Genomic DNA, 57,671 nt, shown 5'->3' with positions numbered 1-57,671 from the left:
CAGCCTCCAACAGTAAGAGCGCGGCACTTATCAAGGACGAGGCAGACGGCTGGCGGATATTTTACAACTACAGCAACGAGCCGAACATTGAGCAGACCGAACTTCGCACCCACAAAGGATTCGGCGAGATCCTGTTCAGCAAGGACCTGAGGAGTGGAGACGGCGAATACTTCAACGGTCATGGCAGGTACACGTTTGGAACAATGAAGCTGGAGAAGATCGACAATGGCTAGGGATATCGGCAAGCGTTTGAATCAACTCCATACCAGACGATCAGGGGTCGATAGGCTCGGGCGGCTCGCTCAGGATGCGGCGACCGAGATCCTGCAGAAAAGCTCTCGTGAAGAAAGTTGGCAGAAGCGGGCGAGGGATCAGCCTTATACCCGGTACTGTCTGGGAGCGATGCAGGAAGTCGACCAGGACTACACGCGAATAAGTGTGGAGACGGCCGAGCGCGTTGGTAAACAGTTGCTTGAGGGCCTCCAGGCTTCCAACATACCAGTCGAGTTTCGACTGCAAGGATCCGTGCCGCTCAATGTCCATATTCGAGGCGTCAGCGACGTCGACCTGTTGACGCTCGAAACCAGCTTCTTGCGATACGATTCCACCGGGCGGATGGCCCAGTCGGGTTTGTACTATCCTTCCAACAAATCGTCCTTGGAAGTTCTTTCCGCTCTGAGAAGTGAGTCGGAGAAGATTTTAAAGGCTAAGTACCCAGCAGCCACGGTGGATACCAGCGGGGGAAAGGCGATAGCGATTTCCGGTGGATCGCTGCCGCGGCCCGTCGATGTCGTGCCGTCACACTGGTACGATACCGCGGACTTTCAGGCTTCTGAGCTTCAACGCGATCGAGGCGTCTTCATCCTCGACAAGAAGGTGCCCACTGAACTGTCGAACTTTCCTTTCCGTCACATTCACGAGATCAATCAGCAGGACTTAGCGGCAGGAGCAGGGCTGAAGAAGGCCATCAGGCTTTGCAAGAATGTCAAGAACGACGCGATCGAGGACGGCAAGAAAATCGTCTTTCCCAGCTTCGATATCGCCAGCACAATGTATCATTGCGATCTCAACGGCCTAAGAGTGGGGACGTTTTACGAACTCGCCGTCCTCGCCGAAACGCAGCGTTTCCTTGATGAACTCTACCACAACTCCGAGAAGGCGAAATCGCTATTGGTGCCTGACGGATCCAGACGGATCTTTGACTCGGATGAGAAATACGAGGGGCTGCGGACGTTGTCGGTTGAGATGGACGACCTTGCGAAAGAGGTGGCGAAAGAACAAAGTATTCTGCTGAAGTACGGGGGCACCGATCCCTCTCTTGGAGATAGCCGCAGGGTTCTGAACGGAACTTATGTCGCTAGTTAGCCGGAAGCGGACGATGCCTGGCGGGATGCGCGAGCCTCCTGATAGCCGGCGACGTCATCCCGGACAACATTTGACTCGTTGGAGAACCCTAGTGGCACTTCGGGCTCGACACGGAGCCGGAGATCGCCCTTAACGACAGGGCCTGGACAAAGCTGCGAATCAAAAGCTTCGGATGCTCGGACACCATCGGGCCTATCCGGGCTTCTGGTATGTTGAGAGGAACCGGGCGGTTAATAGGTCGTCAGGCTTAGATTATTTCGCTGGACGTATCAGCGAGACTAAAAAGACTAGCGACACGGAAAAGCAATGGAGCTGGTGAAAGTTCCATAAAAAGGATGCACAACTATAGAGTGTGCGAGGTAAGGGCATTTTTTGCTTAGTGCCAAAATGTAGCTGGATCAATGCCGTTTGATGATCCCAGCTTTGTTGAAGTGTTCTATTTCTGCAAAGTTGGAATGTCACACCCCCCGCGTTTGGTCCGAGATGACGGCCTCACGTTCGCAACGATCTAGATGCGCTTCGAGCGCGGCCCTGCAACCGGGACCTGCGATGGCATTCTTCTTGACGTGGCCAACCTCGCGCTCGCACTTGCCCTGGCCGATGGCACGCCACCACCCGCACCGTCAGCTTCTCCCGCAGATAGAGCCGGAAAGTTCTTGTGGTTCACAATGTGCTCTCGCGTTTGAGCAGCACACGAGTGCGTCAGTGAATGTGAAGTGCCCCCCGATTTTGGGCCAGCAGAAGCTGGAATTTTCCGGGGTTATGGCTCAGCTCGGCGGGGGTGCCGATGAGCCGTTCATAAGCGAAATCGGCACCTTGTTGCCGATGGCGCTATGTGGCCTCTCCTCCATCTTTTGGTGGGCATCGACAAAGGGTCGTCTGGAATGAGCCATACACCCCACACGGGTCGCTCCATTCAGTGTGCGCCAAGCGGATAGCCATTAAGCGTGTTGATCATGCCAAAGCTTACTCATCACAGAAGGTGCGGCGAAATTCGCGCTGACAAACTTCGGCGAGGCACAATCATCGTCGTCATTGGAGGGAAGGAGGCAAACCTTTTTGACAAGGTTAAAGCAGATCAGGAGGATGATCTAATGCCGATCCTCTTTAATCAGGACTGATGCGCCCATCGCCGTAACTTGGCCCGCGATGTTGAGCGGAAGGCACGCGCTCCCTTAGATCGTCCTGCGATAACCTTTGTCAGCTCTGACTTCTTCACGAATTTATACCTTTAGCGCCCTACAGCGTGAACCTGGATCGCTGAGTTGTTGCCATGAACGGGATGGTGCCAGGGAAGGAGAACATCTCGCCAGTGGCAATCAACCAGCAGCTCTACGCGGTACAACGTCATCTCGTATTGCAAAATAATGTTCAATATTGCATATTGATTATGTCGTCGTGTTTGTCGCGCGACCCTAGGTTGCTTTTGAGGGTAAGTTATGAAAGTTGCTGTACTTGGTGCCGGAATCGTTGGTAGTGCGACGGCCTATATGCTCGCCAGAGATGGTCACGAGGTCACCATTATTGATCGCTGCGACAGGCCTGGCATGGAAACGAGCTTTGCCAATGGCGGTCTGATGACGCCTAGCGACTCCAGCCCCTGGAACTCACCTGGAACCATCAAACGGCTTGGTAAGATGCTTTTTGACAGCAACTCTACGTTAAAAATCAACCCAAGTGCCATCCCATCGATTATCGGCTGGGGGCTAAAATTTCTCTCGAACTCAACCCACAAGAGGCATAAAGCCAATATGGTTTCGAACATCAGGATCGCGAGCCTGAGTTTAGAAACGCTGCGCAGCATTCGCCAGAATTCTACCCTGCATTATGACCAGACCACGCGCGGGACGATGAGGGTCTTCCCTCGAGGCGGCCGCATGTCGGAGTTCGTGCAGATGTGCCGCGAGATGCAGGGGTGGGGTGTCAAATTCGACGTTCTTGATCAGGAACAAATTCTGGAGAAAGAGCCGTGTTTGAAGGACGTGATCGATCGCTACATCGGTGCGGTATACTTTCCAGATGACGAAAGCGGCGATGCCCATAAGTTTACGAATGAAATGGCTCGCCTCGCTAAGGAACTGGGGGCTCAGTTTTTGATGAGAGCTAACATATTGGAAATAGTCAAACAGTCCTCTTCGCGGATCTCCCACCTCAAAACGTCCGTTGGAGAAATTCATGCCGATGCGTACGTACTCTCTCTTGGTAGCTACAGCCCCATATTTGCCCGCCCCCTCGGTATTCAGCTGCCGATCGTGCCCGTGAAAGGCTATTCCGTGACCTTGCCTCTAAACGGATGGAAGGGAGGGCCGACACGTCCGGTCATGGACGACGGCTACCATGCAATGATGGTCCCGATGGGAGATCGCTTGCGCATGGGTGGGAAAGCAGAATTCGCTCAATATAATACGAAAATCGATCCCAATGAAGGCCGACGCGTCCTCGACGACATTCTCAGGATTTTGCCGTCCATGGCTGCGCACGTCGACGTCAGCTCGGCTTTGACTTGGTCAGGATTACGCCCGATGACGCCCGATGGACCTCCGATCGTAGGTCCGACGCCATATGAAAACCTTTTCCTCAACACTGGCCATGGCCCGCTTGGATGGACGATGTCGTGCGGTTCAGCGAAAATTACAGCAGAACTTGTAACGCATGGACGGGTTTTGAGCAACAGCGTCGACCCCAGGGACTATATGTTGAGGCAAGTTCGTCGCTCGGACCGTTCCGCTGTCTCTTTGGCCCAGAATGGGCTCGTAAGCTAGCGTTTGGCGGAACGTGACCACGGGTGGTCAGCTACGAATTACAGTAAGCGAGTGCCGCCCGCACGGGCCGGTCACAAGCGTTGGGCAACGTCGCAGCCTTATTTGAGCATACATGCTCAAAATTGCGCGATGGCGTGGCTAAAATTCTGTCCTCTGGGAGAGAACGTACCTCCGCCAAATCGACACACGGCAATCCGACCCGAATTCGCCTGGATTTGCCGTGTTTTGTTACGAAGATGATTGAAATCCTAGGCGGGAGTCTGCGCAATCTAATCCTGATCCTGTGCTTGAGCCTTCCTGCGTATGCTGAGTGTTCGGTCGAAAGTGGGGGCGGTTCAAATCAATAGAGCCAAATACGCTCACCGGGGAAGCGACTTCGGTGGGGCATTGCCAAAGCGATGAATTCGTCGTCGCCCATATAGTGCGATTGAAACGATTTCGCACAATGTATGGCTAGTCCAAGACCTTGCAATCTTCTGCTTTCCACGAAACCGTCACCGGTGTTCCGCCGGCAAAGTGAGCCTGCCCCCGGTTCTGCCGCTTCACGGTAATGGTCTCATCACCACAGCGGACCAGGTACCGCGTCATTTCGCCGAGGAACAATGCGTTTTCGACCACGCCGTCGAGCGCGTTGGGCAAATCCGCTCCCACCGAACGAAAGTCGATCTCGACGTGTTCCGGACGAACAAACATCCAGCCGTGATCGCCGTCAATCTGCCCAGACAACTGCGCCGCCCCTGGTGTGTTGCCTGCCAGGGTAACCCTGCCTGCTCCGTTTTCGATCACGTCGACGCGACATGGAATCATGTTGGATTCGCCGACGAATGATGCGACGAACCGGTTTCTCGGCCTGCCGTAGAGCGTCTTGCTATCGTCCACCTGAACGAGTCGGCCTTCGTTGATAACTGCGATCCGATCCGACATGGTCAGCGCTTCATCCTGGTCATGGGTCACGAAGACAACCGTCATATTCAGTTCCTTCTGAATACGCATGATCTCAATCTTCATGTGCTCCCGGAGATTACGATCAAGCGCGCCGAGAGGCTCGTCCATTAGCAGAATGCTTGGATTGAATACGATGGCTCGTGCCAGTGCGATGCGCTGCTGCTGGCCACCGGAAAGTTGGTTGGGATAGCGGCCGCTATACTGTTCCATCTTGACCAGTCGCAAAGCGCGCGCCACGCTGCTCTCGATTTCCGCTCGTGTGGACCTGCGAACTGTGAGGGGAAACGCGACATTCTCCGCGACCGTCATGTGAGGAAACAGCGCATAGTTTTGAAACACCATCCCGATGCCGCGCTCATAGGCGGGAAGATCCACGATGGAACGGCTTCCCAGAAAAATGTCTCCTGACGTCGGCGTTTCGAACCCTGCTATCATCTTCAATGCCGTTGTCTTCCCGGAACCTGATGGTCCGAGAAAGGTCACAAACTCGCCTGGCTGGACTTGAAGATTGAAGTCCTTCACAACCTGAAGCGGGCCGTAGAACTTTTGGATGTTTTTCATTTCAAGGCTTGTAGACATTTTTCGCCTCCGGTCATTCGGCAATATTGTTAGAGGTGCGCGTGTTATGACGCTCCCGGATGAACTGCACTGCAATGATTGATCCCGTCACAAGAACAACAATCAAGGTCGAGGCCGTGCTCAGCAACGGATCAACCTGGTAGGCAATGTCGCCCCAGAACTTGATGGGCAACGTTGGTGTTTGCCGTCCCAGCAGAAAAATGCCGACAAGGAGTTCGTCGAAGGATGTCAGGAAAGCCAACAGTCCCGCCGTAAGGAGAGCAGGTTTGAGAATGGGTAGCGTGACAAGTCGAAGTGTTTGTAATGGACGAGCTCCGTGCACTGCAGCTGCTGGCTCTAGGGACTGGTCAAAATTTCTCAGCGCCGCAGCCATGACCACGATGACGTAGGGCACGGCGAGCAGGACGTGCCCCATAACCAGCCCGCCGAAGGTGCCGAGTATGTGTAGCTTTGCTTCGAAGACGTATAGCGAGGTTGCGATAATGACCACTGGCACCATCAAGGGGGAAAGCGCAAACAGGAATAGCGCTTTCTTGAATAGAAACTTTGTCCGCACCAGCCAAAACGCGCCCATCGTGCCTATGATCGTCGCAACGCAGGCGGCAGCGATACCCAATTGAACCGAAAAGAAGAACGACTGGTGCCATTCTGTAGCACTCGCCAGCTTTTCCCACCAACGCAGCGAAAATCCTGGGGGCGGAAAGACGACGAATGAAGACGAACTGAAAGACAGCACCACGACGACAATCAACGGCGCCGTCAAGAAAAAGAGTATGAGGATCGTGTATACCCACAACCAACGGGAATTGCGGGTGAGGATGGGTTTTGTGAGAAAATGCACCGATGCCTCGACAGTGTAGAGAAGAGGACCGATCGATCGTTTCACTTTCTTGAGCAGCCGTGCCGCAGCGCGTGGTTCTTCATCGGTGAGGGTGACTGTTGACGATGACCATATCATTTCCAGCGGGATAAACAGGCTCGCAACGAAGAGAATGGCGATTGTCACCATGAGCAGCACGATGGACGAAGCATATCCGAGTTCGAAGTTCAACAGCGTTGTCATCTGCGCGACAATCAGTTGTGAGATCATTGTGTCACTCGGGCCGCCCAACAGGGCAGGGGTGATGTAGAATCCGATGGCGGAAATGAAGATCAGGACACCTGCAGAAAAGATACCCGGTAATGTCAGTGGGAAATAAACGCGCAGGAATGCCTGTACCGGCTTTGCCCCCAGTATCTGGGCGGCTCTGGCAACATCATGGTCAATGCGCACCATTGACGAATACATTGTGAAAATGGCGGTCGGGATGAAGACATGGGCCATACCAACGACCACAGCAAAAGTGGTGTTGAGCAGGGTCAAGGGTTCATTGATTAAACCCGCCCAAATCAGCGCGTTGTTTATGATACCTTCGCGACCAAGTATGATCATCCAGGCGTAGGTTCTAATTAGGAAAGCAGTGAAAAGCGGAATCAGCAGGAAAATACTGACGGTGGACAATGAACGTGACTTAAGCTTGGTCAGTAGATAAGCGACCGGGTATCCGGCAGCGAGGGATACGACTGTCACGATCAACCCGATCCGAAGGGTATAAAACAGTATGTTCAAGTTCGTCTCGCTCGAAAAAACGCGAGCGTAGTGACTGAAGTTGAATTTCGCTCCTTCGAAACTGCCCCAAACGATATAGGACAGCGGAATCGCAAGAAAGCCGATCAGGAGGATGAGGAGCGGACCCGAAACCAGAGCTCCTCTAATCCAGCGATTTTCTAACAGGGAGTTCATGACGGTTAGCCTCTTTGCCAGGCGCTTTATACCCGTGCCGCTCGCGCTTTCCTGTACCACATTCATAACTTTCACTCCGTCGCTGCTCCGAATGCAGCGCTAATAATTCCCGCTCGGGGCATTTTTCACCCGCAATAGGTTTCCCGACTGCGGCCAGCCCCAACGAGCAGAAAACGGCTTGGAAGGACCACTATTACGCGTTGGCCTCATAAGCCTTTTCTTCTGACGGCATCTAATTCAAGAAATCTTCAGAAGTTGGAGGGCTTCCACGCAGTTCGCGATGTCCCAAACACCAGCTTCATTCCTGTTCCCGTTTCTTTGCGGTTTGGCCAAAACGTTCGTCACGTCCTAAGCCGCGTATATTGTTATACAATATCATATATTGGAAAAGCGGGAACGTCAATGCGGTTTTGGTTCCGCCGTCTTTGGTAGATTGTCGGAGGCAATCGCTTAAATCAAAGATCCTCACCCTTGCGCCCAACTATTTCGCGATGGGCTCGGGCCTTCTGGATCGATGCGGCAGGACGATGGTGTGAGGATGAAGGCGTTTTGCGGCTCTACGCCCGGACGCGTTTGCAACCATTTGCGGCTCTTTCGCCATCTTTTTTTAAGAATTCCGGTATCGGCAGCCACACGGACCCAATCCTGCCGCTAGACTAGCAAACTGGGTGTTGAGGATCGTCGTGGGGAGGCTAAGCGTATTGGGACTGGCCGTAGATATAGCCAATCTTGCGGAACACTATTTTGCGTGCGCCTCTTCAACAATGGTCAACAGAGCTTCACCTTTGCGGATGGAAGGGTGAGTAATACGCCAAAGGACGAATCCCGTCGCCGGAGCAAACACCTCGTCCAGGACATCTCCAAATACGTCGCGCACTGAGCCGAGACGCTGCCCTTGCCTCACGATGGATCCCGGCTCGACTTCTGCATGAAAATCCCCATCGCTCGGACATTCAACCCAGATGTAGCTGTCGCATAATGAGCGTCCATTGGTGGCCGATGACGGTTGGGAATCTATAATTCCGAGCAACCGGGCTACGTTCAATACTCCCTCGACATGAAAGGAAATATCGGCCTCGCTCAAAAGACCATTCGACCCGGCCTCGGTCATTATGGCGATCTGCTTGCGCAAAGCGCACGCTGTCGGAGGTCGACCCGGTTTCTTCATATATTCCGGGCCAAGGGCAAGCACGATCTCACTGTTGAAGCACATTGCAACGTTGCATGCCGCGGCGTCGAATTCATCATCACCCGTGCGCTGGAAAATGGTGAACCAGGATACCTTCTCTTTCAGATCCCCTCCATGCATGTCGATGTAGCAGTCTGCGCCCTTGACCCACTCGTTGAGGACGGCGTCGCAGAGGACTTCGGAAAAGGTCCCGTCGGTTCGACCGGGGAACGTATGGTTGATGTTCTTGCCGTCGACGGGGCACACGTACTCGCTATATTTGTGGATGGCTGGCTGATTGATGACGGGTACAATTGACACTGACCCCTTCATCTTTTCGGGCTCGAAAAGCCTCTGAAGCCGTATGGACGCCTCGATGCTAGATACTTCATTGACATGCACTCCGGCAGACACACAAAGCCGGGGGCCAGGTTGCGTTCCTCGGATTTCGCATAGCGGCCAAGTATAATCCCCCAAGACCTCGTTGTCGAAGCGGAATGTTCCTCGGAATACGCCTTCTTCACCGTATCTGCAGCTATTCTCTTGAGCGGTTATCTTCATTTATGATCTCAACGTGATTTTCGGAACCGCCGCCATAGGCCATGTTCGCCCCTCAATTTTATTGCATAATAATATTATATATTGTAGATTGCCGATGTCAAGGGAAGCTGCATGGCTCCCGTTCACAGTGACGACTATGCCGAGGATCAGCGCGGGGCTTCAGCCTTTACACGCGCATTGAATAGCAATATGCACTACCGCATTCCATTTTTAGTTTGAGAGGCACGATGCTTGATCGCGGCGGTAAGGGCAAGAGCGGAGTCAATCCACCTGCTTCGTTCGAAAAGACCAACGTGGACGAGCGTCTTTATCTTGGCACCATCGAAAAGGGGATGCTCGTACTAGACACGTTTTGCTCAAATCCGCGCCCAATGACATTGGCTGAAGTCTCCGAGGCTTCCGGCTTGAACAAAAGTGCGACCCAGCGCGTGCTCTACACTTTGCGGGCGCTCCGGTATCTGACCCATAGTGAAACTACTCGGCAGTATTCACTTTCTGTCAGAGCCATGGACATTGGCAACGCGTATTTGCGAAGCAATCCGATCGTGGAAGCGACATTTCCTTATTTGCTTGAGGCGAACAAGCGTTCACAGGAGACGGCCAATCTGACGGAACTCGATGGTTCTGACATCGTGTTCATCTCACGTGTGCCGAGTAGAAGCGTGATGAGTTCATATGTCACGATTGGGACGCGTCTTCCTGCTTTTGCGACCGCGCCAGGGCGTGCGATCCTCGCAAACTTGGACCCGAGCGTAGCAAGCGAGATCCTCAAAGCACCTTCCTTCGACGCTCTAACTCCCTTTACGATCCAAGACCGCTCGAAGTTGCTCGATGAGCTGGATAATGTGCGCAAGAAGGGGTTTGCCATCGCAAACCAAGAGGCAATGCTCGGCGACATTTCAATCGCTGCACCGATTTTCGGGTATGATAACAGAGTGGTCGCAGCGGTTAACATCGCAGTTTCCACCGCTAACTGGACCATTGAACGAGTCGAAGCTGAACTCAGTCCGATTACCGTCGAGATTGCTAGACAGATGTCCAAGGTAGCGTCGCAGTACCGGCGAGCCTGAAGCCGCCACCCTGAGGAGGGCGTGGCGCGAGCACACTTTCCGGCAAGTTGTCATGCTCGGAATCTTCTGCCGGAGGAGCATATCTCAGGCGTCGTTCCAGAAGGCTTCTACGTCCATACTGTTATCGGTTTTTTGAGGACGTATTGGATAACGTTTGCGACAATAGACGGTTTGACCGATAGAACTAGCGGATTGGCGATCGAATTCGCAAGTGACCGCAGGGCCAATCCTCGACGACGTTCAAACACTGAGAATTTGTGCCTGCCATCTACCCACCTCCGGGAAATTCGCGCCTACCGCCAGCCAGCACCATACGTGTCGGGTTGGCGTAACCGCGCTCCCGCTCCCGCAAAATCCTTTCTTATATCGATTCCAAGCGACCTATGCACCGGATGATCGTTGCCGTCTCTCGTTTCCCGGTCGCTGAAACGCGAGGAATGACCGGGTCACATTCCAGCGACCTGCTTAAACACGCTTGACTTCACGAACAGGTTCGTCACATTATGCGATATATAATATTGCATTCCAATGAATGGTGGATCATGGATCGCTACATAATCGTTGAAAGAAGAGACGAGGTCGCAGTGGTCACACTGAATCGGCCCGAAATTCTGAACGCCTGGCACAAGCCAATGCGGAGCCAGTTTGTTGAAGCACTCGTCGATCTCGAGGAGGACAGCACAGTCCGTGCGATTGTACTGACCGGGGCAGGGGACCGGGCATTCTGTGCCGGCCAGGACCTCAACGAAGCCAAGTCCTTCGACGGAGAGACAGGCTCCGAATGGATCGCTGAGTGGGAGCGGCTGTACGGGGCAATTCGCTCGCTCTCCAAACCTCTCGTTGCGGCTTTGAATGGTGTGGCCGCCGGCTCCGCGTTTCAGGTTGCGCTGCTATGCGACTTTCGCATCAGTCATGCCGGAGTACGCATGGGTCAGCCTGAGATCAATTCCGGGATCGCCAGCGTAACCGGGCCGTGGATCATGCGCGAGATGCTTGGATTGGCTCGAACAACCGATCTGACGCTTAGCGGCCGACTGATGGGTGCCGACGAATGTCACTCCATCGGGATCATCAACAAGATTGTTCCGCAGGCAGACGTCCTGACAGCTTCGCTTTCACTCGCCCTTGAGCTTGGCGCCAAGCCTCCAGTCGCCATGCGCCTCGATAAGCAATGGCTGCGCGAAATGACCGAGCTTGGGTTCCGCCAGTGCCTGGATGCGGCAGTCCGGATCCACCGGGAAGCCTACGCGTCGGGTGAAACAGCTCAAATGATGGAGAAATTTTTGGCGGAACGGGCATCTCGAAAGGCGTGACTTTTTCATGATGGACAATCTCAAGGGCTTCATTGCCGACTTCAATGCAAAAGCCGACCGAAGCCCTGATCAGGTTTTTGCGATTTTCAACGGTCAGCCGATCACTTTTGCTACGCTGAAAATGGAATCAAGCGCGTTCGCCTCGACACTGCGACGCAAAGGCGTGCAACCAGGCGACCGTGTCGCAGTAATGATGCGGAACTCCCGTCTATCGCTTCCTGTCCTTTTCGGCATTGCAAAGGCTGGAGCCGTTTGGGTGCCGATCAATGCGCAGCAAAAGGGCGACGGGCTTTGCTACATGCTCGAGCATAGCGAACCCAAGCTCATCTTATGTGACCCTGATTTCCGATCAACGATCTCAGGGTGCGGTGCTCAACTACGCTCCGAAAACATCATGTTGGTCGGCGGCGATCAAGATCATTCGGTACCGGAGGCAATCCTGCTCGGCGAAAGCAATTTTGTTGATGCTGTTCCAGATGCGCACGATTTGTTTGCGATCATGTATACGTCGGGAACAACTGGTCGGCCGAAGGGTGTGCTAGTTACCCACGGGATGCTGCGGCTCGCGGGGGAAGCGGTACGGACCCTAACCTCAATGGGTCCAGCAGACGTGTTTTTTGTCTGGGAGCCACTCTTCCATATTGGCGGGGCCCAGCTTTTGGTTCTGCCGATCATCGAAGATGTGACGTTGGCCATGGTCGACCGCTTCAGCGCGAGCCGCTTCTGGGATCAAGTTAGGAACTCATGCGCAACTCATATCCATTATCTCGGTGGCATTCTTCAGATTTTGCTGAAGCAGCCGGGGAGCCTGCTTGATCGTGAACATTCGGTTCGGATCGCGTGGGGAGGCGGGTGCCCGAAAGACGTTTGGCCGGAATTCCGTGATCGCTTCGGCGTTGAGATCCGGGAATGCTATGGGATGACCGAAGCAGCGAGCATTACGACCTGCAACACCAAAGGTGTCGTTGGCTCCGTCGGAAAGCCGACGCCTTGGTTTTCTGTTTCGATCGAGGATGAGGTGGGCAACCCCGTTGCGAGCGGAAATCGAGGAGAGATCGTCGTCAGATCCTCGCTCGCTGGTGCTCTTTTCAAGGGTTATCTCCGCAACCAGGAAGCAACGGGAAAAGCGCTCGTAAACGGGGCGCTTCACACTGGAGACGCAGGCACTTTAGACGGAGACGGAAACCTGTGGTTCCATGGCCGGTTGACAGACAGCGTCCGGTGTAAGGGAGAGAATGTCTCTGCTTGGGAAGTGGAGCGTGTCGTTGGTACTCATCCGGCCGTTGAAGACTGCGCGATGATCGGAGTAGCTGCCGATGTGGGTGAGCAGGACATCAAATTGTTCGTGAAAGCGAAGACCGGAAAAGTTATCGAGCCTGAGCATCTATCTCACTGGCTTTCTGACCGCCTCGCCTCCTACCAGAACCCTCGCTACATCACAGTGGTGAAGGAATTTGAGCGCACGCCAAGTCAGAGGATCATGAAGCATTTGCTTCCCAAAGATCTAAACGATTGCTGGGATCGGCTGGCAGCAAAAGAGCAAGCTCGGGCTTAGGCTGGGGTCACAGGTATGCAGGCCCACCGCGCTGAACGCAAATTTAGATTGGCTACCTTGTTGAAGCGTACGGAGTACAGCGCAGCGGCAACGCAGAACGGGACGGGATGGTGAAATGAACCGCACATCAATCAAACTAGATGAACCCTTGATCCTCGTCGGTTGCGGCAATATGGGCTATGCACTGCTACGGGGATGGATCGACACGTCTACTGTCGATCCCGCCGCTGTCCACGTCGTCGAGCCAGTCAGAGTTCTGCGGGAGAGAGCCGTGGCGCTCGGCGTGAATACCCATGAGACCTGTGAGACGCTACCAGCAAAAGCAGGAATCATCGTCTTCGCACTTAAGCCTCAAGCCCTCCAAAATGAGCTGCCTCCCTATCAGCGCTTTTCAGATGGCACCGTTTTCGTGAGCATCGCGGCGGGCGTTCCCGCTGGGAAGTTGAAACTATTGCTTGAATCTCCACGTATCGTGCGTGCGATGCCGAACACCCCGACCGCTATAGGAAAAGGCTCAACGATTATTTTTACCGATAGCGCTGTAGAAGACGGCGAGCTTGAGAACGTCTTATCGTTGTTCAAAGCCGGTGGTGCGGTTCATCAAGTCACACGAGAAGACCTTATAGACGCGGCCACAGCAATAAGCGGCTCAGGGCCGGCGTACATCTTCTACCTCATCGAGTGCCTGGGTGATGCGGCTCGTGAACTAGGTCTGCCGGCGGAAGTAGCGAGCAAATTGGCCAAAGAGACTGTTCACGGTGCGGCGGCGCTAGCTTTTGCATCCAATGACCACCCAGCGGAGCTTCGACGACAAGTCACAAGCCCGAATGGAACCACCGCAGCGGCTATGTCGGTCCTTGCGACAGAAAGCGCACTTTCTGCACTCATACTGCGCACCACTAAGGCAGCTTTTCAACGATCATTGGAACTTGGTGGAGCAGAGGAACTTGGATTAACGTCAAGCGGCCAGGGGACCAAATGACAGAAGACATCTTATACCTGAATGCATCAGACATAGATCAATTGAACATATCGCCATCTGAACTGCGGGCGGTGCTTCGAAAGGCATTTGAAGCCTATAGTTCAAGTGAACTGCGGATCCCTTCCAAGCAGACTGTGAGAGCCGCACCAGATCGATATTTTCAGACGATGGCCGCGGTTTGCAACGAACCTCCCTTGGCGGCTGTAAAGTGGGTGAGTGTCGTAGGAACGAACTCTCAGCGAGGACTGCCAAATGTTAATGGCCTAATCATCCTCGGCGATGGTGAAACCGGACTGCCGCTCGCCGTTGTGGACGGTAACCGCCTCACAGTCATGAGGACCGCAGCCATGTCGGCACTAGCGTCTGAGTACCTCGCATCACCGACTAGCACTTCGCTAGGCTTCGTAGGATGCGGGGCACAGGCATACGGCCATCTGACGGCGCTGCGAGACGTGCTTCCGGGCTTAGCTGACATCGTATGCTTCGACCGCCGTATCGAGTCTGCGGTATCACTCGCTGCGCACGCCGACGCAGACGGCGCCAACGGTCGAACCACCACCAGCCCGGATGATGTCCTTCGATGCGACATCGTTGTCTCCACCGTTCCGAGTGTCGCAGGTATGGAGCCGTTCCTCGATGCTCGGAAGCTGACGGCGGGTAGCCTGGCTATCGCAATCGATATGGGGCGATCGTGGTTGCCTGATAGTTTTGGAGCATTTAGCTCGTTCATCGTCGATGACAAGGTGCAAGCCGAGGATCCTGATAGCCGATCAAAGCTAGCTTATTCTGGTCCATTTAATGCGGACTTGGCTGATCTCGCAAGCGGCGTTTCGAGGGGCCGCACAAGCGGATTGGATCGTATCCTATTCATCTATCCTGGTTTTGCGTTGGCGGATCTTGCTGTGGCGGGTGAACTCTACATTAGGGCTCGGCGGGAAAATGTCGGGACAAAATTGCGCCGCTAATAGGATCCAGTTCCGGGTTGCTCCAATGTGATCGTTTTCCAACTTAGATGAACGCCAAGTCTGAATTTTGGCGTCACACACCCTCAACCTCCTCCCGGCTCCGCCCCGGCTGCGCTGCAAGTACAGCTTCGTATGCAGGCGATCGGCCGATCACGCACACTGCAAACCAGTGTGCCGAGAACATACGGTGACATATCCTTAGATTTGCTGAACAGGGCAGCTTTAGTAGAGTGCGCCCATCGTTAAACGACAGAGATCCGTAATGCCGTAGACTGGTAAGCCAATTTTCTTTCGCAGTGCCGGAGCAACGCAAGGGAAAGCGGTGCAGGTCAGTAGAATGTTTGCAATGTCTGGGTGAGACGCTCGCAAGCGTGTTGCACCCGCAATCACATCTGCCTCAAGGCCCGCCATCTTTTCAGAGATAGTCACCTCCGCTGGATTGCGCGTCTTCACGCTCTGCTCATACGCACCTTCGCAACCGCCGAAAACTACCCTGCTCCGATCAGCCGAATTCTCAATGCCGAGGGCTGCGTCATCGTAGGGGGACGGCAAGGAGACACTCAATAGTCCAATTTTCGCCGCACGGCTCGCCTGACGCAGCAAGAGAGGCAACAAAAGCAGACTCGATAAAATCACCGGAACGTCCACCGCTGCTGCCACCGCAGGCTGATGCCAAGAAAAAAGGCCACAATCTGAAGCAACTGCGACAGCACCCCTTTTTACCAGACGTTCGGCAGCGACGATAAGGGCGGGCTCAATCGAAGAATCGCGGGCCCAGAGCCGATCCATATGGGCCCCTTCGACTTTTTCCGTGATGATCGGAAAATCGAATGTCTCAGGGTTAGCGACATAGCCGCGCGGCAACACGGAGTCGCCCTCGGTCGTCAGAACGCCCAGCGGGCGTCCAATCATTCCATTGCTGATCATTCTATTTCCTCCTCTGGAAACTGTCACAATCCAGTAGTGTCGTCCGCGTGAATTATTATGCAATGTGCAATATTGCAATTTCATTTTGGAAAGCAAGGATTGCGCAAAGGTCTTCGGGCACGAGGTGTGATTGGGGTGCCCAAACTCGGAAATTCCCCATGGGTACAAGATCTTGCACCGTTCAAAGCGTTCAGTTCCGAAAACTGTGGTTGGTTTGATTGCAGGCAGCCCTGCCTCATCGCTGCCGGGCGTCAACTCGGTATCACGTCGGCTTCAACGCGTAATTTGGTTCAAGATGCGTATGGTGCCGGGCGCACTGAAGCAGCGATCAACCCGTTCCTACCACCCTCCACCCCTCGCCGGAAACATTTTCCTTGACGAAAATAAATTAAATTATACAATATGGCGTATTGCTATGCGATATTATGTGCATGATGCAGTCGCTAGGCATGTCTGGAGATGCGCTCGAGTCTTTATGACGTCGGAATCCAGTTCGAGCTTTGCACAAAAAAGGGGAACAGAGGATGAGCAACAGAATAGCAAGCGCTCTCGCGGTCTGTGCGGCGATATTGCTTTCCGGACTACCGACCGCAACTCGCGCGGAGGAGATCCCGGAAAATCTTAAGGGAACTGGGGAGGTGGTCGTTGCCACCGCCGGCGGCGCTTTTGAAGAAGCGCAAAAAAAGGCTTGGTTCGAACCGTTTGAGCGCGATACCGGCATCAAAGTGATTACCATCCCTTCAAGCGCTAAACTGCTTGCCTCGGCAAAACTCGGCCAACCAGAGGCCGATATCAGCAATATCAATGGCGGTGAGGTACCAACATGGGTTGACAACGATGCTCTGGAAAAGATCGACTACACCTTTTTTGCCAAGGAAACTCTCGCAGGGCTTCCGGAATTCATGAAGGGTGAATACGGCCTCGGCTCTTTCTATTACTCAGTTGTGGTCGCATACAACACAGCCAAATTTCCCAATGAGCATCCGAAGAATTGGACGGACTTCTACGACGTGAAGGCATTTCCAGGAAAGCGAAGCCTCCCAAATTGCGACCTGATGCTGTATGGCGCGCTCCTCGAAGGGGCACTGATCGGTGATGGCGTCCCAAAAGACAAGCTTTATCCTCTCGATATGGATCGAGCCTTCGCGAAGCTTAAGGAAATAAAGCCCAATGTTGGTCGCTGGTGGGCAACGGGCGCAGACGCGCCGCAAAGCCTTATCGGCGGTGAAGTTGATATGGCCGCTGCATGGAATGGCCGCATCGTCACTGCCAAAAAACAAGGTGCGCCACTGGAACTGTCATGGGATCAGTCCATGCTGCAGTATGATGATTGGATCATTCTGAAGGGCGCGTCCAATAAGGAAAACGCTTCGAAGCTGCTCGCCTACATTTCGCGGGCAGAGGCACAGGCAGCATTTGCAGAAGCAATCCCGTACGGCCCGGTCAACAAGGATGCATTCAAGCTTTTGCCGAAGGAACTGGCGGAAACTATACCTGGCGCACCTGGAATCATGGAACAGCAGATCGTACAGAATTACGATTGGTGGGTTCAACGGGGTTCGGATGGCCGCACCAACTATGATGTGGCCATAGAGCGCTGCACCACATTTCTGTCACAGTGAGGCTTTGCAGCTGCGGTCCATAGGTCCGCAGCTGCTTTATAAAGGCGATCCTCGCCCTTTACTAAGCAGCACGATGTCCTAGGCAATTTACTGGCACCGACAAACCCGCTTAGAGAAGTACCTTTTTGACCCTAACGCGGCTGGGTCCCCGCTCTTCCGAGTTCGTGCGGTTCGCCATCTGGAGAATGGAGAAACTGATGAGAATTGCCGTAGGTGGTATCCTTCACGAGACGAATACGTTTCGCAGGCAAGATGCACAGCTTTTAGATTTTGAGATCGTACGTGAGAAAAGTCTTATCGAGGCTCACAGCGGAGTTCGCTCCTATATAGGCGGAATGCTAGACGCCGCGGAGAAGGCAGGGGCAATCGTTCAACCGACGATGTTTGCATCCGCTGAAGCCGGCGGCGTCATTGAGAAAGAAGCTTATGCCAACATGCTTGGCGATCTGCTTGCCGGTATCGAACGCGCGCTCCCGGTCGATGCGGTGGCGCTGGCTCTCCATGGTGCGGGCATTGCGAAGGCGATAGGCAATATAGAGATCGACATTTGCCGAAAAGTTCGCGACCTCGTTGGCCCAAATGTCAAGATCGTGCTCACCCTTGATCTTCACGGGAATCTCGATGCGTCTCTTTCCGAAATTGTTGATGCAATTTTTGGAACAAATTTCCATCCCCATACCGACATGTTTGAAAGAGGGCAGGATGCGATAAATATCCTCCCTGAATTGCTTTCTGGGCGCATCACCCCGAAGCTGCACATTGAGAAGCTTCCCATCCTGCTGGTCACCGCGACTACCATGTATGGCCCGATGGCGACGGTTAACGAACTGTGTCGCTCCATCGAACAAGAGCCTGACATAATCGCATGCACTTTCTTTCACGGATTTGTATGGACCGATACCGCTGACACTGGGCCGTCGGTGCTAGTAATCGCGAACGGAGATGCACAAAAGGCTCGTGAGGCTGCCCAGCGCGTCGCTCGGTTCGTCTGGGAAAGACGGGATAAGTTTCGGTCAAACGCTCTTTCGCCGGAGACGGCGATCGAGTCGGCGCTAAGCTCTGGCGCCTGGCCAGTCGCTCTGTTGGATGGGGGAGACGATCCCGGCGGCGGCTGCCCTGGCGATGGGACACATTTGCTACGCGCCATGCTCGACGCGAACCTGACCAATACGTGTTTTGCGGCAATGTTTGACCCTTCAGTCGTAGCGAAGGCTCTCGCAGCGGGCGTCGGTGCCACTATGGAGGTTGAACTTGGTGGCAAAACGGATGTTCGGCACGGAAATCCTATCGCTGCGACGGCGTACGTTAAGGTTCTGACCGATGGGCAGTTCCTTTGCCAGTCTCCGATGGGCGAGGGAAGCCAAGTCATTATTGGCCGCACTGCAAGGTTGCAAATTGGTGGGATCGACGTCATTGTTGTCTCCGAACGTCATCAGCCAATCGACACCGAAATCTTTCTGATTCATGGTATCGACGTGACACGCTACCGCATAATTGCGCTGAAGTGCACGAACCACTGGCGCGCTGGCTTTGCGAAAGTCGTAAAGCGTGACTTCCTCGCCGACAGCCCCGGGATCATGAGCAGGAATCTCTCCGACCATTCTTATACCCATGTCAGCCGGCCGATCTGGCCGTTAGATCAATCGGCGGCGTATTAACAAGAATGGATATCGGCATTCTAACTGTTTGACGTGTAATATTCATTGGAGGACTTCACACACGAAACACCGAGCTCCGCGCAAGGTATTCGAAACCCAATAGCGTTCTTTGAAAAGCTCGCACGGGGTTCGACTACAGTATCTACGCTCTCAATGTGTTCGGAAAATTTTCAACATAGCTGGGTTGCGTTCGCTGGAAATTGCCGGGACTTGGTCGCCGTTGTCGTAGCACAGTGACCTTTTCTGCCGTCGACACGCGCGCCTGATTGATGATGAAGAGACCGCCGAAGTTCCATAAGGTTTGTTACGCCACATTGTTTTGTAGCCGGGTACATTCTATTTCCAAGTGCGACATGCCAGTAATTTCAATGGCTTCACTTTGGAGATTTTGGCATGTCTCGATGCTATACGCAGATCACCCTCGCCGATCGCCGACGCCTGCATCACATGGTGGCGGCAAAAGTTCCGGTAAACGAGATGGCACGTCAGCTTGGCCGTCATCGTTCGACGATCTATCGCGAGATCCGACGCAACACGTTTCGCGATCGCGAACTACCGGACTATGACGGTTATTACAGCACCGTTGCGAACGATACTGCCAAGGACCGACGTCGCCGGCTGAGAAAGCTGCGGCGCCACTCGACGTTGCGCACAGAGATCATCAACCAGTTGGAGGCTCGCTGGTCGCCGGAACAGATTGCCGGACGCCTGCTGTCGGACGGCCTCAGTCGTATTCGCGTTTGCAAGGAGACAATCTATCGCTTCATCTACAGCAAGGAAGATTATGGGCTTGGTCTCTATCAGTATCTACCAGAGGCACGCCGAAAACGTCGCCCAATGCGCTCCAGGAAGCCGCGCGACGGTGCGTTTCCAGCCACGCACCGCATATCCCAACGGCCTGATTTTGTTGGAGATAGATCACGGTTTGGCCATTGGGAGGGCGACCTCCTCATCTTCGATCGCCCACTCGGGCATGCCAATGTCACCACTCTCGTGGAGCGCAAGAGCCGCTATACCGTTCTCATCAAGAATCCGAGCCGGCACTCGCGCCCAATCATGGACAAGATCATCAGAGCGTTTTCTCCTTTACCGGCGTTCGCGCGTCAAAGCTTCACATTCGATCGCGGTACCGAGTTTGCCGGGTTTAGGGCTTTGGAAGAAGGGATCGGTGCGTGCAGTTGGTTTTGCGACCCAAGTGCGCCTTGGCAAAAAGGGACCGTCGAGAACACCAACAAGCGCATTCGACGCTTCCTGCCAGGCACCACAGATCTGGCAGTTGTGTCGCAACGCGACCTTCTCCACCTCACGCGTCATGTCAACGATCAACCGCGCAAATGCCTCGGATACAGGACGCCGACCGAGGTGTTTATGGCGCATTTGCACGAAGATAGGTGATCCCCTACTCTGCAAAACAGGCGTGATGCACTTGGGTTAGCTTTTCCACCGCAAAGTTGAAGTGTCCTGTTTCTGCAAAGTTGGAATGTCACACTCCCCAGGTTTGGTTACGCTGATGACGACCTCACGTTCACGACGATCCAAATGCGCTTCACACGCGCCTTGCAACCGGAGATCTGCGATGGCATTCTTCTTGACGTGCCCGACCTCGCGCTCGCCTATGTCATGCCGCCCGCGTGATGCGGTGCTGCGCAACCGAAGTGGTGGCTCAGCACCGCATCACGCAGTCAGCGCGCAAATGCAGCAACCAAAAACCGTCGGAGCGAGCTCGAATTGGTTAATCCTCAAGCTTGTGAAGCGAGTTCCGATTGCACGACCTCGAAACGAATCGTCGCGCCCACCCGTAAGCTGATCTCGTTTACAGAGTTTGCTACCAATTCTACGAGGCTCTCGAGCGAATGGATTCGTTGATTGTCTCCAGCGAGGGTGAATTTTCCCAGGAACAACAAGGCGCACACTTTGTCGGGCCGAGCGCAGAAGACCAATTTACTGCCCTCGGCTTCTAGCACCAGGAATGCGTCATCGGATGCCATTCCGGGGAACATTTCGTAAGCTCGAGACAGTCTGGATCGGATTACAGCATATTGCTCTGATGTTTCAATGGCACCGACCAGGGACAGGTATGGCAATCTGGTCGAGCTCCGCAACCACACTTCAGTTCCGTCGGCTTTTAGAAACATAAATATCTCCGCCGTACCTTAGAAAGTAACAGGTCTTGAAGCACTCCGTGCTTCAGATCGAGAAGAACATGGTTGAGTACATGACTTTACCTCAAAGCATATTCGGCCACATGTCCTCATGTTGTTTCGTGCCTGTCCGGGTCCTTCCAGGTTCTCCATTCGTAGTTACGAAGGACGATATAGCCGGGGCCAGTTCCTATTACATAGTTTGGGTTTAGCGGTGTTTTGCCGAGCGGGGTGCAGATTACGTATTGCGGTACGGCAAAGCCGGTCGTGTGCCCACGCAGGCTTTCAATAATATGCATGCCAACATTGATTGAAGTTCGGAAGTGCTCAGCGCCTCGCACTAGGTCGGCGTGGTATAAATAGTATGGCCGCACGCGTGCAATAAGGAGTTTGTGGACCAACTCTTTCATAACCTCGACAGAGTCGTTAATTCCTTTCAAGAGCACCGACTGATTACCCACTGGCACTCCCGCTTCGAGCAGCCGTTCGATCGCCAATTTCGCTTCAGACGTGATTTCATTGGGGTGGTTAAAGTGTGTATTGATCCAGATGGGATGATACTTTTTGATCATCTGGCAGAACTGGGGCGTGATCCGCTGCGGCATCGTCACAGGTATTCGTGTGCCGATGCGAATAATCTGAACGTGAGGAATTTGCCTGAGGCGTGACAGTACATACTCTAGCTTTCTATCAGAGACGGTCAGCGGATCGCCTCCGCTTAGCAGTACGTCCCGAATCTCTGGACGCTCGGCAATGTACGCTATACCTCTGTCAATTAGCGCTTGGTCACTGACCATTGACTCTCGGCCCGCGCGAATCTTTCGTGAACAGTGCCTGCAAAAGGTGGGACATAAGTTCGTAAGATAAAAGAGAACGCGGTCGGGGTACCTGTGAACGATGCAAGCGACGTCAGTCTTTCCCTCCTTCCAAAGAGGATTTTCGGAATCAACGCCGGACTTGTGGAACGAAGGAAGTTGGTCAATATGGAAGATGTCGTCGAGTTCCTTGATGCTCGGAATTGCCTGTAGCCGGATGGGATCGTTCGGATTGTCCTTTTCTATCAGCGATAGGTAATAGGGTGTTGCCCGGAAAGAATATCGCTCACCCACCTTATGGAAAGCTTCTACTTCATCGGGAGTGATGTTTAGCTGCTCCTTGAGCGCCTCCAATGTGGTGGCGCTGTTTGCAAGCTGCCAACGCCAATCATCCCAAGCCGTCGGGTCCGTCGTCAACATATGATATCTCCGGTTTGAGTTTCTGTTGGCGGTATTGAGCATCCAGGACGAAGGGTCCCTTCCGCAGTGAGGTCTGGAGAAAACCTAACATTTTCCTTCGTTCCTCAGTTCAAAGTTACCGCCACCTGGACCTACTCAGCTGCATCTCGTGCGGCATCTAGTCGAACGACCACAATCGTTTTTTTCAGTCACGTCGCTCGACGGAGAAGAGATTGTTACACGACCGTCAAGTTCCAAGCAGCCTCCCGCTACCCTGTTCACCCGGGGATGGCGCGACTGCCCAATCAACTAGGTTCAACGCGCGGTGAAGTATCGCTTCGGCTTCTGCGTGGTTGGTCGAAGCGGCAATAACATGTCCAATTATGTCTAGATAATCACCTTTCCTGACAAGAGAGACTCCCGGGTCAACATAGAATCTAACCTCAGCAATACCTGGTACAATCTCCGCCAGATCGGTACCTCTGATGTGAGCCAGTGTGCCGTCCCGATCAGGTACGAAAAAATGGGCTGCCGCGACGCGGGATCGGCTTTTATGCAGGTCGCACTTTTCCCCGATAACAAGGCTGATGTGTTGTTCGATGACATCTAGACCGTAAGCCAACTGGACCAGCCGAGAAGTGGTCCAACCCGGAAGCCGTGGGTTGACTTCCATCACGACCGGGCCTCGTTTTGTCCAGCGGAGTTCAACATTTGCTGGGCCCCAGCCGAGGCCGAGTGCTTGCAAGCACCTCAACGAGACGTCCGTGATACCCTCGTGCTCCTCATCAGTTAGCTGGGCTGGAAACATGCTTTTACGAGGAACGAAATGAGGCGGGGGCCCAAATTCGCCTGAACCGATCGCAATGACTGCGTTCCCCATTGTAACAACGTCATAAAAAGGCCCTTCTACGAACTCCTCGACAAGTATTGTCGGCGAAGACCGCCAAGGGAAAGCCCCTCCCAGCAGATAGGTTGTGTGTTCGGCTAACTCAGCGGCATCGCGACATAATCGGACACCGCTGCTTCCGTTTCCAACTGCGGGCTTAACAATAACCGGGAACCCGATGTTAGCGGCAGCCCTATCCACAGTCATTGCACTAGCTGCCCATCGAAAGGTCGGCACTGGCAGGCCATTTTGCGTCAGGAGCTGACGTTGATTAAATTTGTCGCAGCAACGTTCGATCAAAACGGGGTCCGGGCCTGGTCGGTCGAAGCACCGGCATAGCTTTCCGACCGTCACGTTAACCGACTCGCCGCGGGTCGCAAAACCGACAAACCCGGCAATATCATAGGTCGTAGCCAGATTGAGGCACTCACGCCTCACCGCATCGAAATCGTCAGTATCGACCATTATCGCCTTACCGCCTTCCGCCATAAGGTAGTCATACTGCGTTGGATCAGCCGCCAGGGTAATCGGTTGAAGTCCACGACGTCGGGCGGCCTGGACGTACAGCAGACCATTGCTTCTCGACCCTTCAATGAGTACGAGTGCTTTTGTTCGCATTGGGCGTTGACCCTCCATCCGTCCGAGGCTGTATCCGAGGGCAAATTCGCACTGAATTGTCTCTAGAGGTTCCCATTTTTCCAAGGTTCGCGTATTGCATCGCAATTTACTGGCCACAAGAGTGTCCTCTGCGTGAGTAAATAGATGACGTAGTCTAGAACACCTCAGCTGTCGGTAGCGTTCTCTCGATATCGGAAAGAAGTAGCGGCAGTTTAGACGCCAAATGCTGATTGTTCAGATCTATAAGCCTGAGAAAATCTTGGTCGTACATAGTCACATAGTTGAGTTTCGGGACCGCGCATTTCGACAGCACCGGAATTGACGAAAGGTCCACTATGGTGCGTGGCTCCAGTCGCAGGAGGGCGCCTTTTACAGCCGCTTTGTAATCTTCATTTAAATCGGCGGTTGCGATAACAGCGCATGATTGCAGCTCTCGCACGCCCCCAATCTCTTCTGGACGCATGATGGCGATTCCCCTGTCAGAGGAGGTCCGGAGGCGTCTGCGAAGTTTTTTAGGATTCCGCGTTACGACTACAGTGGAACAGAACCGATCTGCCACTCTAGTGCTGATCAAGTCGCGCCCCAGCATACCTGCCCCAATCATGTAAAGACGGCCGGGTTCCTCTATCCCCTTAAATTGCTCGGCTATTAAGTCGTAAACAATTCGATCATAGTTGAACGGTGCGATGAAGTGCAGTCGCACTCGCGATGCGCGACCCACACCTAGTGCCAGCCGTGCGATCCGAGAAATTGGAAGCGCCGGATCAAGGAGCGCGACAGCATTCGAAACTTGCTCGCTAACATAGGGCTCCCCCAGGATCTGGGATTTAGCACCGGAAGAGATCTCCGCGAGACGCTTAGCAACAGCCCTCGCACCTTTGACAAGCGCGCGCGGAAAACCAGAGAACAAAAGATCTATATTTCCGAGCGCAGACTCTTCGCCATAGACTTCAACGCGCAGGCAGGTTGTAATTAAAAGGATCCCGCTTTTCGCTAAATCGATCGCCATTGGTTTGATCTTCGCTGAATGCTGCGCCATTTGAGATGGCGACGTCATTTCGTGATCAACGTAGTGCCCAACGATATCGGTCATCGTTTCAATCCTGATCTCGGCTGAGGGTCTAGGGTTGTCAGAGGCGCTTGACTCGAAACTCCAATGGACCGCGCCTCTGATGTAGATGTTTTCTCAAGCTGTCACTTCGCGCAGCGGTGGCTCGTGTTGGTCTCCTTTCAGGCATCAGTTGGCAAAGAACTGCTAGGTCCCGTTCGCCTCAATAGCGTCTACAAGTCGCGAGAGCGCGTGGACGTAGGCGGCGCATCGCAGGGTTATGTTCTTGTCCTTCGCACACGCCCATATTGCGGCTCCTTCCTCTTCCATTTTCGTCTTCAGCCGGGCATGTATGTCCTCGATGGGCCAGTAATAGCCTTGGCGGTTCTGTACCCATTCGAAATACGAGACAGCGACCCCACCCGCATTCGCGAGGATATCCGGAAGAACGACGACGCCCCTGTTCTTGAGGATCTCATCGGCCTCCAGCGTGATCGGGCTGTTGGCGAGTTCGAGAATGATCGGAGCCTTTACATTGGCAGCGTTGCCCGCGTGGACCATGTCCTCCAGGGCCGCCAAAACGAGCAGGTCGCAATCGACCGAAACCAGTTCGTCGGCAGCAATTATCGAGACACCGTCTGAACCCGCGAAGCTGGTAACGCTTCCGTGGCGCTCTTTAGCACAATTCAGCTTTTTGATATCGAGGCCAGCCGGGCAATAGATCGCACCCTTTGAGTCAGAAACAGCCACGACTTTGTATCCGGCGGCTTCGAGCAAATGCGCTATGTGATATCCGGCGTTGCCGAAGCCTTGGACTGCCACTCGCGCTCCCGGCACTAGTCCGAGCTTCTTCGCCAGGAATTGGAGGAGATAATAGCCGCCACGGGCTGTCGCATCATCACGCCCAAGTGAGCCGCCAAGGCTGATCGGCTTACCGGTGATGACCGCAGGGGTCACCTCGCCCACGATGGAATCGTATTCGTTCGCCATCCACGCCATGGTCATCGCGTTGGTGTTGACGTCAGGCGCCGGGATGTCCCGGTTTGGTCCGATGACCTTGGCGAAGATCTGGACATAGCCACGTGCAAGGCGCTCCAGTTCAGTCTCGGATAGACAGTGAGGATCAATCTGGACGCCGCCCTTGCCGCCACCAAACGGCAGGTTCACCACTGCGCACTTGATAGTCATCAGGAAGGCGAGCGTCTCTACTTCATCTGCCGTTACACTTTGGTGATATCGGATGCCACCCTTGGTTGGGCCGCGGGTATCGTCATAGCGGGAACGCCAAGCCCGTAAGTGCTTGTGGGAGCCGTCGTCCATGCGAATCGTCAGACGAGCGTGCGTGGTCTCTAGTGGGAACTCCCATCTTTCGAAAATTGTCGGGTCGATGTTGAGGTGCTTGGCCGCATCAACAAGACGTGTCAGAGCATTTTTCAACTTACGGGTCATTTAGCGTATCCCCCAATTCTGATGATCACCGGTACCCGTGGTACGTGATGGTCCACGAGGGCCGCTAGCTTGTTTTGGGACGTAGGTGGACTTGCCAATTCCGCCCTTTCCATAGAATGCGATCTGACGCAGAGCTGCCATGCTTGGCGTTCCTTCATGTGTTCGAAGCAATGCGGTTATCCCGCAATGGATGCGGAGACCGTTCCGCTGCCTCGCAATAGCTCTCAAGATTCGTGCCAAGCAGGCCGATTGAGCTGACGGACAATAATTCGCTGCGATTCCAGTTATGTGGGCGGAAAAAGGCGCGCGATCGAGGAGGTAGCCTTTGTCGCTGATCTGACAAAGGTGACGACAATGTCGCAAATCGTTGTCATGCGTCTGACGGACCACAAGCTGGCTTCGGCTTGTTCGTTTGGTCAACCGATCAGAACGGCGTTGATGTAAACGATTGAGACGGAGAAAAGCCAAGAGCTCGATGCGCTGCAGCAGCGTTTATGGACGGCTCTCGATTGATATTTCCAGCAAGGGTTTCTCCACGCTTCTGGCAATGATCCTGCTCACGCCGCAACATCAGCTAAACCGCTTGTCCAACCTCACTAGGCGCCCGCAGCGTTATTTTCTCGATCGCTGTGCTTCTGATCGCGCATACGGTGTCGCTAGTCAGATTCAATGGTAAACCGAAGCTCGATACACGCCCACCGCACCAGAACGTCAGTCCCCGTGCCATCTCCAGGCGTATTATTCGGCGTTGAAATCTTCCGGCTCGTGGCGCAGCTATCACGGACTTATCCGACCTGAAGCCTATCGAACCGCCCCTCCGTTCGCGGTGGTGATCGGGCGGATTGCGACACGACATGTCGGCAACCCTACAAAACCCCTCCGCATAGCGACAACGAAACATGTGAAATCTCGAAGGCTTACCGGCGCAACCTGATTGGCACGAGTAGTGCTCAGAGTAAGCCGGGTCCCTAAAGCCCAAATCCAATTGGGAGCTTAACGCCTATGCACATCGTGGTCTGTATCAAACAAGTGCCGGGCTTCGGACGCCTGGTATCGTCTTCGTCGGGAAGCAGACAACTGACGGCGACACGGCCCCGGTCGGACCCGGAATCGCAAAGAGGCCGAACCTCCAGCAATCGACTTACATGGCGAGGAGCTCTGGAATGGCCTCGTGCTGCATCTGCATTAGACCTCGGCATCTTCCCGTCACGACGGTGACTATCGTCACGCTCTCAGAAGAAAGAATTCGCAATGTCACGCATCCGCAGAAGCCATTTCAGAAGACGAGATCACCAGCGTTTGTTGTCCAACCGATGGAACGAGCGCCGCTCTTCGAAATCGGAGCAACTCGAGCTGATACTTGGCCGGAAGGGCTCATTCCTCGAGCACGAAGCGGCCCATAGAATACTGTGGAGCATAAAACATGGCGTCTAGTTTAAATCTCGGCTCTCCAGCCCCGCCTATCAAAGTGCAGAACTGGCTGCGCGGCGATCCGCTTTCCAACTTCCAGCTCGGCAAAATATACGTCGTTGAGTTCTTTTCGACTACCTGCGGTTATTGCGCGCCGGAGCTATCCGACCTGGCGAAGTTGCACAAGAAATTCATCGACACGAGAGTTGAGTTCATTGGGATCGCAGCAAGTGAGGAAGCTGCAACGGCTGACGACGCCCGAGCCCAGGTGGACGCGTCCATAACCAAATCGCTCCCGAATACGAACATCCGGATGGGATTCGACCACTCAGGCGAAATGGATGAGGATTGGCTCAAAGCCAGCTTGTCGTTCCACGTTCCAAAGACGTTCGTTGTCGACCGAGACGGTAGCATCGCCTTTATCGGTGATCTGGTTATGCTCCAGGACGTTTTACCAAAAGTGATTGACGGCAACTGGCGCGCCAGCGCGGAAGCAAAGAATGCCGAAGAGGAGCGGATTGCTGAAGGCGAGACTTATGCTGCGCAGATTGTTTCATGATCGAGTCTCGGCGGCGATTGAGATTAAGAATTGGAAGGCGGCGCTCTCGGCGATTGAGGAGGGCATCAACCTGAACCCGGACAGCATCTTCTTGCGGCGCAACTTTATTGGCACGAGTAGTGCTCAGAGTAAGCCGGGTCCCTAAAACCCATATTCGACTGGGAGCTTAAACGACTATGCACATTGTAGTCTGTATCAAACAGGTGCCGGACTCTGCGCAGATACGCGTCCACCCGGTGACGAATACGATCATGCGCCAAGGCGTACCGACCATCATTAACCCTTACGACCTGTTTGCTCTCGAAGAGGCACTACAAGTTCGTAACCGCTATGGGGGCGAGGTGACTGTTCTCACGATGGGGCCGCCCATGGCTGAGCAAGCGCTACGCAAAGCCCTCACCCACGGCGCAGATCGCGCAGTGCTTCTCACCGACCGCCACTTTGCTGGATCTGACACGCTGGCGACCTCGTATGCTCTTTCTCAAGCAGTAGCGAAGATTGGCGAGAGCTATGGGGCGCCAGATATCGTCTTTACCGGAAAGCAGACAATTGACGGCGACACGGCCCAGGTCGGGCCCGGAATTGCAAAGAGGCTGAACCTCCAGCAACTGACTTACGTAACGAAGATTGTCTCCATTGATCCCACTTCGCGCGAGCTCATGGTTGAACGACACGCGGAGAGCGGCACGCAGATGCTGAAGAGCACGTTGCCGTGTCTCATCACCGTGCTGGAAGGTGTCAATGCAATCCGCCGGGGCTCTCTCGATGACGCCTTCCGTGCCGCGCGAAGCCCGGTTCTTAAATGGGGGGCCGCTGACGCCGGCATTGGGGAGTTGACCAAATGCGGCCTAAGGGGATCGCCGACGGTCGTGAAGCGAGTATTCGCCCCCGGTCCCCGCGCCGAAAAAGCTATGCAAATGGACATTAACGACAAAACGTTGGCCGAGGTCGCGGCGGACACGGTCGCTGCAATTTTTGCCCGCGAGCCTGTTTTGGAACGCAAGCTCACGTCCCATGGCAATCGGTGAGCAGCGAGGAGTAGATTTTGGTCGCTAGAAAAAATGAAACGCCGGCAAACGCGGTCGGCCGCGCCAGCTCAGGGAAAAAGCTGCTTAAGTGTTTCGAAGATCACCGGCACGTCTGGGTCTTCATGGAACTTGAGCGCGGCAAGGTTCATCCCGTATCGATTGAACTCCTCGGCGAAGGCCGCAGACTAGCCGACAAACTGGGCGTCCAACTGGCCGGGGTAATCCTCGGTTCGTCTGAAGGCGTGGGGACCAAGCCTGCGATCGAAGAGGCCTTCGCTTACGGAGCCGATATCGCCTATCTGGTAGAGTCGCCGCTCCTCGCCAACTATCGAAACGAACCCTTCACGAAGGCTTTGACGGATCTGGTCACTACTCACAAACCAGAAATTCTCCTTCTCGGCGCGACCACGCTCGGCCGCGACCTCGCCGGTGCTGTAGCGACGACCTTACAAACAGGGCTTACGGCTGATTGCACCGAGCTGGATGTTGATGGAGATGGTTCACTCGCAGCGACGCGGCCAACTTTCGGCGGGTCCTTATTGTGCACGATCTACACGCTGAACAGCCGGCCGCAAATGGCAACGGTGCGGTCCAGGGTCATGGCGACGCCGCAACGTGAGGATAAGCCAATTGGGCGCGTTATCCAGCACGAACTCACAATGGTCGAGGAAGCGATCGTCACCAAAGTCCTCGCATTCCTCTGCAACGACGGTTCTGAGCAATCCAATCTGGCCAACTCCGACATCGTGGTTGGGGGCGGACTCGGCCTCGGCGCTGCGGGAAACCTGCAGCACTTGAGAAACCTTGCAACGACGATCGGCGGGGGAGTCGGGTGCTCGCGGCCACTGGTCCAAAAAGGCTGGATGCCTGCTGATCGACAAATTGGTCAGTCCGGCCATACCATTAGACCTAAGCTCTACATCGCGGCGGGAATATCTGGCGCGGTCCAGCATCGCGTTGGCGTCGAAGGAGCCGATCTGATTGTCGCTATCAACCTCGACCAGAACGCTCCGATCTTTGACTTCGCCCACATCGGCGTTGTCGCTTGCGCGCTGGAGTTCTTGCCGGCGTTGACAGAAGCTTTCGCCAGGCGAATGCCACCGCACAACTCTATCAAGGGTATGGATCGAGGAAGGCTAGATGACCAAGAGTAAGTTCGACGCGATCGTCATTGGTGCCGGTATGTCCGGCAACGCCGCAGCGTATTCGATGGCTCGTCGCGGTCTAAAAGTGCTGCAACTGGAGCGCGGAGAACATTCGGGCTCTAAGAATGTTCAGGGGGCTATATTATATGCGAACATGTTGGAGGCGATTATCCCAAACTTCCGAGATGACGCTCCCCTGGAACGGCATCTGGTCGAGCAACGATTCTGGCTAATGGATGACTCGTCGCACACGGGCGTGCACTATCGCTCTGATGACTTTAATGAACTGAAGCCAAACCGGTATACGATCATCCGTGCCCAGTTTGACAAATGGTTCTCATCCAAGGTGCGCGAGGCGGGCGGCACAGTCCTTTGTGAAACGACAGCGACGAAACTTGCTCGAGACCGGAGCGGTAGTGTAATAGGCGTTTACACGGACCGAGAGGGCGGTGTGATCCTCGCGGACGTAGTCGTCCTCGCTGAGGGCGTGAACGGACTGCTTGGAACACGAGCCGGCTTGCGCGATATGCCGAAGCCAGAAAATGTGGCACTCGCTGTCAAGGAAATGCATTTTATGCCGGAAGAGGTCATCGCAGAGCGCTTCGGCCTCACCGGTGGCGAAGGCTGTGTGATCGAAGCCGGCGGCACGATTTCACGCGGAATGGCCGGACTGGGCTTCCTTTATACCAACAAGGAGTCGATCTCGGTGGGGATCGGCTGCCTCGTCTCCGGTTTAGCGGAAAGCATGGAAAATCCGTACCGCCTTCTTGACGCCTTCAAGCAACATCCCTCGATCCGACCATTACTGGCCGGATCAGAGATCAAAGAATACGCCGCGCATCTTATTCCTGAGGGGGGCTTCAAGGCAATCCCGCAGCTCTTTGGCAACGGGTGGATCGTCGTGGGCGACGCGGCGCAACTAAACAATGCCGTGCATAGGGAGGGATCAAACCTTGCGATGACATCCGGCCTCATGGCGGGTGAAGCGATCTTCCAGATAAAGAGCCGTGGCGGTTTGATGACGAAACGCAATCTCTCTCTCTATAAGGGCATACTGGACAAGTCGTTCGTCATGAAAGACCTGATCAAACACAAAGATCTTCCGAGCCTCCTCCACACCGACAGTCACAATTTTTTCATGACGTATCCAACGCTTATATCTCAGGCGGCGCAAAATTTTGTGCGCGTCGACGGTGCACCTAAAATCAACAGGGAGAAGGCCACAGCTGCCTCCTTTATCAACGCACGATCCCGTTGGGGGTTGATTAGCGACGCGGTCCGCTCCGCCGTATCTTGGCGTTAAAAGGAAAATTCGATGAAGGCGACCACCATTGAGCGCATTGAGGATAAGCTGTACCAAAACCGATATCTCGTCGATACTGGACGTCCGCACATTACGGTGCGACCGCATCTGTCGCCGAGCCCAAACCTCCTCGCCTTGACGCAAATCTGTCCGGCCAAATGCTACGAGGTGAACGAAATTGGTCAAGTGGCGATTGTTTCGGATGGCTGCTTGGAATGCGGCACATGCAGAGTGTTATGCGAAGCGAGTGGCGACATAAAGTGGAATTATCCCCGGGGAGGGTTCGGGGTCCTCTTCAAATTCGGATGAGGAGTCCCTACCTCCGCCGGGATAGCAGCGATCGATGCAGCTGCTGCATTAGCGGCGGCGATTGAATGTGCATCCACTCAACCTTTCGAAAGGCTAATTTTTGCGCCGTCGATAACACGTATTTTTAACTTAGGAATATGCGTTAGCATATTTCGCGTACCAGGGTAAAAAGCAGTGCACCCTCCCCTGTTTGTAGGCATGATTAAACCAGAGGCGCGGCTCCATATTCTCTACGACATCTCCAAAGAGCTTATCTCTTCTTTTCCTCTAGACAACTTGCTGAAGGCTGCCATGAACGCCCTCGTCGAGCATCTGCGATTGCGCGATGGCGGAATCGTGATTCACGGCTCGGGAGGAGAGCCTTGGATAAACGTACGGGCTCCCATTGGGGACGACGTTCGCTCACGTTCTCTGACGATTGAACAGGCGGACGCAATAGATCGTGTCATCGCTAGCGGTGAGAAGCACTTTGGGAAAAATTCTGTCGTTCTCCCCGTTAAAGTAAACCGGAAAGCAATCGGCGCATTGTGGATTGATTTCGCGCAGAAAAGCGGAGATCAGGACGAAACCCTTCTGGCAATGATTGCCGTCCTGATCGGCTTAACCTGCCAGCGCGATCGCGAATTGTGCAGCGATGGCGGCGCAGTCGCCGAGGAACAACAAGCAGGACAGATTCCGAAAATCAAACCGAAGCCTCATCCCACCCAACTCGATAAAATCGACTGGATCGTTGGGGAGAGCCCCGCGATCAAGAGGGTATTAGCTACCACCAATATCGTGGCCGCGACGAACTCCGCGGTGCTCTTGAGAGGAGAGAGCGGCACTGGCAAGGAATGCTTTGCTAGAGCAATACACGCATTATCGATACGGAAAAGCAAGGCGTTTATTAAGTTGAATTGCGCTGCGCTGTCGGAAACCGTTCTGGAATCCGAATTGTTTGGCCATGAGAAGGGCGCTTTCACTGGCGCTCTCCTTCAACGAGCTGGACGTTTCGAACTGGCCAATGGCGGAACGCTGTTGCTTGATGAAATTGGCGATGTATCACCACAATTCCAGGCGAAGTTATTGCGCGTGTTACAGGAAGGCGAATTCGAACGTCTCGGCGGAACGAAGACATTGAAAGTAGACGTTCGAGTTATATGCGCCACCAACAAAAACCTTGAAGTGGCCGTCCTTCGAGGGGAGTTCAGAGCCGACCTCTATTACCGGATCAATGTGGTGCCGATCATTTTGCCGCCACTTCGGCAGCGCGACGGAGACATTTCGCTTCTAGCGCAAGTGTTCCTCGAGCAATTCAACAAGGCAAATGATCGAAATTGCGACTTCGCCCCGTCGGCCATAGACATTTTGTCGAAATGCGCCTTCCCCGGCAATGTTCGCGAGCTGGACAACTGCGTTCAAAGGACCGCCACTCTCGCCAGTTCAAATACCATCACTTCATCGGATTTTGCCTGTCAGCAAGACCAGTGTTCTTCGGCGCTCCTCTGGAAAGACGCCCGCGACGGCACTGGCAACGGCCCGGTGCATAGTCTCAACCCGCGAGATACAATGTTAGGCGGACTGGGGGCCAACGTAGGCACTCCCAGCGGTGCCGCAGCCACAATCGAGGCAGCGGGTCTCACTGAGCGTGATCGGCTGATCAATGCAATGGTGAAGGCTGGCTGGGTACAGGCCAAAGCGGCTCGTATCCTGGGTAAGACGCCGCGGCAGGTCGGCTATGCGCTACGCCGGCATCGTATCGATGTGAAGAAAGACTAAGCGGAGAACGATATGAAGAATGTCGTAAGCTTTGGTTGAGTCGGCCTAACGACTTCGGGCGCGATCCTGTCTTGATTTCTACAAAACATCTCCGGCAGCAAGCGGGAAAAAGGGCGGTAAAGGCGACATAAGCGCTGAAACAATAATATCTCATCGACCGGAATCTCTCTTGCTTTTGGAGCTGTAACCTTTCCTCAACAGTGGAACAGTGCGATGTGGGAACCGGAAATAAAGGTCGGGACGACCAGCAGTACCCCCTCCCACCGGGCGCCGATGGCTCCCGCTATGCCCGGTGGCCGCGCATCTTCGTCCTATGGCCTTTCGGTGACGGATGACAAAGATGCGCGGATCTGGGAGAGAATCAAAGATCATCCCTGCTTTTCAGAGCAAGCGCATCACTATTTTGCTCGCATGCATGTCGCGGTCGCACCTGCGTGCAACATCCAGTGCAACTACTGCAATCGCAAATATGATTGCACCAACGAAAGCCGTCCCGGGGTCGCATCAGTAAAGCTAACTCCCGACCAGGCACTACGCAAGGTGCTTGCCGTCGCCAGCAAAGTGCCGGAGCTTTCCGTAATCGGCGTTGCCGGACCGGGCGACGCTTGTTACGACTGGAGGAAGACCGTCGCGACGTTTGAAGGAGTTGCGAGAGAAATACCTGACATCAAACTATGTATCTCCACCAATGGATTGGCGCTTCCGGATCATGTCGATGAGCTAGCTGACATGAATATCGATCACGTGACGATCACCATCAACATGGTGGATCCGGTAGTCGGGGCGAAGATCTATCCGTGGATACTCCACGGGCATCGTCGATACACTGGCATAGAAGCTGCCAGGATCCTTCACGAGCGCCAAATGCTGGGTTTGGAATTGCTGACCAAGCGCGGCATCCTCACCAAAATCAATTCGGTTATGATTCCAGGCGTCAATGACACGCACCTCGTCGAAGTTAACCGATGGATCAGAGACCGCGGCGCATTCATGCACAATGTGGTGCCCCTGATTTCCAAGCCTTCGCATGGTACTTATTACGGTCTTACGGGTCAGCGTTGCCCGGAGCCGTTCGAACTGAAGGCACTTCAAGATTGTCTCGATGGCAACGTCAAGCTTATGCGTCACTGCCAACAATGCCGGGCCGACGCCATCGGTTTGTTGGGCGATGATCGCGAGCGAGAGTTTGCCCTCGACCAGATCTCCACCAAAGTTGAATTCGACACCAGCAAGCGCGAGGCCTATCGCAAGCTGGTCCAGCACGAGCGAGGGGATCAACTGGCAGCAAAATTGGACGCGAACAAAGCAGTCAAGTCACTGAGTTCTTCGGGAACCCTTGCTGTTGCCGTAGCGACTAAAGGTGGCGGCCGGATCAACGAACATTTCGGTCAGGCAAGAGAATTCCAAGTGTATGCAGTCTCACGAAAGGGGATCAACTTGGTGGGACACCGCAAGGTCGAGCAGTATTGCCTCGGTGGTTTAGGCGAGAAGGCCACTCTCGATCACACTATCGTTGCACTCGACGGCATCGACATTCTGCTTTCTTCCAAAATCGGCGATTGCCCAAAGAAGCGGCTGGCAGAAACTGGCGTGCGAGCCAGTGACGCATTTTCCTATGATTACATCGAGACTGCGATTGGCGCGCTATACGCCGCCGAGTTTGGCGGCAAACCGGCGATGCCGACGGCTTTAGGCCCCTCTAATTGAATCAGGAGCTAAAACATGGCCTTCAAGATCATTATATCCCAATGCACCCAGTGCGGCGCTTGCGAATTTGAATGTCCCTCAGATGCGATCAGTTTCAAAGGTGAGGGATATGTTGTGGATTCAAAAAAATGTACCGAGTGCAGGGGTGAGTTCGACACGCAACAATGCGCTTCGGTGTGTCCGATGCCGAAGACCTGCGTCCCTGCCTGATCGTCACCAGACTAAAGCGCAAAGAATGGGACGAGTGGCCAGTGGTCTCCTAGGCGAATATGAGGTTAAAAATTCACGTACCACCAATATCCCATCCAGTGAGCGATGCGCGCAACCTGAGTAGCCGACGTAGGCCCCGGAACGGATGCCGTCCAAGACAGAGCCATAACGGAGGTGTCGGCCTGGTCATATGTCGTACCAAAATAATAGGCTTTGATAACGCTCGACTTTCGATCTTCAAAGCCGCCGTAGCGAGAAGGGACATGCATGAGAGTGACAATCAGCAGAACTGACGTCGGCTTATCGGTCTATATTCACAAGAAAGACCTTGAGGAACCGATCATCTCGGTTGAGCACAAAAACCTATGGGGCGGCTTCATTTTGCTGAAAAATGGATGGCGGATAGCCCTCCCCGAGCTATCGCAGAACAGGCGCCTGCCCGTTACTGTCGACGCGAGGAGGCTATCCAGTTAGCGTGTGCGCGGGTCGATAGATGAGCGTCGATGCCAAGCGCAAGCGGGCATACACCCCGAATAGGGGGCATCGAGTTCCCGATCCATTGAAGGCGGCCATCGGCAAGAGGCCGCCCGTAAATCAGGAGGAATCCGACATGACCCAACTCAACGACACAACGCTTGAGAAGCTTGTGGACCGCATCCTTGGCGACCTTGGCGGTGCATTCAGCGTGCCGCTGGTGCGGATCGGCGATGACCTCGGCCTCTACAAGACGCTGAAGGAGATCGGACCCGCGACGGCCGAGGAGGTTGCCGTGGCCGCTAGATGCGCGCCTCGCTATGTGCGCGAGTGGCTGGCAGCGCAGGCGGCTTCGGGCTATGTGCATTACGAGAATGGCCAGTTCTCGCTCACGCCGGAGCAGGCCTATGTGTTTGCTGAACCCGACAGCCCGTTCAACCTGATTGGCGCGTTCGATACCGCTGCCGCGATGGTCGGAAATCAGCCGAAGGTGCAGTCTGCCTTCAAGACCGGTGAAGGCGTTGCCTGGGGCGACCAGGCTGGCTGCATGTTCTGCGCTGTCGCGCGGCTGTTCCGCCCTGGTTACGTCAATGCGCTGGTCCAGGAGTGGCTGCCGGCGCTCGATGGCGTGATCGCCAAGTTAAAATCGGGTGCAACGGTGGCCGACGTCGGTTGCGGGCACGGGGTATCGACGGTGCTGATGGCGCAGGCCTTTCCCAATTCTCGGTTTGTGGGCTACGACTTCCATATGGGCTCGATCGCGGCTGCGAAAGCGCACGCTGAGGCGCACGGGTTGACGAACGTGCAGTTCGAGGTGGGCCGAGCGGAAGATTTCGACGGCCGGGATTTCGACTTGATCACCTGCTTCGACTGCCTGCACGACATGGGCGACCCGAAAGCCGCGGCGTCTCATATCAGAAAGGCGCTGAAGGACGGCGGCACGTGGATGGTCGTCGAGCCGATCGCGGGAGATACGTTGGAGGAGAACATCAATCCGGTCGGGCGTCTCTACTACTCGGCGTCGACGATGATCTGCGTTCCCACCTCGCTTGCGCAGGAGACTGGGCTGGCGCTAGGCGCGCAGGCAGGCGAACGGCGGCTGACCGAGGTGATCCGGTCCGGCGGTTTCACCCATATCAGGCGCGCGGCCCAGAGCTCGCTCAACATGGTGCTCGAAGCAACCTGATGGCAAGGAGTGGCGCGTCCGTGTCCGGCCAGCTGGGGCGGTTCAGAAGCCGGAAAACTCCAGCCTCCGGTGGTCCAGAATCCTGGGGCGGTTCAAAAGCCGCCGAGGCTCTAACCGCCGCTGGTTGAAAGTTCAGTGGCAGGTCAATCGCTCCGCGCGACGTGACGTCGAAAGCGGGTAGCCATTGAGATTCGGACTATCCTGGGGCTCGAGGGCAGATCCGGTCGTCGCGCTCTAACTCCCTGCCGGACGAGAGAGAGCTGCGATACCCGCCTCATCGGCCACATGTAGAAGCGCTTACCGGAGTTGTTCCGGGGCAGTCTTACCGCTCAATGCGTCGACGCAAGCTTTGACGGCAGCCACATATTCCTCGCCGTCATAGCGTCGTTGATCAAGCGACGCGCCGCGTTGCCCAGCGTTCACACGATCTTGCGAGATGCCGGGCCTTGCAACGCAAACCCGCATTCTTTGCCCAGCGTGCCTTGGGCCCAGCGTGCTTCGTCGTTGACTGTATCGCCTCTATCCTGCGCCATTTTAGCCGAGTGGCTTTCTGACGGGACCGTAACGGTATTCGAGAGGCAATTGAAAGTGAGGCGAGACACCGTCCGAAGATGGCTCGCTCAGTTGTTGGTAATGATTTACGAACGCCCGCTTATGATGGTTTTCATGTCTGGCTGCCAATGTCTCGATTTAATGCCGAAACATTGTGCAAGGGGGCTTTGGCCTCAGGCGTGATCGTTATTCCTCCCGCGCAACGGTTGTTGATCCTATGATCATAAACGCCGGTGATCGCTTATGTCTGGGAAGCGTCGTGGTCCGATTTATCGTCAGCTATAGCAACGATATCGAAAACCCCTGAACAATCTCAATGAAAGCCGTTCTGAAGTGTCGATAACCTACTGAGATTCTGTTCAGGGTCATCGCTTATCGGCTAGACTGGTAACACGACGACTGAAAAGATCATGGATTTCGACATTGCCAATCTGCTCGATTCAGACGAGGCAATGGAAGCCGGCGATTCAAAATTTATCGCCTCAGCCCTCGGCGTTCTTGCCGCGCGAGGCGCACCTGACAGCCGTTGTCGTATCCTTAGAAAGAACCCGTATGACGCGGAATTAGTTGTCGCCAAGGATTATGTCGAAATCGATGTCATCGATTAGATGAGCCACGCCAATTGTATCGTAACGCTGGCCGGGTAAGTTTCGAGAAGGCCATTTCGATCGACTTCCTATCGCGCTGCCATTTTCGAAACATGTGCTCGCGGACAGTCGGCAACGTCCCTGCTCTCCTGTCCCTTCCCGCACAGCCTGCCAGTCAATTGATAGCGTGGATGGATGCCATGCATAGAAATGATTTTACCAACCGTATGAAAATCCAATAAAAAAGTCGCGAGCCGATATGGAATGGACGAACAGGAGTATTTGTACCGGCACAATGTGATCGCCCCAGCGAATGAAACGGAGAAAAACATGTCTGATGCAAAATTGCAGAGCGTGCTTTCGGCTCTTGCGGAAGTGCCCAGACAGCTGAACGCTCTGCCTTCCAGTAAGGCGCCGGATGCTGGTTGCATCAAGCTAAACACGAATGAAAATCCATTTGCGTTGCCGGCAGTTGTCATGCAGAGCGCTATTGCTGCCCTCGAACGGCAGTATCTGTATCCGGAAAATGACAACATCAGTCTGAGGGAAGCAGCCGCCCTTACCTATGACCTCTCCAGAGATCAGGTGATCGCCGGGAACGGATCATCTGAACTTCTCGGGCTTATCTACAGGGCATTCCTTGCTCCGGGTGACACTGTCGCGATGGTGTCGCCGGGGTTTTCATTCAACCGCAAACTGGCCTTTTTGCAAGGAGCTGATTTTCTGGAAATTGGGTGGGGGGAAATTCACTCATTGCTGTCAAAGCAATTACTCCTCGGACCAGCAAAAGATGCCAAGTTCATTCTGTTGGCTAATCCGAACAACCCAACCGGAACATTTATTCCGATTGCTGACATCGAACTCCTTGTGGCACAATCGGATCGGTTGATTGTTTTGGATGAAGCCTATGTCGACTTTGCACCTGACGATGCTCTACGTCTGGTTAAGCGTCATGCGAACCTCCTGCTCTTAAGAACATTTTCGAAGAGCTATGCTGCTGCGGGCATTCGAGTTGGGCTCGGATTCGGTCATCCTGAGGTCATCGGCAGACTGCGAAACATACAGAACGTCTTCAACATGAACGTGATTGGCCATGCTGTTGGCGTCAGCATCCTTTCGAATCGGTCCGCCTACGACGAGAACCACAAGCAAATTAAGTATGAGAGACAGCGAGTGAGCGCAGCGCTCTCGCAATTTGGTTTCACCGTAACTCCCTCGCATGCAAACTTCCTGCTGGCCCGTGTGCCAGCAGGAAGAGATAGCGTCTGGTGGCAAGCCTCCCTGGAGCGGAAAAAGATACTCATTGCTGTCTTCCCCGATAGAGGACTGGAATATTCCATCCGCGTTAGCATCGGTACAAAAGCGCAGATGGATGCATTTCTTGCGGCGGTCAGCGATATTATGGGAGCTGAGGATCTCGAAGGCCGGCCTTAAAGCAACGCTGCCTCTGCTCTATGCGTTGCATAAACATGATATGGCGGGCAACGGGAGGCCGCTGCTCGATACTATCCGCCCGGTTTGGACCGGCCATCAAAGTCAAATCAGGAACCATCTTCACAAAAGGCGCGCGTCGGCACGACCTGCAAAGCGTCGACGAAGCCACCGGGTCGGCATTCTCTAGGTCTTGGTGATGTAGAGCGGGCCGACGCCTGACGGTGGACTTTCGGCAACAGCAAAATCACAGATGGCTGCGGGCAATTTCGAGATCTCAATGATCTGCCCTCGCAGACGCAAAGCTCAGAGGTAAGTTCGCCCTGAGCATGAGATCATGTCCGCTCAGCAATCCAAGTCTTAAATTTGGATCGGTGCCTGAAGGATGTGCATGAACGTTGGAGATACGGAATGAGAAACGCCTTTCCTGCAAAGCTAAGCTTCGGCATCTTTGATCATTTGGACGAGGATGGTCGCGACCTCGCACAACAATATGCAAATCGCCTTACGCTAGCAGAGACCTGCGATCGGCTCGGTTTTTATGCGTATCATCTCGCAGAGCACCATTGTACTCCGCATGGCAGAGGCCCATCGCCGAATTTGTTCTTATCGAGCGTGGCACAGCGCACTCGTCATCTTCGCGTCGGCCCCATGGTCATGCTGCTAAGCCTGTGTCATCCGCTACGCGCGTTTGAAGAGATCTGTATGCTTGACCAGTTGAGCGGTGGTAGGCTCGAGTTGGGCATAGGCCGCGGATCACTCCCAATCGAATTGGGTTACTTTGGAATTGATGCGGACGCGGTGCCGGAGCGTTACGTCGAAGCCAGTGAAATCCTTGTCAAGGCAATGAAGGGCGGTACGCTATCCTACCAAGGCGATCACTTTGAGCTAAACAACGTACCATTGACGCTGAAGCCTTATCAGCGTCCACATCCGCCCATTTGGATCGCCACCAACCGGCCCGAGTCTGCAGCTTGGGCCGCTGCAAATGGCGCGAATATCGCGTGCCTAGGACCCGCGTCTGTTGTTCGAAAAATTACTGATGCCTTCCATTCCCATCGAGAGGACTACGATGGCACGAACGACCAAGCCTCATTTCTCGGATTGCTCCGAATGGTGGTGGTCGGACGTTCTGCCGCGCATGCCTATTCACTCGCGGCACCTGCTTACGAACGATGGGTTCAGAGCTTCAAATTTCTATACGATATCAATGCGATCCCAGTTCCGTCAAACCTGCCGCTGACCTTGGATGCCGCAATTGAGAGTGAATTGTGCGTAGTAGGAACGGCAGCCTCTGTGCGACGGTCTCTTCTTGATCAGTTGGAAGAGGCAGGCGCCAACTATCTTCTGTGTCAACTCGCGTTTGGAGATCTGCCATTGGACGCTTCAATATACACTGCTATGACCATTCAGTCCGACATTATGGATCGGGTTGGTTGACTTCGGCAACCACTTGGCGCGCCGCCTGACCTTTCCCCGTGGACTCCGCAACTAACACCAGTTATCCCATGCCGCCTCCACGACACCAATTGAATCAAGGAGTCGGCCCGAAGGAGCCCCGGCCTGACCTTGCTCGAAAGTTTTTCGGAGTTCCCTCCAACAGTTTTGTGACGTGGCGGATGTCGTCACTGATCAGATTAAGGCTGGCTTAGGGGAATTGCCAGGCTGTCTGTTGCTTTCTCTAGCCGATAACGTGGCGGTTCCGGCCTAGGTTTCTGTGGGCCATGTCATCGAGGATTGTGTCGTCCCTAGAAACCGCAAGATCGCGTACAGACCAACGGCTATCGCCGACCCTGATTGATCAGCTGACGGGGCTCGGCAGCACGGTCGTCATCGGCGGCATCGCTGGGCTCACGCAGACCATGCTGGCCGAGGCCGGAACAATGGTCGTTTGACCTTGGCATTAGGCCGCGCAATCGTAGTGAGGTGCTGACGGTGGCAGCCGTAGCAAATTGGTGAGGCGGCATCACGCCGCTGGAGCCGGGGTCGTCGCTGCCCCAATATGGTTAGCGGTGATGGCCGCGGAGACGCGATGTGCCCTTTTACTTGCTAAGCAGCATTCTTCACCGCATCAGTCGCCGCCGAAGCAATGCGGTCGACAAGAAGAATGGTACGACTATGTAGATGCAGAGAACGCCGATGTGCAGGCAGACATTGGTGATTGATTGGCCCAGCATCGTCGGGCGGATAACATCTACCGCATGTGCCAAGGGCAAGAACGCCGCAAGCTGCTGGAATGCTACAGGCAATTGGTCGATGGGAAAGACTGCGCCTGATAAGAACAACATCGGTGTGATGACAAGCGTTTGATAAAATATGAAATAATCGTAGCTGGGCGCGAGGGCCGTGACCACCATACCAAGGCTCGCAAAGGCAAAGCCAGTAAGGGCAATGACCGGAAGAGCATAGAGAAGAGACAGCCAGTGAGTGTATCCCAACATGGCGGCGACGATACCAATGCCAGTGCCTGCGAGCGACGCCTTAGTTGCCGCCCAAGCCATTTCCCCAACGACGATATCCCCTAGCCTGAGCTGTGTGTACAACATTGCTTCCCAGGTGCGCTGGCCCTGCATTCGGCCAAAGGCCGCATAGATAGTCTCGAAAGTTGCAGCAGTCATCGCGCTTGTCGCGATCATTCCAGCCGCCAAAAATGCGGTGTACGATACGCCGTCAACGTGCCCTACCATCACTCCCAATCCAGCGCCGAGCCCGAATAGGTATATTATGGGATCGGCTAGATTTCCGAGAATGGATGCCAGCGCCGCTTTTTTCCAAGCCAGATAGTTTCTGCGCCAAACTGCGAGCCAGTTCAAACCGCCAGCGGGTAATGTTGCTACGCTCATCGTCTACTTCTCCATCTCGCGTCCGGTTAACCGCAAGAAGACATCCTCTAGATTTGGTGGACGCTCCAGCAAGCGCAGGCCCGAATATCCACGCAGTTGCGCGCGCACCTGCTCTGGATCAGGCGTGTAGCAGAACAGGGTCTCTCCGCTGATTTCCAGTCGCCTAGCGTTTGGCCTGATCAAAAGACTAAGCTCCTGCGGATCGCCACCATAAATTTCGATCACGGGACAGCCAATCTGCTCCTCGATCAGGGCATGCGGTCGGCCTTCGGCGATCTTTTGCCCAGCTTCAAGCACGCACAGCCGGTCGCACAACCGCTCAGCCTCTTCCATGATATGGGTGGTCAGAAGAATTGTCTTACCTCGTGCCAATAGCGATCGAAGTCGTTCCCAGATCAAGTGGCGCGCGTGTGGGTCGAGACCAGTGGTCGGCTCGTCCAAAATGAGTAGCTGCGGGTCATTAATGAGCGCACGCGCCAACGTGAGGCGCCGCTTCATCCCTCCAGATAGGTCTGCCACACGCGTATTCGCCTTGCTCTCAAGTCTCGCAAATTCAAGCAGCGACGGGATGACCGCTTCGATTTCTCGGGTGCTCATGCGGAAGTAGCGGCCGTATACTAAAAGGTTTTCGCGAACCGTGAATTCCAAGTCGAGATTATCGAACTGTGACACGATCCCGATTTTCGCGCGTGCCAAGCGAACCTGGCCCGGCTCCTGCGCTCCGAGTACAGTGATCTTGCCTGCACTTGGCGACGTCATTCCTAGGATCATACGGGTGATCGTACTTTTACCTGCGCCGTTCGGTCCTAAAAGACCAAAACACTCTCCTGCGGCGATAGTAAACGACAAGTCATTGACGACGACTTTACCACCATATGATTTCGAAACGCCGGCCAGGTCGATTGCGACTGGGGACAACGAGCCAGAAGGCGAGTCTATAGCCTTAAATTTCGAACGGCCCTGCCGCTCCGATATGATGATATGATCCTGGTGCGGATCAGCGATTGTCGTCTTCAAATTCGCCAATTGCCCGTTCATTTCTTGTCCCAAATTTTGAGCTGCGGTGACCCGTTCATCACTCGCCACTATAGGCAATTTCAGATGTCGCCCGCCCTGGCATTTTGGTGGCGCCCTGCTGACCAACAGTGGGCGCAGTAGCGACTGATCCGCGCGACAGCCAGTCGCTATTGGACAAGGTACAAAGGGCATAGGCCTTCAAGGGAATTAAGAGAAAGATGTTCACGAGCGTGTGGAGAGCAAAACCCAGAAACCTAAGTTCGCGGGCGCGATAGGCAGCCACGCTGCATCGTACAAGAGTCATGGATCCGATCACCAGGATCGTCCACCATGGTACTGTGGCGGTCAGCGCAAACTGGCCAATACCCGTCAATACCGACAGCGCAAGAAGCAGAAGGCCGCCATTTTGCCCGATTACGTCCAGCGTGAGATACCGATCGAGGCCAGGCAGTATGGGGAGCGCAAGCAAAGTATCCCGAAAGGTGCTGCGTGCCCACCGTAGTTGTTGACGCAAATAAACACCCATTGTGTCAGGAACGACTGTCGCCGCGATGGCGCTCGGAACATACTCAGTTCGAAAGCCTGCGCTCAGCATGAGAATCGTCAAATGGCGATCTTCACCGAAGTCACTCGGCTTGCCGCGATAAAGCTGCGTCTCGTACTGATCGAGCAGCGAAAGCATAGCAGACCGACGGTACATCGCACATGGGCCGCAGCAACACATAACTGCACCGAAGCGAGCTTGTGCCGCGCGCTCCTCGTTACAGGCAAGCCAGTACTCCATGTCAATCAAGCGAGTTAGCCAGGTGTCCGCCTGGTTACTGGCTTTCATTTGGCCCATCACCGCACCGACTGCTGGATCGCGCATCTTGTGGGAGAGCTTCGAAACGACGTCGGGGGCGATCGTCGTGTCTGAGTCCACATTCAAGATGAGGTCCCCAGAGGACTGGGTTATAGCGGCGATTTGCGCTTTGCGCTTTCCAACATTTTTAGCGAGAATTGTGAAGTTGAATCTTTCATCGTCTGCATAGGCAGCGCGCTGAGCCTCCACCGCGTCGCGATTTTTGGAACCGTCGTCGACTACATAAAAACGCAATTTTCCAGCGTAATCCTGTTCCGCGAGAGACGCGAGGCATTCGGAGAGAACGATTGGGTCCTCATTGAAGCACGGCACAATGACATCAACGCTTGGTAGACGGGTGGTTTCGACGTCTTTCGCAGGTGTTGTTGGGATCGTTGTCCGCCGAGCATGAAAGACCTGCGCGCTCTTGTAAACGGTGGAGAGCATTGCATAAAGTGAAACGGCGGCGATGCTGGTTGTTGCGAGCAGGGTCATGGTTTCTCGTTTGTTCAGTGTTTCAGGGAAGTGAACGAATTTCGAATCCGCGGCTATGCAGTGCCGGAATAATTCGAGAGAGTGCTAACAGCGTCTGGTCCCGCAGTCCGGCAAGCGAGCATTGCTCAACCTCATCGGGAGGACACCCGTCGTGCAAAAGCACGATTGCCCCAGGCCGAGCAGCATCAAGCACCTCATCAACGATCACGTCGACGCCCGGGCAAGACCAATCTCTAGGGTCGGCCGACCAGTGCACGGCTCCAAGTCCAGCCCTCAACGATGCTGAAAGAACGTCTTCAGTCCAAACCCCGTAAGGCGCTCGTAAGTGCCGGACCAAGGCTTGGGGACAGGCCGAGACAATGGCTTGATGCGCCTCGTCTATTTCACGTTTAACATCCTCGGGACCGCAGGTGGCAAGATCGGGATGCGTCATGGTATGATTGGCGACATCGTGACCTTCCGCCACAATACGTCGGATGAGTTCTGGGTGATCCTTCACGTATGAACCGATGGCAAAAAATGTCGCCGGGACGCGGTGCTCAGCTAGAACATCCAGGATTTGCGGCGTGCAGAATGGATTAGGACCATCATCGAACGTCAAGTAAACGCAGCGATCTTCCTGGCCGCTTGTGTGATTGACCAATACTTCGCTCATATAGGCAGGCCGCTTCATAGTTCCGACCCGTTTCGTTCAATCAACGAGCCCGCAGGCCACTCCGTCATTGGACGGTCGAGGGGAACTACCAAAACGAGGACATCTTCAGTGCGCGTGGCTGGCAGGTCGGAATGCGCGTCTGGAAGCGTTGAGCGCACACGTAGCCCGGTCATCATATTGGCGGTACCGTCTCGGCAGTATCTTTCCATATGATTCCGCATGGCGTGGCGAACTGTTCCAAAGGCAAATGGAACGCTCAACTCGCGCAGAACCGGAAACATAGCGCGGACCGAGTGGGCGATGCCTAATCCCTCTAGATCAGGCCGCACTCCGTACAGACCTAGCTCGGCCACAAGCAAATCAGTCGTGCCGACCTTTATGAAACGTCGTAACACGCCCATGTGGCTAGCTACGCCGCGAGAGTCGTATGCGATTGCGCGGCGTTCGGGCCTCGCACCACCCCAGCTTCGCCCAGTCTCGAACGGCTTGGCATTGAAAGCTCCCGTCGGCCCATAGGTCTTGCAAAAAAACTCAGCGAGTTCCGCGTGGTCTGAGGCTTCCAGCTCATTTTCCCAGCATATTTTCCATCGCACTTCAGAAGACATGCAAAAAGCTCCACATTGTTTCTTCACCCAGCCACGATCAGAGGTGCGCGTGATTGTTGCGCATCACTATTGGATTGCCGGTTTGACAATCGAGCGGTTAAGAGAATTAAGAATTCAAATCGGGCCCCTGCCCGGCATTTCGTTTTTTCGTTCGCGGCCTTGATATTGATCAAGTTCCGGCTTTTCTATAAGTGATCCGAAAGATTGGTAAAATTGATTGTTTGGATGGCAATCATCTATGGAATGGATATAAACTTATGCGTTTTAAAGGCCTCGATCTTAATCTTCTTGTAGCGCTCGACGCTCTAATGACCGAGCGCAAGCTCACAGCAGCGGCACGCAGCATCAACCTCAGTCAACCCGCGATGAGCGCTGCTATCTCTAGGTTGCGCGACTATTTCCGCGACGACCTTTTTATCATGCAGAGACGGGAGCTAATTCCGACCCCGCGTGCAGAGGCACTTGCCCCCGCTGTTCGCGAGGCCCTCTTGCATATTCAGCTTTCCGTCATCGCATGGGATCCAATAAACCCTGCGGAGTCCGACCGCCGATTCAGAATTATCCTTTCAGATTTCATGGCCTTGGTCTTCTTCGAAAAAATCATAGTGCGCTTAGCTCGGGAGGCGCCAGGGGTCAGCTTCGAGTTGCTGCCACTTGACGACGATCCCGAGGAGCTTCTCCGCCGCGGGGATGTTGATTTTCTGATCCTACCCGATCTATTCATGTCTGGCGCCCATCCGAAGGCAAGGCTTTTCGAAGAGAGACTGGTGTGCGTCGGCTGCTCCACGAACGAGCAGTTGCAAGGGAAGCTCTCCCTGGAGCAATATATGTCCATGGGACATGTTGCGGCTAAGTTCGGACGTGGTCTTAAGCCTTCCGTTGAGCAATGGTTATTGCTGCAGCACGGCCTCAAGAGGCGTATTGAACTCGTCGTCCCGGGGTTTAACTTGATCCCGCCGTTGCTGTCAGGCACTAATCGAATAGCAACCATCCCCCTGCGGCTGGTCAAACATTACGAACAAACTATCCCCCTGCGGATTATTGAGCATCCTTTGCCACTTCTTTCGTTCACTGAGGCTGTCCAATGGCCGGCTCTTCACAACTCTGATCCTGGAAACGTATGGATGCGCGAGATTATGATCCAAGAGGCTTCGCGCATGGAATCCGAGACCGAAAGTTGTACGTCTTAAGCGACCCCCCGGGGTCATTTCACAGCCGCAGTAGTTAGACGGGCGCTGATCATTGGAACCTATGCATTCGGTCCGCAAACGAGGCATCACGTTACAGGCGGGCCCCGCTGCCTCAGCTCATCTAGCGATCGAAGCCATTGTGCCGAGAGCCATCGTTTCTACCTGAAAAGGTGCCATTTGTTTGCTTTCCCTGGCTTAATGCAAAAGTGATCAGAACTCTATTCCTGTCAATTATGTTCGGCTCATTGCTGAAAACCAGCATCACGTCGCGGCGACTTCACCGACCTCCCGCACATGCTTCCTGCGCCGCACTGACAACGCGCCGGCCCGGGAAAGCGGCCAAAGCTCAATTCTTTCGAACGGCGTAATCACGCTTTTCCTGGAGGGTTTGCAACTGCGCCGGCGCATGAATTCAGCTGCGGCAATGCCCGAGCCACAATCCATAGCGTGGATGCTTTTGATCCACACAATCAATTTTACCAATCATTCCACATGATCCATAGCAGGGCAACCGCGCGGTGACGTTCCGGTAAGTTTATCGTTTTCTGTCGTCACTTCGCAGACGAGCCGGAACATCTTCCGATGTTAGCAGCAATTAGATCGAGCCTTCTCGCAAGGCCGTCGGCTTGTCGAAATTAGGCATGATGGAAAGGAATACAAATGGCTGATCAACTCACACTGGAAATTATCAGTGCGATCAATAAGCTCGTCAAAGCGGAAAACGCCGAGAGAACGACCGTAGCGCTCGGCGAAATAACGACTGACACTGAGTTGACTTCGCTTGGCATCGATTCGCTGGGTTTGGCCGATGTCCTTTGGGATCTGGAGCAAATCTACGGCATTAAGATCGAGATGAATACGGCCGATGCCTGGTCGAACCTCAACAATATCGGCGACGTGGTGGAAGCCGTCCGTGGCTTGCTCACCAAGGAGGTCTGAATGGACAGGCGCGTCGTTATCACCGGATTGGGCGGACTGTGCGGACTAGGCACCGATGCTTCCTCTATCTGGACGGAGATGCGCGAAGGCCGCTCCGCCATCGGCCCGATCTCAAACTCAGAGATTCATGAGCTGAAGGGGATGATCGGGACCGAGATCAAGGTGCTGCCTCAACACGACATTGATCGCAAACAGCTCATCTCCATGGACCGCTTCAGCCTGCTTGCCGTGCTTGCAGCTAAAGAAGCCATGCTACAGGCCGGCCTTTCGTGCAATGAAGGAAATGCCCACCGTTTCGGCGCGACAGTGGGCGTTGGCTTTGGCGGCTGGGACGCTACCGAGAAGGCCTACCGCACCCTCCTATTGGGCGGCGCGACCCGCACTGAGCTATTCACTGGGGTAAAGGCAATGCCTAGCGCGGCTGCCTGTCAGGTAAGCATGAACCTCGGGCTGCGGGGGCCAGTCTTCGGTGCCACCTCTGCCTGCGCCTCGGCCAACCATGCGATCGCTTCAGCGGTAGATCAGATCAAGCTCGGTAGGGCGGACGTTATGCTAGCTGGAGGAAGCGACGCGCCACTCGTGTGGATCGTGCTTAAGGCATGGGAAGCAATGCGCGTACTCGCTCCAGATACTTGCCGGCCATTCTCCGCCGACAGGAAAGGACTGGTTTTGGGCGAGGGTGCGGGCATGGCCGTGCTGGAAAGCTATGAGCATGCCGCCGCCCGCGGTGCAACGATGCTTGCCGAGGTCGCCGGCATCGGCCTTTCCGCCGATGCCTACCACATCGCTGCACCAGCTGTGCATGGGCCGGAGGCGGCGATGCGCGCCTGCCTTGTTGATGCGGGTTTAAATGCCGAGGATGTAGACTACCTCAACGCCCATGGCACAGGCACCAAGGCCAACGATCAGATCGAAACGACGGCGATCAAGCGCGTCTTTGGTGACCATGCTCGATCGATGTCCATCTCTTCTACCAAATCCACTCACGCGCACTGCCTCGGGGCAGCAAGTGCGCTAGAAATGATTGCTTGCGTGATGGCGATCCAAGAAGATGTCGTGCCGCCGACCGCCAACTATCGCGAGCCGGATCCCGATTGTGACCTGGACATTACGCCAAATGTGCTCCGGGAGCGTAGGGTGCGCGTGGCCATGAGCAACGCCTTCGCGATGGGCGGCATGAATGCTGTCCTTGCGTTCAAGCAGGTGCAATGAAGTGGGATCGTCACGATTGACCCCTTGTAGGGCCACTTCAAATGCCTGAAGCAGGCGCCGCCGATTCCCGTCAGCAAGGTTTCGCTGCAATTCCCCAGATACTCTCGCGTCTGAAAGATGTTCCTCCGCGCAGCCACGTTACTCCGCTTTCACCACGCGTCGCGGGGAGCTGGTGCCTGACTATTTTCGTCGCCGGAGCTCTCACTCGGCTCGCCGGTCGACTAAAGTTGATGCCTCATCCTTTTCTGCCACGAACAAGGAGTGTTACTATCAATTCCACCTCCGCCTGCGCCCGCCATCGTGCCAGGTGCTAGCTAGCTTGATCGCGAAGTAGGCGCACTCAAGTACCGTCATCCCACGAACAAGATCTGAGAAGAGACGATGACACGCAGCCAAAAAGAAAAAATGCTGGCAGGCGAAATGTACAACGCAGCGGACCCCGAGATCCAAGCCGAGCTGCTCCTCACCGGGGCTTGGCTGAAGCGGTACAATGACACGCTGGGCGACACCGCCGAGCGGTGGAATGCGCTCCTTTTAGAACGATTGGGCGCGGTCGGGCTTGGAGCTGTTATTCGTCCGCCGTTCCACTGTGATTACGGGTTTAACATCCGGATCGGAGCTTGGGTTTACATCAACTACAACTGCGTCATTCTTGACGTGGCAGCGGTGACTATCGGTGACGGAACCGCAATAGGCCCCGCTGTGCAGATTTATACCGCGGACCATCCACATGATCCAGAGCAGCGCCAGGCTGGACTGCAGTTGGGACGACCTGTCAGCATTGGCAGGCACGCCTGGATTGGCGGTGGAGCAATCATTCTCCCGGGGGTGACGATTGGCGATCACGCTGTCATTGGCGCTGGTAGTGTGGTGACGCGAGATGTTCCTGCAGGAAGCACGGCCATGGGAAATCCAGCTCGTGTCAAGCCTGGTGGACGCCCGACGCAATCATAAAAGCAGGCGTTGGGGTAAATCCGGCCGTAAGGGGTAGTTTCTTTGCTTGTGCGAATGGAACTTCTGGGCCGCCATGGCCCTTGCGGTTCCAACTGTCGGCACTTTCACTCCGACGTAAATCTCTTTGCAAATGCGGCTGGGCAGTCGAGCTGACCGGTTCGTGATCACGTTTGCAGGCAAAGGGGCAATTACGACTTAGGGTCAACCCGTAGACGCAGACCGCTTCACCTGTAGAAAAACGAATTGTTTTTTCAGTCCGTGGGCACGATGAAAGACAATTCGTCGTGTCGAATGGACATGCGCGCGCGGCATGTCGTCGGCAAATCCCAATCCCTGTTGACTGGAACATCTTTGTCAGAGGCTACGCCCATCATCAGGGCGTAGCCTATCTGTCGACACTTTGCAGAAGGCATCATTCGCTGCGTGCAGCGTTTATCGAACCTATGAGTACGCCGCATCCATGACGTGGATGATAGCTATCGCAACAATCAATTTTACTAATCTGTTTAGATTTATTAGCACGCGCTGGAGGACACGCACCGAGCGGCGTCCGCCTTCCTGATTACCGGTCGGGGGCTATTGGGACATGGGTGACGAGCATGTGTGGGATTGTTGGCATAGTGGGACATAAGCCCGTGTCGGAGCGGCTGATCGAAGCCTTGGAGCGGCTGGAATATCGCGGCTATGATTCAGCCGGCGTTGCTACGATCTTCGAGGGAGAATTGCACCGACGCCGTGCAGAAGGCAAGCTCGTGAACCTTAAAACGAGATTGAAAAAAGAGCCCCTGAGCGGCACCGTCGGCATTGCGCACACACGATGGGCGACCCATGGCGCACCGACAGAATGCAACGCTCACCCGCACTTTGCCGATGGTGTAGCCGTTGTTCATAACGGCATCATCGAAAATTTTTCCGAGCTGAAGGACGGATTGGCGGAAGTAGGGGTCAAGTTTACGACCGACACGGACACCGAGGTGATTGCACATCTCCTGACAAAATTCCGTCGGGATGGCATGGGATGCCTTGAGGCAATGCATGCCATGTTGAAGTGCGTCAAGGGCGCCTTCGCTCTTGCCATCCTGTTTGAGGATGATCCCGCCACCATTATGGTGGCGCGCAATGGACCACCGTTAGTGATAGGCCACGGCGATGGTGAGATGTTTCTAGGCTCCGACGCGATCGCTCTTGCTCCGTTCACCAATGACATCACATATCTGAACGATGGCGATTGGGCTGTTGTAGGCAAAACGAGTGTCCAGGTTTTCGATATCGAAGGCAAAGTCGTTACGCGCCCGCGGCACAGATCGATTGCTACCGCCGACCTGGTCTGCAAGGGCAATCACCGGCACTTTATGGAGAAGGAAATCTACGAGCAACCCGAGGTCCTCGCCGGTGCTCTTGGTCACTACATCAATGTGAACGAAAATCATGTCAAAGCCATTTCAACCGACATCGGTTTTGCCAGGGTTGAGAGCCTCGCAATTTCTGCCTGCGGCACCGCATACCTTGCGGGACTGATTGGAAAATATTGGTTCGAGCGCTACGCACGCTTGACGGTAGAAATTGATGTCGCCTCCGAATTCCGCTATCGAGAAATCCCATTGTCGCCACGGTCGGCAGCGCTCTTCATCTCTCAATCTGGTGAGACGGCTGACACGCTTGCATCGCTCCGGTATTGCAAAGCACAAGGTCTGAGAATTGGTGCTGTCGTCAATACCCCAGAATCAACTATTGCCCGCGAAGCAGATGCCATCTTTCCGATCCTCGCCGGGCCAGAGATCGGCGTTGCTTCTACCAAGGCATTCACATGCCAGCTTGCTGTTCTCGCTGCGCTAGCCATCGGCGCGGGCAAGGCGCGGGGCACAATCACGGACGACGAGGAACAAGTGCTCGTCCAAAGTTTGGCGACGTTGCCGGGCGTTATGCGACAGGTGCTGAACCACATCAAGCCGAAGATCGAGCTCTTGTCACGGGAATTGTCGCATTACCGCGACGTGATTTATCTCGGCCGCGGCACGAGTTTCCCATTAGCCATGGAAGGTGCGCTGAAGCTCAAGGAGGTCTCCTATATCCATGCTGAAGGTTATGCAGCAGGAGAATTAAAACACGGTCCGATCGCCCTGATCGATGAAAATATGCCAGTCATCGTCATCGCGCCACATGATCGGTTCTTCGATAAGACTGTCTCCAATATGCAGGAAGTGGCCGCCCGCGGCGGCCGCATCATTCTGATCACCGACGAGACGGGAGCTTCGATGTCGAAACTCCCCACCATGCACACTATCGTATTACCCAATGTCGAGGAGATTATCGCGCCGATGATCTTTTCTCTGCCGCTACAGCTTCTTGCGTATCACACGGCGGTGGTCATGGGGGCAGATGTGGACCAGCCGCGGAATCTAGCTAAGTCAGTCACAGTCGAATGATTGTGACGATTGGTTAAATCGCAACTCGCTCCGAGAAAATCCACGACTTGATCAGTCATCAAATAAGTGAGGTCGAATGCACGAACTTTCGCTCGCCGACGTGCCGTCGCGAATTGGCCAGGAACTCGGCAAATCCGAATGGATCACCGTTGATCAAACTACAATCGATCTCTTTGCCGACGCGACACACGATCATCAATTCATCCACGTGCACCCGGAACGCGCGGCAGTCGAAAGCCCGTTTGGTGGCACGATCGCTCATGGCTTCTTAACACTCTCGCTTCTGTCGGCGATGAACTTCAGCGGCATGCCAAGGATCCGCGAGCAGACCATGGGCCTTAACTACGGCTTAGACCGGGTGCGTTTCATGTCACCGGTCAAGACCGGCAGTCGTGTGCGCGGTCGCTTCGTTCTCTCTGAATGTCAATTTCGCGGCGCAAGCATGCTGGTGACCACCTACGAGGTGACGGTCGAGATCGAGAACGAGAACCGACCGGCACTCACTGCCAATTGGATCACGATCATTCAGTTTGACCCGAACGACAGGCCTAAAGGGATTTGACGCCAGCCCGCGCCAGTTGCCTGGTCTACGGATAGCATCGCCATGGACCTACGCGCTGTTTTGCATTAAGCGTCTGTTTTCCCTTACGATCGTGCCTTGCGAACGCCTATTGCTTTCGGCAGGTTGATTAGACTTGCGCCGCAAGCAAAGCGGCAGACTGCATGATGCGCAACATCTTGGAAAGCGTTGTCAGCGAGATGACTAGGCTCGTTCAACGTAAATGATTGTTGAAGTAACGGCGGTTGCTCATTTCCGGCCGAGCAGATCACCGAAGCCTGTTGCCAACGCCAGTATGTTGACGACAGTACTGGTAACGGCAATGCCAACCTTCCTCGACGGAAGACGCACCGCCACCGAGAGGATGTGACCGCGTGGGCCCCTCGCCATGCGCAGCCATCAAACGGGAAATAATCCTGCTAAGGCCCTCAACGCGGACTTTCACTAAGATGGAATTGCTTCGCGGGCCTGTACAGAAGACGGACGCTACGCCGGCGTCGCTCCTGATACCACGCCGGTCTTCAGCAGCAGGGCCAACTCCGCCAGCATCTCACGATCCTCTCGACCAGGGTCACGTCTTTGCGGTTGAACAACGCCGACATTGGACAGCACGCGACCGGCCATTGGACCTTGTTCACGTGCCGGTGCATTCGATCAAAAACTATGTCGTTTCTATTTTAGGTACCGCGCCACGTTAGAAAAGAGAAGCGCCCCAAGGGTGGAACGCTCCTCGGATCTTCGAATTAAATGAAGCCGAAATTTTCCGCCGTAAGCGAGGTAAGATCCGACATGTCGTGCAGATTGTCGACATGAGCGAAGGCATGCGCGTGGTTCGCAGAATCGACATAGGCTAGTGTCGCACCGTGAGTTTTGCCTTCCTGACCGAGAGTTTTTTCATCATGGTAGACAATGATGTCACCGCGGGCTTCGCCGTGAATAGCGGTCGCGGCGGCAGAGCTAGACGTGAACCCTCGATCAGTGATTACCACAACGTGCTCACCGTGCGCGTTCGCGGCCTCGCCATTGTAGAAAGTGTCCACAAATTCGCCTGGGAAACCCTTCGAATGGTTGACGAAATTTGCGCCAAACAGATCCCCTTTACCAAAGTCACCGGCGTCCAGGACAAAACGGTCTTGCTTCGGCTCGAAATCCATCACGGTCGTATAGCAGTGCGTTGTGCCAACCATAGGGTCGTGGAACCGAAACACGAAGGCGTCACCGTCTTTGCCGCCATGCAAAAGATCTGCGCCGTCACCAGCCACAAGGGTATCCCTCCCGGGGCCGCCGTCGAGCCGGTCGTCGCTCTCGCCGCTATGCGGTATTACGCGGGGCGCGTAGGTGGTGTCGCTAAACAACAGGTCGTCATCAAAATCACCAAAGATTGTGTCGGAGCCATCACCGGCTCGGACAATGTCATGGCCCCGACCGGCCTCGATCCTGTCGTGGCCGTCATGAGCCCGAATCAGATCATCGCCGCCGCCGGCTTTAATCCAGTCATTGAAATTGCTTCCATCGATTATGTCCTTGTCATCGGATCCGTAAATAAAGGGGCTGTTATCAGTGCCTTTGAACATCATCGCATATACTCCTTATGAGGCAGCCTGCGCCGCCAGCAGCCCTTATGTTTTCTAAGAGCGAATTAGTGAAATCCATTGTTTTGATGGGAGCGATTTGAATGACGGATGCCAAAATGTCTATCTCGGCGGCACTGTGCGCCCTTCGCGGGGCCGGCAGAATATGAAAAAAAGGCTTGGCGAGATGACAATCGGCGGCCAAGCACCGGCAACAATGTCCGCGACACCTCGTTGACGAAGGCGAAAGCTTCCTCCCTCGTATAAGCTGCAGACGTAATCTGCACAGCACCTGATCTCAAGGTGCTTTACAGATCGAAAACCTCAGCTCCAGGCATGGAGCGGTGGCTTCTCACCATTCAGGAAATACTTACCCAAAATGGCGTACTTCCAGCGGACCGGGTCGTGCAGAGTATGGGTGCGGGCGTTGCGCCAGTGGCGATCAAGCCCGTGCTCTGCAAGGGTCGAGCGCGTTCCTGCCAGTTCGAACAACTTGTTGGTAGCCGCAATCGCGATTTCAGTGGAGAGGATCTTCGCTTCGGCGGTAACGATCTGGGCTTCCGCAACGGTTCCCGCGTTCGGATCGATGATCGCCCGGTCAATGGCATAACCTGCCTTTTCAAGCAGCGCCTGTGCCGCATGCAGTCTTAACGTCAAGTCCCCGATCGCCTGGATTGTGTAGGGATCGTCCCAGGCGTTGTCGACGCCGGAATCCACCCAGGCGCGGCTCTTGGTGCGCACAAAGCTCACGGTCTCGTCAATCGCGGCCTGTGCGATGCCGGTATCGACAGCCACTTGGATAATCTGGAAGATCGCTCCGTCGGCGGTCGGCACTTCATAGCCCTTATAGCCGGGCACGAGATGCGTCTTCGGCACTTTGACATTGTCAAGCAGGACCGTGCCCGACAGCGTGGTACGCTGGCCGAAGGAGGACCAGTCGTCGATGACGGTAAGACCAGGCGCACCGCGCTCGGCAATGGCGTACCAGGCCTTGCCCTCGTCATCCAGCGCCACGATCGGCACCAGATGCGCGAGCAGTGCCCCTGACGAGTAGAATTTCTGGCCGTTGACGACGACATGATCGCCGGCATCGACGAACTTGGTCTCGAAATCCACCGCGCGCTTGGATCCGAATTCGGAGAAGGCATTGCCGAAGCGCGTTCCTTTCAGCACTTCCGCGAATAACAGTTTTTGCTGGGCTGGGCCCGAAACCGTGCGGATCGCTGCCACGACGCCAAGATGGTTCTGCGCAATCTGTCCGATCGATGAATCGGCCGCCGAGATGATCTCGATGACCTTCGCAACCGTCGCATAAGAGACTTCGGGACCGCCGAAGGCCTTCGGCACGTTGATAGACCAAAGCCCGCTCTGCGAAAACGCGTCCAGTTCCTTGACCGGCCAGATGCGGTCGCGGTCGCGCGCTGCCGATTCCTTGACGAACTCTGCCGCAAGTGTCTTGGCGATGGCAATCGCTTCGGCGTCAGTCTTGATGATGTGGGCTGGCTGCGACGGGCGCAGAACAGGTGGCACGGCCTTTGCGGCATTTTCGGCATTTATGGTGGGAAGGGTCATAGTGGATTCTCCTCTTGGATTGGATTAGCTGACAACAGCCGGGATGGAGGGAGCCACGGCCTTTTGGCCGAGGTAGAAGGACTTGATGTCGTCGCGCGCCCGCAGATCGTTCGCATTGCCAGTGAGGACGGCAACGCCGTTTTCGAGAATGATGGCGCGATCGGCATATTTCAGAGCGACGGCAGAGTTCTGCTCCGCCACAAGGATGGAAAGGCCCTCTTCTCGATTGAGGTGGCGAAGTATACGGAAAATGTCCTGGACGACGATCGGCGCCAATCCCATGGATGGCTCGTCAAGCACCAGCAAACGTGGCCGCGACATCAGTGCCCGGCCGATCGCCGTCATCTGTTGCTCGCCGCCCGAGGTCAGGCCGGAGAACGCGCGGCGCTTTTCCCTTAACCTGGGAAAATGCGCGTAGACTTTCTCGATATCTCCAGCAATTTCAGCGCGTGTGCTGCCCCGGCCCAACCCACCAGAGATAAGGTTCTCCTCGACCGTCAGATTGCGAAAGCAATGGCGACC

The 57,671-nt window shown here is 54.8% G+C and carries 47 protein-coding genes and 5 pseudogenes (2 of these 52 only partly in view); 32 read left to right on the top strand and 20 right to left on the bottom strand.

The window, feature by feature from the left end; translation table 11 throughout:
• The 3 genes and pseudogenes from J3P73_RS35915 to J3P73_RS38400 all read left to right on the top strand — a co-directional run.
• Positions 1-233, top strand: the 3' end of a protein-coding gene (locus J3P73_RS35915) for a Cap15 family cyclic dinucleotide receptor domain-containing protein (protein ID WP_018517531.1). Its footprint begins 403 nt before the window's first position; 233 of the gene's 636 nt are visible here — the last part of the coding sequence; its start codon lies off the left edge, out of view; the stop codon is at positions 231-233.
• Entirely contained in the window at positions 226-1,365 is a 1,140-nt protein-coding gene (locus J3P73_RS35910) for a nucleotidyltransferase-like protein (protein WP_018517530.1), read from the top strand. Before J3P73_RS35915 ends, J3P73_RS35910 begins: the two co-directional genes overlap by 8 nt.
• A gap of 92 nt (positions 1,366-1,457) precedes the next feature.
• Positions 1,458-1,585, top strand: a pseudogene (locus tag J3P73_RS38400) (MBL fold metallo-hydrolase); the annotation flags it as partial.
• A gap of 640 nt (positions 1,586-2,225) precedes the next feature.
• Here J3P73_RS38400 and J3P73_RS38395 read toward each other — a convergent pair.
• Positions 2,226-2,300: pseudogene (locus J3P73_RS38395) on the bottom strand (hypothetical protein); the annotation flags it as partial.
• Positions 2,301-2,804: 504 nt separating this feature from the next.
• On the opposite strand from J3P73_RS38395, the gene J3P73_RS35900 reads away from it, so the two are divergent.
• Entirely contained in the window at positions 2,805-4,127 is a 1,323-nt protein-coding gene (locus J3P73_RS35900) for a D-amino acid dehydrogenase (protein ID WP_018517527.1), read from the top strand.
• A gap of 453 nt (positions 4,128-4,580) precedes the next feature.
• On the opposite strand, the gene J3P73_RS35895 is transcribed toward J3P73_RS35900, so the two are convergent.
• From J3P73_RS35895 to J3P73_RS35885, 3 genes are all read right to left on the bottom strand, one after another.
• Positions 4,581-5,651: an ABC transporter ATP-binding protein gene (locus J3P73_RS35895; RefSeq protein WP_168299465.1), complete on the bottom strand. Its 1,071-nt coding sequence runs from the start codon at positions 5,649-5,651 to the stop codon at positions 4,581-4,583.
• A gap of 13 nt (positions 5,652-5,664) precedes the next feature.
• Positions 5,665-7,500 carry an ABC transporter permease subunit gene (locus tag J3P73_RS35890; protein WP_018517525.1) on the bottom strand — a complete coding sequence of 612 codons (1,836 nt, stop codon included), beginning with the start codon at positions 7,498-7,500 and terminating at the stop codon, positions 5,665-5,667.
• A gap of 673 nt (positions 7,501-8,173) precedes the next feature.
• The gene (locus J3P73_RS35885) at positions 8,174-9,163 is read right to left on the bottom strand and encodes a M14 family metallopeptidase (RefSeq protein ID WP_018517524.1); all 990 of its coding nucleotides are present in this window, start codon (positions 9,161-9,163) and stop codon (positions 8,174-8,176) included.
• A 227-nt stretch (positions 9,164-9,390) separates the two neighbouring features.
• On the opposite strand from J3P73_RS35885, the gene J3P73_RS35880 reads away from it, so the two are divergent.
• The 5 genes from J3P73_RS35880 to J3P73_RS35860 all read left to right on the top strand — a co-directional run bounded on the left by J3P73_RS35880 (position 9,391) and on the right by J3P73_RS35860 (position 15,048).
• A complete protein-coding gene (locus J3P73_RS35880) occupies positions 9,391-10,233 on the top strand; it encodes an IclR family transcriptional regulator (RefSeq protein WP_207580271.1) in 843 nt (280 codons plus the stop codon).
• A 542-nt stretch (positions 10,234-10,775) separates the two neighbouring features.
• Complete coding sequence (locus tag J3P73_RS35875; RefSeq protein ID WP_026242432.1) at positions 10,776-11,546, top strand: enoyl-CoA hydratase/isomerase family protein; 771 nt, start codon at positions 10,776-10,778, stop codon at positions 11,544-11,546.
• A 7-nt stretch (positions 11,547-11,553) separates the two neighbouring features.
• The gene (locus J3P73_RS35870; RefSeq protein WP_207580270.1) at positions 11,554-13,101 is read left to right on the top strand and encodes an AMP-binding protein; all 1,548 of its coding nucleotides are present in this window, start codon (positions 11,554-11,556) and stop codon (positions 13,099-13,101) included.
• A gap of 115 nt (positions 13,102-13,216) precedes the next feature.
• Complete coding sequence (gene proC, locus J3P73_RS35865; protein WP_018517520.1) at positions 13,217-14,083, top strand: pyrroline-5-carboxylate reductase; 867 nt, start codon at positions 13,217-13,219, stop codon at positions 14,081-14,083.
• Positions 14,080-15,048: an ornithine cyclodeaminase family protein gene (locus J3P73_RS35860; RefSeq protein WP_026242431.1), complete on the top strand. Its 969-nt coding sequence runs from the start codon at positions 14,080-14,082 to the stop codon at positions 15,046-15,048. The genes proC and J3P73_RS35860 overlap by 4 nt, the downstream gene beginning before the upstream one ends.
• A gap of 222 nt (positions 15,049-15,270) precedes the next feature.
• Here the strand turns inward: J3P73_RS35860 and J3P73_RS35855 are convergent, their stop codons facing one another.
• Complete coding sequence (locus J3P73_RS35855) at positions 15,271-15,975, bottom strand: aspartate/glutamate racemase family protein (RefSeq protein ID WP_245002783.1); 705 nt, start codon at positions 15,973-15,975, stop codon at positions 15,271-15,273.
• A 524-nt stretch (positions 15,976-16,499) separates the two neighbouring features.
• Between J3P73_RS35855 and J3P73_RS35850 the strand changes: the two genes are divergently transcribed.
• The 3 genes from J3P73_RS35850 to J3P73_RS35840 all read left to right on the top strand — a co-directional run bounded on the left by J3P73_RS35850 (position 16,500) and on the right by J3P73_RS35840 (position 20,650).
• A complete protein-coding gene (locus tag J3P73_RS35850) occupies positions 16,500-17,597 on the top strand; it encodes an ABC transporter substrate-binding protein (protein WP_026242430.1) in 1,098 nt (365 codons plus the stop codon).
• Between the two features lie 197 nt (positions 17,598-17,794).
• The gene (locus tag J3P73_RS35845) at positions 17,795-19,255 is read left to right on the top strand and encodes a M81 family metallopeptidase (protein ID WP_026242429.1); all 1,461 of its coding nucleotides are present in this window, start codon (positions 17,795-17,797) and stop codon (positions 19,253-19,255) included.
• Positions 19,256-19,648: 393 nt separating this feature from the next.
• Positions 19,649-20,650 carry an IS30 family transposase gene (locus J3P73_RS35840; protein ID WP_018494608.1) on the top strand — a complete coding sequence of 334 codons (1,002 nt, stop codon included), beginning with the start codon at positions 19,649-19,651 and terminating at the stop codon, positions 20,648-20,650.
• 344 nt (positions 20,651-20,994) lie between these two features.
• Here the strand turns inward: J3P73_RS35840 and J3P73_RS35835 are convergent, their stop codons facing one another.
• The 6 genes and pseudogenes from J3P73_RS35835 to nifH form a co-directional block, all read right to left on the bottom strand.
• Positions 20,995-21,390: a hypothetical protein gene (locus J3P73_RS35835; RefSeq protein ID WP_168339140.1), complete on the bottom strand. Its 396-nt coding sequence runs from the start codon at positions 21,388-21,390 to the stop codon at positions 20,995-20,997.
• A gap of 116 nt (positions 21,391-21,506) precedes the next feature.
• On the bottom strand, positions 21,507-22,631 hold the full coding sequence (locus tag J3P73_RS35830; RefSeq protein ID WP_168299866.1) for a KamA family radical SAM protein: 1,125 nt from the start codon (positions 22,629-22,631) through the stop codon (positions 21,507-21,509).
• Positions 22,632-22,857: 226 nt separating this feature from the next.
• Positions 22,858-24,114 (bottom strand): ATP-grasp domain-containing protein, encoded by a 1,257-nt coding sequence (locus J3P73_RS35825; RefSeq protein WP_207580269.1) that lies wholly within the window; start codon positions 24,112-24,114, stop codon positions 22,858-22,860.
• Between the two features lie 154 nt (positions 24,115-24,268).
• Complete coding sequence (locus J3P73_RS35820; RefSeq protein WP_018517509.1) at positions 24,269-25,207, bottom strand: Rossmann-fold NAD(P)-binding domain-containing protein; 939 nt, start codon at positions 25,205-25,207, stop codon at positions 24,269-24,271.
• A gap of 162 nt (positions 25,208-25,369) precedes the next feature.
• Positions 25,370-26,611, bottom strand: a complete 1,242-nt coding sequence (locus J3P73_RS35815) for a Glu/Leu/Phe/Val family dehydrogenase (RefSeq protein WP_207580402.1) — start codon at positions 26,609-26,611, stop codon at positions 25,370-25,372.
• Between the two features lie 50 nt (positions 26,612-26,661).
• Positions 26,662-26,752, bottom strand: a pseudogene (gene nifH, locus J3P73_RS37950) (nitrogenase reductase); the annotation flags it as partial.
• Positions 26,753-27,654: 902 nt separating this feature from the next.
• Here nifH and J3P73_RS37945 point away from each other — a divergent pair.
• From J3P73_RS37945 to J3P73_RS35765, 11 genes and pseudogenes are all read left to right on the top strand, one after another.
• A pseudogene (locus tag J3P73_RS37945) lies at positions 27,655-27,765 on the top strand (nitrogen fixation protein FixA); the annotation flags it as partial.
• A 269-nt stretch (positions 27,766-28,034) separates the two neighbouring features.
• Positions 28,035-28,580: a TlpA disulfide reductase family protein gene (locus tag J3P73_RS35810; protein ID WP_131602524.1), complete on the top strand. Its 546-nt coding sequence runs from the start codon at positions 28,035-28,037 to the stop codon at positions 28,578-28,580.
• A 176-nt stretch (positions 28,581-28,756) separates the two neighbouring features.
• Entirely contained in the window at positions 28,757-29,608 is an 852-nt protein-coding gene (locus J3P73_RS35805; RefSeq protein ID WP_018484294.1) for an electron transfer flavoprotein subunit beta/FixA family protein, read from the top strand.
• A gap of 17 nt (positions 29,609-29,625) precedes the next feature.
• Positions 29,626-30,762 carry an electron transfer flavoprotein subunit alpha/FixB family protein gene (locus J3P73_RS35800; protein WP_207580401.1) on the top strand — a complete coding sequence of 379 codons (1,137 nt, stop codon included), beginning with the start codon at positions 29,626-29,628 and terminating at the stop codon, positions 30,760-30,762.
• A complete protein-coding gene (locus J3P73_RS35795; RefSeq protein ID WP_207580400.1) occupies positions 30,749-32,056 on the top strand; it encodes an FAD-dependent oxidoreductase in 1,308 nt (435 codons plus the stop codon). Before J3P73_RS35800 ends, J3P73_RS35795 begins: the two co-directional genes overlap by 14 nt.
• 12 nt (positions 32,057-32,068) lie before the next feature.
• On the top strand, positions 32,069-32,365 hold the full coding sequence (locus J3P73_RS35790) for a ferredoxin family protein (RefSeq protein ID WP_028734769.1): 297 nt from the start codon (positions 32,069-32,071) through the stop codon (positions 32,363-32,365).
• A gap of 198 nt (positions 32,366-32,563) precedes the next feature.
• Positions 32,564-34,123: a nif-specific transcriptional activator NifA gene (gene nifA / locus J3P73_RS35785; RefSeq protein ID WP_168325745.1), complete on the top strand. Its 1,560-nt coding sequence runs from the start codon at positions 32,564-32,566 to the stop codon at positions 34,121-34,123.
• Positions 34,124-34,336: 213 nt separating this feature from the next.
• A complete protein-coding gene (nifB, locus tag J3P73_RS35780) occupies positions 34,337-35,830 on the top strand; it encodes a nitrogenase cofactor biosynthesis protein NifB (protein WP_028734771.1) in 1,494 nt (497 codons plus the stop codon).
• A 15-nt stretch (positions 35,831-35,845) separates the two neighbouring features.
• Positions 35,846-36,040 carry a 4Fe-4S dicluster domain-containing protein gene (locus tag J3P73_RS35775; protein ID WP_018484288.1) on the top strand — a complete coding sequence of 65 codons (195 nt, stop codon included), beginning with the start codon at positions 35,846-35,848 and terminating at the stop codon, positions 36,038-36,040.
• 267 nt (positions 36,041-36,307) lie between these two features.
• Positions 36,308-36,514, top strand: coding sequence for a putative nitrogen fixation protein NifT (gene nifT / locus J3P73_RS35770; RefSeq protein WP_028734772.1), 207 nt, complete (start codon positions 36,308-36,310; stop codon positions 36,512-36,514).
• A gap of 136 nt (positions 36,515-36,650) precedes the next feature.
• Positions 36,651-37,700, top strand: coding sequence for a class I SAM-dependent methyltransferase (locus tag J3P73_RS35765; protein ID WP_131599322.1), 1,050 nt, complete (start codon positions 36,651-36,653; stop codon positions 37,698-37,700).
• Between the two features lie 143 nt (positions 37,701-37,843).
• Here J3P73_RS35765 and J3P73_RS37940 read toward each other — a convergent pair.
• Positions 37,844-38,176, bottom strand: a pseudogene (locus J3P73_RS37940) (DUF982 domain-containing protein).
• 486 nt (positions 38,177-38,662) lie between these two features.
• On the opposite strand from J3P73_RS37940, the gene J3P73_RS37935 reads away from it, so the two are divergent.
• The 3 genes from J3P73_RS37935 to J3P73_RS35745 all read left to right on the top strand — a co-directional run bounded on the left by J3P73_RS37935 (position 38,663) and on the right by J3P73_RS35745 (position 41,710).
• Positions 38,663-38,860: a helix-turn-helix domain-containing protein gene (locus J3P73_RS37935; protein WP_077988149.1), complete on the top strand. Its 198-nt coding sequence runs from the start codon at positions 38,663-38,665 to the stop codon at positions 38,858-38,860.
• A gap of 309 nt (positions 38,861-39,169) precedes the next feature.
• Positions 39,170-40,273, top strand: coding sequence for a pyridoxal phosphate-dependent aminotransferase (locus J3P73_RS35750; protein ID WP_138396826.1), 1,104 nt, complete (start codon positions 39,170-39,172; stop codon positions 40,271-40,273).
• 408 nt (positions 40,274-40,681) lie between these two features.
• Entirely contained in the window at positions 40,682-41,710 is a 1,029-nt protein-coding gene (locus J3P73_RS35745) for an LLM class flavin-dependent oxidoreductase (protein WP_168325742.1), read from the top strand.
• 623 nt (positions 41,711-42,333) lie between these two features.
• Here the strand turns inward: J3P73_RS35745 and J3P73_RS35740 are convergent.
• From J3P73_RS35740 to J3P73_RS35720, 5 genes are read right to left on the bottom strand one after another with little or no spacing between them, the layout of a single operon-like run.
• On the bottom strand, positions 42,334-43,113 hold the full coding sequence (locus tag J3P73_RS35740; protein WP_138396797.1) for an ABC transporter permease: 780 nt from the start codon (positions 43,111-43,113) through the stop codon (positions 42,334-42,336).
• A 3-nt stretch (positions 43,114-43,116) separates the two neighbouring features.
• Complete coding sequence (gene nodI, locus J3P73_RS35735) at positions 43,117-44,151, bottom strand: nodulation factor ABC transporter ATP-binding protein NodI (RefSeq protein WP_131602520.1); 1,035 nt, start codon at positions 44,149-44,151, stop codon at positions 43,117-43,119.
• A gap of 37 nt (positions 44,152-44,188) precedes the next feature.
• Positions 44,189-45,466 carry a chitooligosaccharide synthase NodC gene (gene nodC, locus J3P73_RS35730; protein WP_207580399.1) on the bottom strand — a complete coding sequence of 426 codons (1,278 nt, stop codon included), beginning with the start codon at positions 45,464-45,466 and terminating at the stop codon, positions 44,189-44,191.
• A 22-nt stretch (positions 45,467-45,488) separates the two neighbouring features.
• On the bottom strand, positions 45,489-46,139 hold the full coding sequence (nodB, locus tag J3P73_RS35725; protein WP_131599290.1) for a chitooligosaccharide deacetylase NodB: 651 nt from the start codon (positions 46,137-46,139) through the stop codon (positions 45,489-45,491).
• Positions 46,136-46,726, bottom strand: coding sequence for a NodA family N-acyltransferase (locus tag J3P73_RS35720; RefSeq protein WP_018068349.1), 591 nt, complete (start codon positions 46,724-46,726; stop codon positions 46,136-46,138). Before J3P73_RS35720 ends, nodB begins: the two co-directional genes overlap by 4 nt.
• 257 nt (positions 46,727-46,983) lie before the next feature.
• Here J3P73_RS35720 and J3P73_RS35715 point away from each other — a divergent pair, with 257 nt between their 5' ends.
• The 6 genes from J3P73_RS35715 to J3P73_RS35690 all read left to right on the top strand — a co-directional run bounded on the left by J3P73_RS35715 (position 46,984) and on the right by J3P73_RS35690 (position 54,009).
• Positions 46,984-47,916: a LysR family transcriptional regulator gene (locus J3P73_RS35715; RefSeq protein ID WP_207580398.1), complete on the top strand. Its 933-nt coding sequence runs from the start codon at positions 46,984-46,986 to the stop codon at positions 47,914-47,916.
• A 660-nt stretch (positions 47,917-48,576) separates the two neighbouring features.
• Positions 48,577-48,855 (top strand): acyl carrier protein, encoded by a 279-nt coding sequence (locus tag J3P73_RS35710; RefSeq protein WP_018068347.1) that lies wholly within the window; start codon positions 48,577-48,579, stop codon positions 48,853-48,855.
• Positions 48,856-50,067, top strand: a complete 1,212-nt coding sequence (locus J3P73_RS35705) for a beta-ketoacyl-[acyl-carrier-protein] synthase family protein (protein WP_018068346.1) — start codon at positions 48,856-48,858, stop codon at positions 50,065-50,067. It begins immediately after the preceding gene.
• A gap of 381 nt (positions 50,068-50,448) precedes the next feature.
• The gene (nodL, locus tag J3P73_RS35700; RefSeq protein WP_018068345.1) at positions 50,449-51,021 is read left to right on the top strand and encodes a nodulation O-acetyltransferase NodL; all 573 of its coding nucleotides are present in this window, start codon (positions 50,449-50,451) and stop codon (positions 51,019-51,021) included.
• A 599-nt stretch (positions 51,022-51,620) separates the two neighbouring features.
• Complete coding sequence (gene glmS / locus J3P73_RS35695; RefSeq protein WP_164069371.1) at positions 51,621-53,447, top strand: glutamine--fructose-6-phosphate transaminase (isomerizing); 1,827 nt, start codon at positions 51,621-51,623, stop codon at positions 53,445-53,447.
• Between the two features lie 76 nt (positions 53,448-53,523).
• Complete coding sequence (locus J3P73_RS35690; RefSeq protein ID WP_018068343.1) at positions 53,524-54,009, top strand: MaoC family dehydratase; 486 nt, start codon at positions 53,524-53,526, stop codon at positions 54,007-54,009.
• A gap of 740 nt (positions 54,010-54,749) precedes the next feature.
• Here J3P73_RS35690 and J3P73_RS35685 read toward each other — a convergent pair.
• From J3P73_RS35685 to J3P73_RS35675, 3 genes are all read right to left on the bottom strand, one after another.
• Complete coding sequence (locus tag J3P73_RS35685) at positions 54,750-55,583, bottom strand: calcium-binding protein (protein ID WP_207580397.1); 834 nt, start codon at positions 55,581-55,583, stop codon at positions 54,750-54,752.
• 318 nt (positions 55,584-55,901) lie between these two features.
• Positions 55,902-57,149 (bottom strand): SfnB family sulfur acquisition oxidoreductase, encoded by a 1,248-nt coding sequence (locus tag J3P73_RS35680; RefSeq protein ID WP_028734679.1) that lies wholly within the window; start codon positions 57,147-57,149, stop codon positions 55,902-55,904.
• 24 nt (positions 57,150-57,173) lie between these two features.
• On the bottom strand, positions 57,174-57,671 hold the 3' portion of the coding sequence (locus J3P73_RS35675; RefSeq protein WP_131619062.1) for an ABC transporter ATP-binding protein. The gene runs 285 nt beyond the window's last position; only the last 498 of its 783 coding nucleotides appear in the window; its start codon lies off the right edge, out of view; the stop codon is at positions 57,174-57,176.

This window comes from Rhizobium ruizarguesonis, from assembly GCF_017357285.1.
In the GTDB taxonomy this organism is placed as follows: Bacteria; Pseudomonadota; Alphaproteobacteria; order Rhizobiales; family Rhizobiaceae; genus Rhizobium; species Rhizobium ruizarguesonis.
The sequence above is the reverse complement of the archived record's forward strand: the minus strand, read 5'-3'. Positions and strand labels throughout refer to the sequence as shown.

Coding starts and splice junctions, on each gene's coding strand:
- nodB (WP_131599290.1), bottom strand. CDS start 46,139: ATGAAGCGGCCTGCCTATATGAGCGAAGTATTGGTCAATCACACAAGC.
- J3P73_RS35710 (WP_018068347.1), top strand. CDS start 48,577: ATGGCTGATCAACTCACACTGGAAATTATCAGTGCGATCAATAAGCTC.
- J3P73_RS35740 (WP_138396797.1), bottom strand. CDS start 43,113: ATGAGCGTAGCAACATTACCCGCTGGCGGTTTGAACTGGCTCGCAGTT.
- nifT (WP_028734772.1), top strand. CDS start 36,308: ATGAGAGTGACAATCAGCAGAACTGACGTCGGCTTATCGGTCTATATT.
- J3P73_RS35775 (WP_018484288.1), top strand. CDS start 35,846: ATGGCCTTCAAGATCATTATATCCCAATGCACCCAGTGCGGCGCTTGC.
- J3P73_RS35860 (WP_026242431.1), top strand. CDS start 14,080: ATGACAGAAGACATCTTATACCTGAATGCATCAGACATAGATCAATTG.
- nodL (WP_018068345.1), top strand. CDS start 50,449: ATGACACGCAGCCAAAAAGAAAAAATGCTGGCAGGCGAAATGTACAAC.
- J3P73_RS35810 (WP_131602524.1), top strand. CDS start 28,035: ATGGCGTCTAGTTTAAATCTCGGCTCTCCAGCCCCGCCTATCAAAGTG.
- J3P73_RS35830 (WP_168299866.1), bottom strand. CDS start 22,631: ATGTTGACGACGGACCCGACGGCTTGGGATGATTGGCGTTGGCAGCTT.
- J3P73_RS35835 (WP_168339140.1), bottom strand. CDS start 21,390: ATGTTTCTAAAAGCCGACGGAACTGAAGTGTGGTTGCGGAGCTCGACC.
- nifB (WP_028734771.1), top strand. CDS start 34,337: ATGTGGGAACCGGAAATAAAGGTCGGGACGACCAGCAGTACCCCCTCC.
- J3P73_RS35880 (WP_207580271.1), top strand. CDS start 9,391: ATGCTTGATCGCGGCGGTAAGGGCAAGAGCGGAGTCAATCCACCTGCT.
- J3P73_RS35765 (WP_131599322.1), top strand. CDS start 36,651: ATGACCCAACTCAACGACACAACGCTTGAGAAGCTTGTGGACCGCATC.
- J3P73_RS35795 (WP_207580400.1), top strand. CDS start 30,749: ATGACCAAGAGTAAGTTCGACGCGATCGTCATTGGTGCCGGTATGTCC.
- J3P73_RS35815 (WP_207580402.1), bottom strand. CDS start 26,611: ATGACCCGTAAGTTGAAAAATGCTCTGACACGTCTTGTTGATGCGGCC.
- J3P73_RS37935 (WP_077988149.1), top strand. CDS start 38,663: ATGGATTTCGACATTGCCAATCTGCTCGATTCAGACGAGGCAATGGAA.
- proC (WP_018517520.1), top strand. CDS start 13,217: ATGAACCGCACATCAATCAAACTAGATGAACCCTTGATCCTCGTCGGT.
- J3P73_RS35890 (WP_018517525.1), bottom strand. CDS start 7,500: ATGAATGTGGTACAGGAAAGCGCGAGCGGCACGGGTATAAAGCGCCTG.
- J3P73_RS35690 (WP_018068343.1), top strand. CDS start 53,524: ATGCACGAACTTTCGCTCGCCGACGTGCCGTCGCGAATTGGCCAGGAA.
- J3P73_RS35750 (WP_138396826.1), top strand. CDS start 39,170: ATGTCTGATGCAAAATTGCAGAGCGTGCTTTCGGCTCTTGCGGAAGTG.
- J3P73_RS35855 (WP_245002783.1), bottom strand. CDS start 15,975: ATGATCAGCAATGGAATGATTGGACGCCCGCTGGGCGTTCTGACGACC.
- J3P73_RS35900 (WP_018517527.1), top strand. CDS start 2,805: ATGAAAGTTGCTGTACTTGGTGCCGGAATCGTTGGTAGTGCGACGGCC.
- J3P73_RS35720 (WP_018068349.1), bottom strand. CDS start 46,726: ATGTCTTCTGAAGTGCGATGGAAAATATGCTGGGAAAATGAGCTGGAA.
- J3P73_RS35875 (WP_026242432.1), top strand. CDS start 10,776: ATGGATCGCTACATAATCGTTGAAAGAAGAGACGAGGTCGCAGTGGTC.
- J3P73_RS35680 (WP_028734679.1), bottom strand. CDS start 57,149: ATGACCCTTCCCACCATAAATGCCGAAAATGCCGCAAAGGCCGTGCCA.
- J3P73_RS35840 (WP_018494608.1), top strand. CDS start 19,649: ATGTCTCGATGCTATACGCAGATCACCCTCGCCGATCGCCGACGCCTG.
- J3P73_RS35850 (WP_026242430.1), top strand. CDS start 16,500: ATGAGCAACAGAATAGCAAGCGCTCTCGCGGTCTGTGCGGCGATATTG.
- J3P73_RS35715 (WP_207580398.1), top strand. CDS start 46,984: ATGCGTTTTAAAGGCCTCGATCTTAATCTTCTTGTAGCGCTCGACGCT.
- nifA (WP_168325745.1), top strand. CDS start 32,564: ATGATTAAACCAGAGGCGCGGCTCCATATTCTCTACGACATCTCCAAA.
- J3P73_RS35845 (WP_026242429.1), top strand. CDS start 17,795: ATGAGAATTGCCGTAGGTGGTATCCTTCACGAGACGAATACGTTTCGC.
- nodC (WP_207580399.1), bottom strand. CDS start 45,466: ATGACCCTGCTCGCAACAACCAGCATCGCCGCCGTTTCACTTTATGCA.
- J3P73_RS35820 (WP_018517509.1), bottom strand. CDS start 25,207: ATGACCGATATCGTTGGGCACTACGTTGATCACGAAATGACGTCGCCA.
- J3P73_RS35745 (WP_168325742.1), top strand. CDS start 40,682: ATGAGAAACGCCTTTCCTGCAAAGCTAAGCTTCGGCATCTTTGATCAT.
- J3P73_RS35805 (WP_018484294.1), top strand. CDS start 28,757: ATGCACATTGTAGTCTGTATCAAACAGGTGCCGGACTCTGCGCAGATA.
- J3P73_RS35885 (WP_018517524.1), bottom strand. CDS start 9,163: ATGAAGATAACCGCTCAAGAGAATAGCTGCAGATACGGTGAAGAAGGC.
- J3P73_RS35825 (WP_207580269.1), bottom strand. CDS start 24,114: ATGCGAACAAAAGCACTCGTACTCATTGAAGGGTCGAGAAGCAATGGT.
- J3P73_RS35790 (WP_028734769.1), top strand. CDS start 32,069: ATGAAGGCGACCACCATTGAGCGCATTGAGGATAAGCTGTACCAAAAC.
- nodI (WP_131602520.1), bottom strand. CDS start 44,151: ATGAACGGGCAATTGGCGAATTTGAAGACGACAATCGCTGATCCGCAC.
- glmS (WP_164069371.1), top strand. CDS start 51,621: ATGTGTGGGATTGTTGGCATAGTGGGACATAAGCCCGTGTCGGAGCGG.
- J3P73_RS35705 (WP_018068346.1), top strand. CDS start 48,856: ATGGACAGGCGCGTCGTTATCACCGGATTGGGCGGACTGTGCGGACTA.
- J3P73_RS35685 (WP_207580397.1), bottom strand. CDS start 55,583: ATGATGTTCAAAGGCACTGATAACAGCCCCTTTATTTACGGATCCGAT.
- J3P73_RS35895 (WP_168299465.1), bottom strand. CDS start 5,651: ATGTCTACAAGCCTTGAAATGAAAAACATCCAAAAGTTCTACGGCCCG.
- J3P73_RS35870 (WP_207580270.1), top strand. CDS start 11,554: ATGATGGACAATCTCAAGGGCTTCATTGCCGACTTCAATGCAAAAGCC.
- J3P73_RS35910 (WP_018517530.1), top strand. CDS start 226: ATGGCTAGGGATATCGGCAAGCGTTTGAATCAACTCCATACCAGACGA.